Source organism: Sphingomonas hankookensis (genome assembly GCF_022664465.1).
GTDB classification, from domain to species: Bacteria; Pseudomonadota; Alphaproteobacteria; order Sphingomonadales; family Sphingomonadaceae; genus Sphingomonas; species Sphingomonas hankookensis.
In genome coordinates, this window is sequence record NZ_JAKREV010000002.1 from 1 (window position 1) to 56,255 (window position 56,255).

General features: G+C 66.7%; 53 protein-coding genes and 1 tRNA gene (1 of these 54 running past the window's edge). 27 read left to right on the plus strand and 27 right to left on the minus strand.

Going from position 1 to position 56,255, the window contains the following annotated elements:
* The 5 genes from MF610_RS05400 to MF610_RS05420 form a co-directional block, all read right to left on the minus strand.
* On the minus strand, positions 1-983 hold a 983-nt coding region (locus MF610_RS05400; protein ID WP_242193633.1), incomplete at its 3' end, for a hypothetical protein.
* Positions 984-1,024: 41 nt separating this feature from the next.
* Entirely contained in the window at positions 1,025-1,183 is a 159-nt protein-coding gene (locus MF610_RS05405; RefSeq protein ID WP_277923924.1) for a helix-turn-helix domain-containing protein, read from the minus strand.
* 122 nt (positions 1,184-1,305) lie between these two features.
* The gene (locus MF610_RS05410; protein ID WP_242193636.1) at positions 1,306-1,965 is read right to left on the minus strand and encodes a hypothetical protein; all 660 of its coding nucleotides are present in this window, start codon (positions 1,963-1,965) and stop codon (positions 1,306-1,308) included.
* A gap of 72 nt (positions 1,966-2,037) precedes the next feature.
* Complete coding sequence (locus MF610_RS05415; RefSeq protein ID WP_242193638.1) at positions 2,038-3,219, minus strand: tyrosine-type recombinase/integrase; 1,182 nt, start codon at positions 3,217-3,219, stop codon at positions 2,038-2,040.
* Positions 3,220-3,395: 176 nt separating this feature from the next.
* Positions 3,396-3,485: transfer RNA gene (locus tag MF610_RS05420), tRNA-Ser, on the minus strand.
* Between the two features lie 115 nt (positions 3,486-3,600).
* Here MF610_RS05420 and MF610_RS05425 point away from each other — a divergent pair.
* The 10 genes from MF610_RS05425 to mazG all read left to right on the plus strand — a co-directional run bounded on the left by MF610_RS05425 (position 3,601) and on the right by mazG (position 12,968).
* On the plus strand, positions 3,601-4,638 hold the full coding sequence (locus MF610_RS05425; protein WP_380870785.1) for a lytic murein transglycosylase: 1,038 nt from the start codon (positions 3,601-3,603) through the stop codon (positions 4,636-4,638).
* Entirely contained in the window at positions 4,635-5,411 is a 777-nt protein-coding gene (locus MF610_RS05430) for an SPOR domain-containing protein (RefSeq protein ID WP_242193641.1), read from the plus strand. The genes MF610_RS05425 and MF610_RS05430 overlap by 4 nt, the downstream gene beginning before the upstream one ends.
* Positions 5,412-5,428: 17 nt before the next feature.
* Positions 5,429-6,595, plus strand: a complete 1,167-nt coding sequence (locus MF610_RS05435; protein ID WP_242193643.1) for a D-alanyl-D-alanine carboxypeptidase family protein — start codon at positions 5,429-5,431, stop codon at positions 6,593-6,595.
* Complete coding sequence (gene tmk, locus MF610_RS05440) at positions 6,592-7,218, plus strand: dTMP kinase (protein WP_242193645.1); 627 nt, start codon at positions 6,592-6,594, stop codon at positions 7,216-7,218. Before MF610_RS05435 ends, tmk begins: the two co-directional genes overlap by 4 nt.
* A complete protein-coding gene (locus MF610_RS05445) occupies positions 7,215-8,201 on the plus strand; it encodes a DNA polymerase III subunit delta' (RefSeq protein ID WP_242193647.1) in 987 nt (328 codons plus the stop codon). The genes tmk and MF610_RS05445 overlap by 4 nt, the downstream gene beginning before the upstream one ends.
* A 248-nt stretch (positions 8,202-8,449) precedes the next feature.
* Complete coding sequence (metG, locus tag MF610_RS05450; RefSeq protein WP_242193649.1) at positions 8,450-9,994, plus strand: methionine--tRNA ligase; 1,545 nt, start codon at positions 8,450-8,452, stop codon at positions 9,992-9,994.
* Entirely contained in the window at positions 9,991-10,770 is a 780-nt protein-coding gene (locus MF610_RS05455) for a TatD family hydrolase (protein ID WP_242193651.1), read from the plus strand. The genes metG and MF610_RS05455 overlap by 4 nt, the downstream gene beginning before the upstream one ends.
* Complete coding sequence (locus MF610_RS05460) at positions 10,767-11,531, plus strand: MBL fold metallo-hydrolase (protein WP_242193653.1); 765 nt, start codon at positions 10,767-10,769, stop codon at positions 11,529-11,531. The genes MF610_RS05455 and MF610_RS05460 overlap by 4 nt, the downstream gene beginning before the upstream one ends.
* Positions 11,528-12,133, plus strand: a complete 606-nt coding sequence (locus tag MF610_RS19145) for a retropepsin-like aspartic protease family protein (RefSeq protein WP_242193655.1) — start codon at positions 11,528-11,530, stop codon at positions 12,131-12,133. Before MF610_RS05460 ends, MF610_RS19145 begins: the two co-directional genes overlap by 4 nt.
* Positions 12,134-12,164: 31 nt before the next feature.
* On the plus strand, positions 12,165-12,968 hold the full coding sequence (gene mazG / locus MF610_RS05470) for a nucleoside triphosphate pyrophosphohydrolase (protein ID WP_277923926.1): 804 nt from the start codon (positions 12,165-12,167) through the stop codon (positions 12,966-12,968).
* A 127-nt stretch (positions 12,969-13,095) separates the two neighbouring features.
* Here the strand turns inward: mazG and hflX are convergent, their stop codons facing one another.
* The 7 genes from hflX to dusB all read right to left on the minus strand — a co-directional run bounded on the left by hflX (position 13,096) and on the right by dusB (position 22,210).
* Positions 13,096-14,382 carry a GTPase HflX gene (gene hflX, locus MF610_RS05475; RefSeq protein WP_242193657.1) on the minus strand — a complete coding sequence of 429 codons (1,287 nt, stop codon included), beginning with the start codon at positions 14,380-14,382 and terminating at the stop codon, positions 13,096-13,098.
* Positions 14,379-14,909: an RNA chaperone Hfq gene (gene hfq, locus MF610_RS05480; RefSeq protein WP_277923927.1), complete on the minus strand. Its 531-nt coding sequence runs from the start codon at positions 14,907-14,909 to the stop codon at positions 14,379-14,381. The genes hflX and hfq overlap by 4 nt, the downstream gene beginning before the upstream one ends.
* Before the next feature lie 91 nt (positions 14,910-15,000).
* Positions 15,001-16,383: a nitrogen assimilation response regulator NtrX gene (ntrX, locus tag MF610_RS05485; RefSeq protein WP_242193660.1), complete on the minus strand. Its 1,383-nt coding sequence runs from the start codon at positions 16,381-16,383 to the stop codon at positions 15,001-15,003.
* Entirely contained in the window at positions 16,380-18,647 is a 2,268-nt protein-coding gene (locus MF610_RS05490; RefSeq protein WP_380870789.1) for a sensor histidine kinase NtrY-like, read from the minus strand. Before MF610_RS05490 ends, ntrX begins: the two co-directional genes overlap by 4 nt.
* Positions 18,648-18,714: 67 nt before the next feature.
* Complete coding sequence (ntrC, locus tag MF610_RS05495) at positions 18,715-20,169, minus strand: nitrogen regulation protein NR(I) (RefSeq protein WP_242193665.1); 1,455 nt, start codon at positions 20,167-20,169, stop codon at positions 18,715-18,717.
* The gene (locus tag MF610_RS05500; RefSeq protein ID WP_242195255.1) at positions 20,166-21,197 is read right to left on the minus strand and encodes a two-component system sensor histidine kinase NtrB; all 1,032 of its coding nucleotides are present in this window, start codon (positions 21,195-21,197) and stop codon (positions 20,166-20,168) included. Before MF610_RS05500 ends, ntrC begins: the two co-directional genes overlap by 4 nt.
* A 17-nt stretch (positions 21,198-21,214) precedes the next feature.
* On the minus strand, positions 21,215-22,210 hold the full coding sequence (gene dusB, locus MF610_RS05505) for a tRNA dihydrouridine synthase DusB (RefSeq protein ID WP_242193667.1): 996 nt from the start codon (positions 22,208-22,210) through the stop codon (positions 21,215-21,217).
* Positions 22,211-22,302: 92 nt separating this feature from the next.
* Between dusB and MF610_RS05510 the strand changes: the two genes are divergently transcribed.
* The 3 genes from MF610_RS05510 to MF610_RS05520 all read left to right on the plus strand — a co-directional run bounded on the left by MF610_RS05510 (position 22,303) and on the right by MF610_RS05520 (position 24,500).
* Positions 22,303-23,445 (plus strand): bifunctional 2-C-methyl-D-erythritol 4-phosphate cytidylyltransferase/2-C-methyl-D-erythritol 2,4-cyclodiphosphate synthase, encoded by a 1,143-nt coding sequence (locus tag MF610_RS05510; RefSeq protein ID WP_242193669.1) that lies wholly within the window; start codon positions 22,303-22,305, stop codon positions 23,443-23,445.
* Complete coding sequence (locus tag MF610_RS05515; RefSeq protein WP_242193672.1) at positions 23,442-23,873, plus strand: hypothetical protein; 432 nt, start codon at positions 23,442-23,444, stop codon at positions 23,871-23,873. The genes MF610_RS05510 and MF610_RS05515 overlap by 4 nt, the downstream gene beginning before the upstream one ends.
* Positions 23,874-23,960: 87 nt before the next feature.
* The gene (locus MF610_RS05520; protein ID WP_242193674.1) at positions 23,961-24,500 is read left to right on the plus strand and encodes a CinA family protein; all 540 of its coding nucleotides are present in this window, start codon (positions 23,961-23,963) and stop codon (positions 24,498-24,500) included.
* On the opposite strand, the gene MF610_RS05525 is transcribed toward MF610_RS05520, so the two are convergent.
* On the minus strand, positions 24,422-24,922 hold the full coding sequence (locus MF610_RS05525) for a type II toxin-antitoxin system RatA family toxin (protein ID WP_242193676.1): 501 nt from the start codon (positions 24,920-24,922) through the stop codon (positions 24,422-24,424). The two genes, MF610_RS05520 and MF610_RS05525, sit on opposite strands and share 79 nt — an antisense overlap.
* Positions 24,922-25,848 (minus strand): lipoyl synthase, encoded by a 927-nt coding sequence (gene lipA / locus MF610_RS05530; protein ID WP_242193678.1) that lies wholly within the window; start codon positions 25,846-25,848, stop codon positions 24,922-24,924. Before lipA ends, MF610_RS05525 begins: the two co-directional genes overlap by 1 nt.
* A 107-nt stretch (positions 25,849-25,955) precedes the next feature.
* Here lipA and MF610_RS05535 point away from each other — a divergent pair, with 107 nt between their 5' ends.
* Positions 25,956-26,582 (plus strand): carbonic anhydrase, encoded by a 627-nt coding sequence (locus MF610_RS05535; protein ID WP_242193680.1) that lies wholly within the window; start codon positions 25,956-25,958, stop codon positions 26,580-26,582.
* A gap of 145 nt (positions 26,583-26,727) precedes the next feature.
* Here the strand turns inward: MF610_RS05535 and aspS are convergent, their stop codons facing one another.
* A complete protein-coding gene (aspS, locus tag MF610_RS05540) occupies positions 26,728-28,521 on the minus strand; it encodes an aspartate--tRNA ligase (protein ID WP_242193683.1) in 1,794 nt (597 codons plus the stop codon).
* Positions 28,522-28,629: 108 nt separating this feature from the next.
* Between aspS and rnd the strand changes: the two genes are divergently transcribed.
* A complete protein-coding gene (gene rnd, locus MF610_RS05545; RefSeq protein ID WP_242193685.1) occupies positions 28,630-29,805 on the plus strand; it encodes a ribonuclease D in 1,176 nt (391 codons plus the stop codon).
* On the plus strand, positions 29,802-30,104 hold the full coding sequence (locus MF610_RS05550; protein ID WP_242193687.1) for an I78 family peptidase inhibitor: 303 nt from the start codon (positions 29,802-29,804) through the stop codon (positions 30,102-30,104). Before rnd ends, MF610_RS05550 begins: the two co-directional genes overlap by 4 nt.
* Positions 30,105-30,362: 258 nt before the next feature.
* Here MF610_RS05550 and MF610_RS05555 read toward each other — a convergent pair whose 3' ends face one another.
* The 4 genes from MF610_RS05555 to MF610_RS05570 are packed head-to-tail and all read right to left on the minus strand — an operon-like array spanning position 30,363 to position 35,900.
* Positions 30,363-31,883, minus strand: coding sequence for a Ppx/GppA family phosphatase (locus MF610_RS05555; protein WP_242193689.1), 1,521 nt, complete (start codon positions 31,881-31,883; stop codon positions 30,363-30,365).
* Entirely contained in the window at positions 31,853-34,027 is a 2,175-nt protein-coding gene (locus MF610_RS05560; RefSeq protein WP_242193691.1) for an RNA degradosome polyphosphate kinase, read from the minus strand. The genes MF610_RS05555 and MF610_RS05560 overlap by 31 nt, the downstream gene beginning before the upstream one ends.
* The gene (locus tag MF610_RS05565; RefSeq protein ID WP_242193692.1) at positions 34,024-34,662 is read right to left on the minus strand and encodes a P-loop NTPase family protein; all 639 of its coding nucleotides are present in this window, start codon (positions 34,660-34,662) and stop codon (positions 34,024-34,026) included. The genes MF610_RS05560 and MF610_RS05565 overlap by 4 nt, the downstream gene beginning before the upstream one ends.
* Positions 34,659-35,900, minus strand: a complete 1,242-nt coding sequence (locus MF610_RS05570; RefSeq protein ID WP_242193694.1) for a heavy-metal-associated domain-containing protein — start codon at positions 35,898-35,900, stop codon at positions 34,659-34,661. The genes MF610_RS05565 and MF610_RS05570 overlap by 4 nt, the downstream gene beginning before the upstream one ends.
* 59 nt (positions 35,901-35,959) lie before the next feature.
* Here MF610_RS05570 and purM point away from each other — a divergent pair, with 59 nt between their 5' ends.
* The 4 genes from purM to MF610_RS05590 are packed head-to-tail and all read left to right on the plus strand — an operon-like array spanning position 35,960 to position 38,484.
* Positions 35,960-37,066 carry a phosphoribosylformylglycinamidine cyclo-ligase gene (gene purM / locus MF610_RS05575; RefSeq protein ID WP_242193696.1) on the plus strand — a complete coding sequence of 369 codons (1,107 nt, stop codon included), beginning with the start codon at positions 35,960-35,962 and terminating at the stop codon, positions 37,064-37,066.
* Positions 37,056-37,628 carry a phosphoribosylglycinamide formyltransferase gene (gene purN, locus MF610_RS05580; RefSeq protein ID WP_380870960.1) on the plus strand — a complete coding sequence of 191 codons (573 nt, stop codon included), beginning with the start codon at positions 37,056-37,058 and terminating at the stop codon, positions 37,626-37,628. The genes purM and purN overlap by 11 nt, the downstream gene beginning before the upstream one ends.
* Positions 37,625-37,885 (plus strand): hypothetical protein, encoded by a 261-nt coding sequence (locus MF610_RS05585; RefSeq protein WP_242193698.1) that lies wholly within the window; start codon positions 37,625-37,627, stop codon positions 37,883-37,885. The genes purN and MF610_RS05585 overlap by 4 nt, the downstream gene beginning before the upstream one ends.
* Positions 37,882-38,484 (plus strand): hypothetical protein, encoded by a 603-nt coding sequence (locus tag MF610_RS05590; protein WP_242193700.1) that lies wholly within the window; start codon positions 37,882-37,884, stop codon positions 38,482-38,484. Before MF610_RS05585 ends, MF610_RS05590 begins: the two co-directional genes overlap by 4 nt.
* 313 nt (positions 38,485-38,797) lie before the next feature.
* Here the strand turns inward: MF610_RS05590 and ndk are convergent, their stop codons facing one another.
* The 3 genes from ndk to MF610_RS05605 all read right to left on the minus strand — a co-directional run bounded on the left by ndk (position 38,798) and on the right by MF610_RS05605 (position 41,322).
* Entirely contained in the window at positions 38,798-39,220 is a 423-nt protein-coding gene (gene ndk, locus MF610_RS05595; protein ID WP_055756278.1) for a nucleoside-diphosphate kinase, read from the minus strand.
* Positions 39,221-39,299: 79 nt separating this feature from the next.
* Positions 39,300-39,737 carry a DNA polymerase III subunit chi gene (locus tag MF610_RS05600; protein WP_242195261.1) on the minus strand — a complete coding sequence of 146 codons (438 nt, stop codon included), beginning with the start codon at positions 39,735-39,737 and terminating at the stop codon, positions 39,300-39,302.
* Positions 39,738-39,846: 109 nt separating this feature from the next.
* On the minus strand, positions 39,847-41,322 hold the full coding sequence (locus tag MF610_RS05605; protein WP_242193702.1) for a leucyl aminopeptidase: 1,476 nt from the start codon (positions 41,320-41,322) through the stop codon (positions 39,847-39,849).
* Positions 41,323-41,485: 163 nt separating this feature from the next.
* Between MF610_RS05605 and MF610_RS05610 the strand changes: the two genes are divergently transcribed.
* The 4 genes from MF610_RS05610 (at position 41,486) to rsmA (ending at position 47,010) form a co-directional block, all read left to right on the plus strand.
* The gene (locus MF610_RS05610; protein ID WP_242193704.1) at positions 41,486-43,723 is read left to right on the plus strand and encodes an LPS-assembly protein LptD; all 2,238 of its coding nucleotides are present in this window, start codon (positions 41,486-41,488) and stop codon (positions 43,721-43,723) included.
* Between the two features lie 68 nt (positions 43,724-43,791).
* Complete coding sequence (locus tag MF610_RS05615) at positions 43,792-45,171, plus strand: peptidylprolyl isomerase (protein ID WP_242193705.1); 1,380 nt, start codon at positions 43,792-43,794, stop codon at positions 45,169-45,171.
* A gap of 13 nt (positions 45,172-45,184) precedes the next feature.
* The gene (gene pdxA / locus MF610_RS05620; protein ID WP_242193707.1) at positions 45,185-46,180 is read left to right on the plus strand and encodes a 4-hydroxythreonine-4-phosphate dehydrogenase PdxA; all 996 of its coding nucleotides are present in this window, start codon (positions 45,185-45,187) and stop codon (positions 46,178-46,180) included.
* Positions 46,177-47,010, plus strand: a complete 834-nt coding sequence (rsmA, locus tag MF610_RS05625; protein ID WP_242193709.1) for a 16S rRNA (adenine(1518)-N(6)/adenine(1519)-N(6))-dimethyltransferase RsmA — start codon at positions 46,177-46,179, stop codon at positions 47,008-47,010. Before pdxA ends, rsmA begins: the two co-directional genes overlap by 4 nt.
* 263 nt (positions 47,011-47,273) lie before the next feature.
* On the opposite strand, the gene MF610_RS05630 is transcribed toward rsmA, so the two are convergent.
* The 5 genes from MF610_RS05630 to MF610_RS05650 all read right to left on the minus strand — a co-directional run bounded on the left by MF610_RS05630 (position 47,274) and on the right by MF610_RS05650 (position 52,938).
* Positions 47,274-47,795, minus strand: a complete 522-nt coding sequence (locus MF610_RS05630; RefSeq protein WP_242193711.1) for a tetratricopeptide repeat protein — start codon at positions 47,793-47,795, stop codon at positions 47,274-47,276.
* Positions 47,796-47,824: 29 nt separating this feature from the next.
* Positions 47,825-49,003, minus strand: coding sequence for an RsmB/NOP family class I SAM-dependent RNA methyltransferase (locus tag MF610_RS05635; protein ID WP_242193713.1), 1,179 nt, complete (start codon positions 49,001-49,003; stop codon positions 47,825-47,827).
* Positions 49,004-49,172: 169 nt separating this feature from the next.
* Positions 49,173-50,630, minus strand: coding sequence for an IMP dehydrogenase (gene guaB / locus MF610_RS05640; RefSeq protein ID WP_242193715.1), 1,458 nt, complete (start codon positions 50,628-50,630; stop codon positions 49,173-49,175).
* A gap of 18 nt (positions 50,631-50,648) precedes the next feature.
* Positions 50,649-52,100, minus strand: a complete 1,452-nt coding sequence (locus tag MF610_RS05645) for a M28 family peptidase (RefSeq protein WP_242193718.1) — start codon at positions 52,098-52,100, stop codon at positions 50,649-50,651.
* 37 nt (positions 52,101-52,137) lie between these two features.
* Positions 52,138-52,938, minus strand: coding sequence for an HpcH/HpaI aldolase/citrate lyase family protein (locus MF610_RS05650; RefSeq protein ID WP_242193720.1), 801 nt, complete (start codon positions 52,936-52,938; stop codon positions 52,138-52,140).
* Positions 52,939-52,989: 51 nt separating this feature from the next.
* On the opposite strand from MF610_RS05650, the gene MF610_RS05655 reads away from it, so the two are divergent.
* The 3 genes in view from MF610_RS05655 to MF610_RS05665 are tightly spaced (at most 51 nt apart) and all read left to right on the plus strand, a layout consistent with a single transcriptional unit that may run on beyond the window.
* Positions 52,990-53,967 (plus strand): SPFH domain-containing protein, encoded by a 978-nt coding sequence (locus MF610_RS05655; RefSeq protein WP_242193722.1) that lies wholly within the window; start codon positions 52,990-52,992, stop codon positions 53,965-53,967.
* Positions 53,964-54,398: an NfeD family protein gene (locus tag MF610_RS05660; protein ID WP_242193723.1), complete on the plus strand. Its 435-nt coding sequence runs from the start codon at positions 53,964-53,966 to the stop codon at positions 54,396-54,398. Before MF610_RS05655 ends, MF610_RS05660 begins: the two co-directional genes overlap by 4 nt.
* A gap of 51 nt (positions 54,399-54,449) precedes the next feature.
* Positions 54,450-56,255: the 5' portion of a DUF885 domain-containing protein gene (locus MF610_RS05665; RefSeq protein ID WP_242193725.1), read on the plus strand. Its footprint extends 27 nt past the window's final position; the window shows 1,806 of its 1,833 coding nt (coding positions 1-1,806); it begins with the start codon at positions 54,450-54,452; its stop codon lies beyond the right edge, outside the window.

Here is a 56,255-nt window from a genome sequence, read left to right on the forward strand (position 1 = left end):
GAGCCGTCCTCACACATCGCTTGGCTGGATGACGCCGGTCGAATATGCTGCTGCCGCGGCCGCCAAAGCGACCGAATGAACGCCGGAAACTCACCTTCAGGTTGGATGAGAAACCGGGGGACCCTCACCTTGATCCAGACTATCATAGTCGATGGACCACTCAGAAGGGGGCAGCTCATGCCGAGCCGCAGGTTGATGTTGATGAGCATGTGGTCGAACGCCCACTTGTCCATCCAAAGCAACCATTGGCTGTGGTACGGTTCGGGGATGCGGGTACGGGGACCCACTACGCAGCGGGCTTCGTCCCCATTGTCCCCTGCTTCCCCACGCCATCGGGCGTACCAGCTACCCTTGAATGCATAGGTAATGACCTGGGGATTGAGGGGATCGTCCACCTCCTGGATGTGCACCCGGGTAGCGACGCCATCCGGACTGTCAGCAACCCGCTTGACCGACTTATAGGCAGTGCGCCCCTTCAGCCGCTCAAACACCTTGACCAAGTCACCGGTCACGATGAGGTGCCAGTGCAGCTGGAACAGCCCAGTTGCCGGATTATACTCACCGTCCAGATAGCCGCAGGCCCAGCCGGCAACACCGGGGTTGGCACCACACCGGCCGAGGATCACCCGCAGCTGCTGCTTCGGGACCTGCGGATCCATGTGCATCAGCTCATCGATCGTGAGTGCAAGCCCCACCGGGATTAGCGTCACCAGATAGACCCGCTCGTTCGGGACCATGCCCAATAGCTCCAGCAGTTCTGCCGTGATATAAGCCCGCATGATCCGCATATAGCGCTTGGATGCAGGCGTTTCCGGAACGATGCGACGCTGGCTGATACGTTCCGCCAGATCTTCGCAAGCTTCGCACAGCTCCAGCGGTTTGGCACCACATTGCCGGAGCCCATCGACGCGTCGGTCGTCCTCCTTCAACGCCACTTCCAGCGTTTCAAGCCCTTCAAACTGCGGGCACCGGGCGCCGTTCATGAGCCACGCGTTACCCTGGTTCACCCATGCTGAGCCGGCCATCACTGCAGCAGTTCCTGGAGGCTGGCGACGATGACCAGTCGGCGACGACCGACGCGCACACTGGCAAGGCTACCTTCGTTGATGAGCTTGTAGACAGTCGTCTTACCCATGCCGGACGCATGGACTGTCTCTGCGACGGAGATTGCAAGTCGTTCCATTTTTCCTCCTTCACCCTACCGAGATTGGCGGGGCGAAGGGGAACTTGACCAAACCGCGCTTCTAAAGCTGCTCGGAAACCTAACGGAAACTCCGTCGCGCGTTCATGGAAACCTTATGGAAACTAGCTCGGATCACGCGGTTTTAGCGTCGGTAAGACCATTTTGGCAATCTCATCGATCTGATTTATACCGAGCCGTGACTTCTCTTTTCCCTGCTGTAGTCTGAATGACAATTCCTCCTTAAGACTTGATATCGTCTTGAATTTGTCTGAGTGTAGCATCCCATCCTGAGATATGCGGACCACTTCCAACCATCCTGCGTCGCGAGCCATCACTTCGGGCGGACGACCACCTCTATTTTTCTTAACTGGTTTAAACAAGGACGGCCGAAGCCGTTCGAGGTCGCTCAGCGACAACTCGACCCCCATAATCATCCGCCGTTTGAGCGGCTTAATATTGATGGTGTACATGAACTTGCTGTACGGCCATCGCCAACGGGATCTATCGTGCGCAGCGCGCTTATCATACCGCCAGTAATTGACTGGTACGATCAGATCACGAGTAATGTCCGTAGCTTCCTTATCGGTTCGCCACGCTTTATGCATGCTGACTTCAGTCGTCGTCCAAATGGCCTCGGCTCGAGCTATCAACAATCCGTCACGAAGGAATTCGGCAACTGCTCCTTTAAAGGTTACGGGGTCTTCACCCTTTTCAACGGCGAGTTCGAGCGCTTCCGATGCCTTTATCCATCGCGTCTCAACCTGTGTTTCATCTCCCGCCATATGGCTCCCCCTGAGATAGTGTGGCTTCGTAGGGGTAAGCTCTAAGATAGAATTACGGTCCACTTTTTAAGATTACGGCATCAGAAACTTAACCCATTCTGACATCAACTCGCGGCGTCGATCAACTGCCGTTCCACGGCGATAGGCACGTTCTGCTTTATTTTGAATGGTATGCGCGAGTGCCTGCTCAACGATCTCGCGAGGATAATTGGTGGCATCACCTGCCCAATCGCGAAACGTGCTGCGGAAGCCGTGCGTCGTCACATGGCCGTAGTTCATACGACGCAGCAGCATGGCCATTGCCATGTTCGACCGCGCCGCACCGCCGATGCCAAACACCGGGGTTGCTGCAGTGAGCGACGACGGCTTCACCTGGGCCAGCACCGCCATGGCCGCATTAGACAGCGGCACGACATGTTCGGCACCAGCTTTCATGCGACCGGCTGGGACGGTCCATAGCTTTGCGTCCAGGTCGATCTCACCCCAGGTAGCGCCCAGCGCCTCGCCACTGCGGGCAGCGGTCAGTATGACAAACTCCAGGCAACGAGCTGCTAGCGCCGGACGCTGCTTCAACTGCTGGAAGAACGCAGGCGCTTCACGCCAAGGCAGTGCGGCATGATGGCCGCGTTCGACCTTTGACTGGTTTGGCAACAGCAGCGCCAGATGGCCTCGGCAGGTGGCCGGGTTCATGCTGTCGCGTGGACGAAGACCCCGCGCCTTTGCCGCGTCGAGGACCTTCTCAATGCGGCCGCGTACCCGCTTGGCAGTTTCCGCCTTCACCAGCCAGATCGGCTGCAATACCGCCAACACATCTTCGGTGCCGACGTCAGTGACGGGCACATTCTGCAACGCTGCCGCGTGGTCACGAAGACTGTTGCGCCATTGCTGCCGATGAACGGGGTTGCGCCAGCCGTCCTCGACGCTGGAGATGTATTGATCAGCAAAAGTCCCGAAGGTCAGCACCGCGAGCTCCTCCACCGGCGCTTCGGTCCCCAAAATCCCACGCGGATCCTGACCGACTGCTACCGCTTCACGCATTTCGCCGGCGATGCGGCGCGCTGTGGCCAAGCTAACCGACGACGCGGGACCGATACCGATTTCGGCCCTCTTGCCATTCGACGTAGTCATGAAGACCCACGACCGGGCGCCTCCCGTAGTGATCCGCAGATACAGGCCACCGCCGTCTGCATGACGTCCGGGCGCCTTCAACGCCGCGATTCCGCGTACCGTCAGCTTGTTCAGTGCGCGCGCCATGAGCCTTCCCGGGGGTTCGAATTCCACCGGTTTCATGCCCACTTTCAACTTGGCTTTAGGCGCATCTCGACGAACCGTCACGGACACTCGGCAATGCCAACGCCAGAATTAACCATCGTTTTTCAGTGCTTTACGGGGCTTTTGCGAACGATCGCGAACGTCAGCGAAATCAAGTCTGGCGGAAGAGGTGGGATTCGAACCCACGGAACGGTTGCCCGCTCGCCGGTTTTCAAGACCGGTTCCTTAAACCACTCGGACACTCTTCCGCGACGGCGGCCGCATTGGGCAAGATCGTCGCGTTGTGCAAGCCTTTGTCGCCGGAGGGGCTTCATCCCGTTCCTGGCCTGTGCCAATACCGTTCCAGAACGGGAGACCGGTGTGATGCGTATTGCCAAGGCGGGGTTTGCCGTCGTTCTTGCCCTGATGGCCGGGGCTTCGATGGCCGGGGCTTCGGCGTCGGCACAGGATGCGGCGGGATTTCAGTCCTATCTGCGCGACGTCGCGGTGCGGGCGCGGGCGCAGGGGGTGAGCGAGCGGACGATCGATGCGGTCCTGCCGACGCTGACCTACAACCCCCGGGTCGTCGAACTCGACCGGCAGCAGCCCGGCGCGTCGAACACGACCACCGTGTCGCGCTTCGCACCCTATCGCCAGCGTCACGTCGATGCCGCGCGGATCAATCGCGGACGGACGGCCTATACCGCGCAGCGCTCGCGATTGGCGTCGATCGAGCGCGACACGGGCGTGCCCGAGGAGATCATGGTCGCGATCTGGGGCCATGAGACCAATTACGGCAGCTATACCGGCGATTTCGACCTGCCGCGCAGCCTGGCGACGCTCGCCTATGAAGGGCGGCGGCGGTCGCTGTTCGAGCCCGAGTTCATCGCGACGCTGAAGATGATCGACCGCGGCGTGCCGCGCGAACGGTTGAAGGGCAGCTGGGCGGGCGCGTTCGGCTATCCGCAATTCCTGCCGTCGATCTACTTGCGCGTCGCGCGCGACGGCGATGGCGACGGCGTCGCGAACATCTGGTCGAACGAGGCGGATACGCTGGCGTCGATCGCCAATTATTTCGTCGATGCGGGCTGGCGCAAAGGCCAGCCCTGGGGCTTTGCGGTAAGCGTTCCGATGGGCTTCGACCGGTCGATCCTGACGCCGCGGTCGCTGTCGCCCCGCTGCCCGCGCGTGTTCGAACGGCATAGCCAGTGGCGTTCGCTCGCGGAATGGCAGGCGCTGGGCGTGACGGCCAGCGACGGGCGCCGGCTCGATCCGACGATCCAGGCGACGCTGATCGAACCCGATGGCCCGGGCGAAACCGCGTATCTGCTGACCGGAAATTATCGGGTGATTCTCGACTATAACTGCTCGAACTATTACGCGCTGTCGGTGGGGTTGCTGGCGGATGCGGTGGCGCGATGATCGGCGCGGTTCTGGGGTTGTTTTTGGCGCAGGCGGGGGCGGAAACGCCACCGCCGGTGATCCATGAGCAGCGACTGGACGAGGTCGGGCCGGTCATCGTCGGCGGGACGGATGCCAAGCTGATCCTGCGCCACCGGACACTGCCCGCGGGGAGCTTTGCCGAGGTCACGAACCTCGACGGCGGGCGGACGATCGTCGTAGAGGTACAGCCCTATCCGCAAGCGAGCGGTAGCGCGATCGGTGCGCTGTCACCCGCCGCGGGCCGGGCGCTGGGGGCAACGACGGCACCGATGGTCCGCATCCGGCCGGCGGTGCCGTCGCCCGCGGAACAGGCCGCCATCCGCATCGGATCGGTCGTGACCCGGCTCGATACGCCGCAGTTCCTGCTGGCCGCGCTGCGCAAGCGCATGGCGCCGCCTGCACCGGCGGTCGTGCCGGCAGCAGCACCCGTGCCGGTAGCGATGCCGACGGCAACGGCCACGTCCAAGCCAAGTCCCACGCCCACCGTCACACCGCCCCCCGGGCCACGCCCGACCCCGCCAAAGGAAGCCGCGCCCAAACGCACCGGCCGCTGGTTCGTGCAGGTCGCCACCCTGTCCGACGCCGCCCGCGCCGCAACCCTCGCAAAATCGGTCGACGGCGTTGTGCGTTCGGCGGGCAGGCTGTACCGGGTGCAGGCAGGCCCATTCGCCACCCGAGCCGCTGCCGAAACCGCCCGTGCCGCCATCGCGCGTCGTGGCTTCGGCGACGCCCGGACCATCGCCCAGGACTGAACGGAACCACGTGCCCCATGCGTAAGATCGCCCTTTCGAGCATCGCCGCCATCGCCATCGCCACGCCCGGCATCGCCGCCGCGCCGCCGTTCGACACGCCGGCACCGGTCGCGTTCATGACCGACCTGTCGTCGGGCGCGACGCTGTTCGCCAAGGACGCCGATCGTCGCATGCCGCCGGCATCGATGGCGAAGATGATGACCGCCTATGTCGCGTTCGACCTCATCAAGAAGGGCGAATTGAAGCTGAGCGACACGGCGACCGTTTCGCCGGAAACGTGGAAGAAGTGGCACGGCCCGCAGGCGGGTTCGACCATGTTCCTGTCGGTGAACGAGAATGTCAGCATCGAGAACCTGCTGTACGGCATCGTCGTGCTGTCGGGGAACGACGCCTGCGTCGTGCTGGCCGAAAAGATCGCCGGGTCGGAAGAAGCCTTCACGAACCTGATGAACCAGCGCGCCAAGGAACTCGGCCTCGCCAACAGCCATTTCGGCACGTCGAACGGGTGGCCCGACGAAGGGCGCACCTATGTGACCGCCCGCGACCTCGCCAAGCTGGCGACCGCGACGATCCAGAACCATCCGCAGCTCTACAAGAAATTCTATTCGAAGACCGATTTCACTTGGGGCAAGACGCTGGGCGAGGGTGCCGCGATCACGCAGGCGAACCGCGACCCGCTGCTGGGCCGCGTGCGCGGCGCCGATGGCCTGAAGACCGGCCACACCGAAGAGGCCGGCTATGGCTTCACCGGATCGGCCGAACAGGATGGCCGTCGCCTCGTCATGGTGCTGGCCGGGCTGACCAGCTCGAACCAGCGCATCGCCGAATCGGTCAAGTTCATGAACTGGGGCTTCGGCGCATGGCGCGCGCGTCCGATCGTGGCGGCGGGCAAGCGGGTCGAGACGGCCGAGGTACAGCTGGGCGATTCGTCGACCGTCGGCCTCGTCGCGCCGCGCGCACTGACCGTGACGATGCCGGCCGGCACCAATAGCCCGATCACTGCGAAGGTCGTCTATACCGGCCCGATCAAGGCACCGATCGCCAAGGGCCAGCATATCGCCGACCTGGTGATCGCATCGCCCGATACCGGCGAACAGCGCATGCCGCTGGTCGCCGAGAAGGATGTGGCCGAGGCGGGCTTCTTCGGTCGCGTCTGGGCAAGCCTGACCTCGCTGTTCGCTTGAGCGCCGGACGCTTCCTGACGCTGGAGGGCGGGGAAGGGGTCGGCAAATCGACCCAGGCCCGCGCGCTGGTTGCCGCGCTGGAAACGCGCGGCATCCACGCCGTGCTGACGCGCGAACCCGGCGGCAGTGAGGGCGCGGAGGCGATCCGCGAACTGCTGATGCAGGGAGAGGTGCGGCGGTGGAGCGCGCATGCCGAGGCATTGCTGTTCGCCGCCGCCCGCGCCGATCATGTCGAAAAGTCGATCCGGCCGCTGGTCGACGCCGGCAGCTGGGTCGTGTGCGACCGCTTCATCGACAGCACCCGCGCCTATCAGGGGGCGCAGGGGATCGACGACGCCGCGATCCTCGCGCTGCACGGGTTCGGATCGCGGGGGCTGTTGCCCGATCGGACGCTGCTGCTGTCGCTGCCCGGTGGCGAAGGCGATGCGCGGGCACAGGCGCGCGACGGCGCGGCGGCCGATCGCTTCGCCGCGCGGGGGGAGGAGTTTCACCGGTCGGTCGCGGCGACGTTCGATCGCATCGCGACGGCCGAGCCGGAGCGCGTGCGGCGGGTCGATGCGTCGGGCGACGTGGCCGCGGTGACGGCGCGCCTGATCGATGCGATCGCCGACCTGCTGCCATGACGCCGATCGGTAACGACGCCGCGCGGCAGGCGTTCGTCGCCGCCGCCGAAGGGGAGTCGCTGCACCATGCGTGGCTGCTGACCGGTCCCGAAGGGGTAGGGAAGGGCGGTTTCGCGCGCGAGATGGCGCTGCGACTGCTGGCCACCGCGCTGGATGGCCGCAGCCGGATGCGCGGCGAGATCGGCGAGGACCACCGCGTCGCCCAGCTTATCGCGGCCGGCGCGCATCCCGATTATCGCGAACTGGTGCGGCTGCCCAAGGACCCGGACAAGCCCGATCAGGATATCGCGCGCAGCATCAAGATCGATCAGGTCCGCACGCTGCAACCGTTGTTCGCGACCAAGCCGGCGCTGTCGCCCCGGCGGGTGATCGTGATCGACGCGATCGACGATCTGGAGCGGCCCGGCGCCAACGCGCTGCTCAAGAACCTCGAAGAGCCGCCGGTCGGCACGATCTTCCTGCTGGTCAGCCATTCGCCCGGCCGCCTGCTGCCGACGATCCGGTCGCGCTGTCGCCAGCTGCGGTTCGATCCGCTGAGCGACGCGGAGGTGGCGGAGGTGATCCGCTGGCAGGTGCCCGATATCGATCCGGGTGAGGTCGATGCGCTGGCCGCCGCCGCCGATGGCTCGCCGGGGCGGGCGCTGGCCTATGCCGGGCTGTCGGTCGCCGCGCTCGACCGCGATCTGGCGGAGATCGCCGACACCGGCGACACCGACAACCGCATCCGCTCGCGCCTCGCGAAGGCGCTGGCGGGCAAGACCGCGCAGCCGCGCTATGCGGTGTTCCTCGACCGGGCGCCGTCATTGATCGCCGCGACGGCGCGGCGGCGTTCGGGTCCGGCGCTGCGCGACGCGCTCGACGCCTATGAGAAGGCGCGGGCGCTCGCGGCGATGTCGCCCGCCCTGTCGCTGGTCGCGGAGACGACGGTGTTCGAGATGGCCGGGCTGGTCGCGCGACTGGCGCCCGGGCGTGGGGGCGGTTAGCTGGCTGGTAACCCTGCGTACCCCCCGAACTACCTGCGTCCCTTGCACTAGACGTCATCCCAGCGAAGGCTGGGATCTCCCCGTTGGTATACGCAGCTAGAGCCGCTTGAGGCTCCAGCCTTCGTTTGGGGCGACGTTTGCGGCGAGGAGGGCTGCTGCTATCAGGGCATGCTCCGCCGGAACATCCACTTCAGCCCCCGCATCACCCGCCTTGTTCTGTCACGCTTTGGACCCTAGAGCCTCGGACCATGTCCGAACCCTTCTACATCACCACCGCGATCCATTACCCGAACGGCCGGCCGCATATCGGCCATGCCTATGAAATGATCGCCGCCGACGCCATCGCCCGTTTCCAGCGGCAGGCGGGGCGCGACGTGTTCTTTCAGACCGGGACCGACGAACACGGGCTGAAGATGGTGAAGACCGCGCGCGACCGCGGGGTCGAGGTGCGCGCACTGGCCGACGAAATGTCCGGATATTTCCGTGATATGGCGGATACTCTGAACATTTCGTGCGATCGTTTCATCCGCACCGTCGAACCCCAGCATTATGCCGCGTCGCAGGCGATCTGGGCGGCGATGCGCGATGCGGGCGACCTGTATCTCGACCGCTACGAGGGCTGGTATTCGGTCCGCGACGAGGCGTTCTACGAGGAAAAGGAACTCGAGGAGCGCGACGGGGTGCGCCTGTCGCCGCAGGGGACGCCGGTCGAATGGACCGCCGAGGAAACCTGGTTCTTCCGCCTGTCGAAATATCAGCAGCCGCTGCTCGATTTCTATGCCGCCAACCCCGACTTCATCCAGCCCGAAAGCCGCCGCAACGAAGTGCTGCGCTTCGTCGAGGGCGGCCTGACCGACCTGTCGGTATCGCGCACCAGCTTCGACTGGGGCGTGCCGGTGCCCGACAGCCCCGGCCACGTCATGTACGTCTGGGTCGATGCGCTGACCAACTATCTGACCGGCACCGGTTATCCTGACGCGCCCAACCGCTACTGGCCCGCGGCGCTGCACCTGATCGGCAAGGACATCGTGCGGTTCCACGCGGTGTATTGGCCCGCCTTCTTGATGTCGGCGAAGTTGGCACTGCCGAAAACGGTGTTCGGCCATGGCTTCCTGCTGAACCGCGGCGAGAAGATGTCGAAGTCCACCGGCAATGTGGTCGATCCGATGCAACTGGCCGAACTCTATGGCGTCGATGCGCTGCGCTACTTTCTGCTCCGCGATATCAGCTTCGGCCAGGACGGCACCTTTTCGGGCGAGGCGATCGTCACCCGTGCGAATAGCGACCTCGCCAACAGCTTCGGCAATTTGGCCCAGCGAACCCTTTCCTTTATCGCGAAAAATCTCGAAGGCGCGCTGCCGGACGCCGGCCGCGCCGACCCGGCGGACACCGACCTGCTGGCCACGGTCCACGACGCAATAATGAGCTTTTGCGACACCTTCGCCAACTTGCAGCTGGGTCAGGCGCTGGAGGCGTGGATGCGCGGCGTCTTCGCCTGCAACCAGTATATCGACGTGCAGGCCCCCTGGGCGCTGCGCAAGACCGATCCCGAGCGGATGCATGCCGTGCTGGGCACGTTGGTCCGCGCGATCCGCGACCTCGCCATCGCGATCGAACCGGTGGTGCCGGCGTCCGCCGCCGCGCTGCTCGGACAGCTGGGACAGGCGGGGAAGGGGCATGACGCGATCGGCGACCATCGCTGGTACGCCGACGCACAGGCCGCGGGCTTCCGCATCGCCCCGCCGACCCCCATCTTCCCCCGACTGACCATCGCGGAGACCGAGCCGGCATGAAACTGGCCGACAGCCATTGCCATCTGAACTACAAGGGCGTCGCCGAGCAGCAGCGCGACGTCCTGACCCGCGCACGCGCCAGCGGCGTCGTGGCGATGCTGAACATCTCGACGCGCGAGAGCGAGTGGGACGCGGTCGTTGCGACCGCCGAGCGCGAGCATGACGTCTGGGCGACGGTCGGCATCCACCCGCACGAGGCCGACGAGCATCCGCATGTCGATACCGAACGGCTGATCGCCGCCGCGGCGCATCCGCGCGTGGTGGGAATTGGCGAGAGCGGGCTTGATTATTATTACGATCATAGCGATCGCGGGGCACAGCAGGCGAGCTTTCGCGCGCATCTGGCGGCGTGTCGCGCGACTGGGCTGCCGATCGTCGTGCATACCCGCGATGCCGAGGACGATACCGCGGCGATCCTGCGTGATGAGCTGGGGAAGGGGGCCTTTCCGGGTGTCCTGCACTGCTTCACCGGATCGGCCGAGCTGGCGCGGATCGCGATCGATCTGGGCTTCTACATTTCGATCTCAGGCATCGTGACGTTCAAGAGCGCGCAGGCGTTGCAGGCGGTGGCGCGTGATTTGCCGCAGGACCGGCTGCTGATCGAAACCGATGCGCCGTTCCTCGCCCCGGTGCCGCACCGGGGGAAGCAGGGCGAGCCGGCGTTCGTTGCCGATACCTGCCGCTTCCTGGCACAGTTGCGCGGCGAGGCGCCGGACGCGTTGGCCGATGCGACGTGGGCGAATTTCCACCGCCTGTTCGCCAAGACACTCGCATGAAAATACGCATTCTCGGCTCCGGCACGTCGTCGGGCGTGCCGCGGATCGGGAACGACTGGGGAGCATGTGACCCGAACGAACCGCGCAACCGGCGGACCCGCGTCTCGGCGTTGATCGAGCATGCGGGTACGCGTGTCCTGATCGATACCGGGCCGGACATGCGCGAGCAGTTGCTGGCCGCCGACGTCGCTACGGTCGATGCCGTTCTGTGGACGCACGACCATGCCGACCATTGCCACGGGATCGACGACCTGCGGCAGTTGTTCCACAATGCACGCGCGCCGGTTGCGGGCTTTGCGCGGGCGGACACGCTGGCCAGCCTGCAATCTCGGTTCGATTATGTATTTGCCGGCCGCGCGGGGTATCGACCGACCGTCGTCGGGACGGAACTGCCGGATCGGCTTGAGGTCGGACCGATCACCGTCCGCTGTACCGATCAGCCGCATGGCTCGATCATGTCCGCCGGGCTGCGATTCGACGCCTATGGCGGGTCGATCGGCTATGCCACCGATTTCAGCGCGGTGACGCCGGGGATGCTCGAGCTGTACCGGGGCGTCGACATCCTGATCGTCGATGCGCTGCGCGTCGCGCCCCATCCGACGCACCCGTCGCTGGCGGAAGCGATCGCGTTCGCGCGGAACTGTCGTGCCGGTCGGACCGTCCTGATCCATATGGACCATTCGATGGATTATGCGACGCTGTGTCGCGATCTGCCCGACAGGATCGAGCCGGGCTATGACGGGTTGGAACTGACGCTGTGAGCGACGATCGCGGCATCTACATCCTGATGGGGCTGTTGATGCTCATCCTGCCGCTGTCGTCCTTGCTGGCAAGGCGGCCAAAGGCTTCGGTAGTGTTGCGGGCGGTTCTGAGTTGGGGCGTGATCGTCGCTATCCTCTATGTCGCCTTCGCCAACCGGGCGCGGTTGAGCGAACTGGCAGCGAGTTTCGGCGACCGGATGGGACTGTCCGAGCAGATGGTCGAAGGCGATACGGTCCGCATCCGGCAGTCGGTCGACGGACATTTCTGGGCACAGGTTCGGTTGAATGGCATCGAGCGGCGGATGTTGATCGACAGCGGCGCGACGTCCACCGCAATATCTGAAGCGACGGCCAAGGCGATCGGCGTCACACCGCGGCGCGTGCCGCCGGTGATCCTGACAACCGGTAACGGTCAGGTCGAGGCGGCGCGCGGACGCGTCGAAACCCTGCGCATCGGCGGACTGGAAACACGCGACCTGCCGGTAGTGATCGCGCCGACGTTCGAAGACGTCGAGGTGATCGGCATGAACTTCCTGTCGCGGCTGCAAGGCTGGCGGGTCGAACGGGGTACGCTGATCCTCGACGGCAAAACCACAATCTAGTTTTACATAATGTTTATTATCGGAATGAAGCATGGCTGATATCGAGGGTCGCGGTCAGGCCGGTTTGCCGGTACCTTCTGGCGGTGTGCGGACGACGGATACCGTGGGCCGTATCGTCGCGATCATGGCACGCCTGCGCGATCCGGTTTCCGGCTGCGAGTGGGACTGTGCGCAGAGCTTCGCCACGATCGCGCCCTACACTATCGAAGAAGCCTATGAGGTCGCGGACGCGATCGAGCGTGGCGACATGACCGAGTTGAAGGACGAACTGGGCGACCTGCTACTCCAAGTCATCTTCCATAGCCGGATTGCCGAGGAAGCGGGTCTGTTCGACCTCGGCGACGTCGTCGACGCGATCAGCGACAAGATGGAGCGACGACATCCGCATATCTTCGGTGGGGCTGCAGATGGCGGGCATCATCTGTGGGAACAGGTCAAGGCGGCCGAGCGACTTGTGAAGCCTGGGCAGAGCGGTGCGTTGGCGGGGGTCGCCTTGAGTATGCCAGCGCTGGCCCGCGCCGAGAAATTGCAGAAACGCGCCGCCCGGGTGGGCTTCGACTGGCCGGATGCCAGCGGTCCGCGCGCCAAGATCGACGAAGAACTGGCCGAGGTAGAGCAGGCTGTAACGGAGGCGGAGCGGTTCGAAGAGGTCGGCGACCTGCTCTTTTCCGTCGTGAACTGGGCACGCCATTTAGGCGTCGATCCGGAAGCGGCATTGCGCGCGGCCAACGGGAAGTTCGAACGCAGGTTTGCGGCAATGGAAGCGGCTGACCCTACGTTCGCCGACCGAACGCTTGACGAAATGGAGGACGCTTGGCAGCGGGCGAAGCTATAGCCGTCTCTGGGAAGACTTGACGCCTGTTTTACCTAAGACCGCCGTCCACAGCCGGTTATCATGCTCCAATGTTCTGTTTGGCTCTGGACCCCCGCCTTCGCGGGGGTACGACCGACGGCCGAAGGCGTTAGCGGGTCAGAAACCTGTCGTAATCCGCCGGCGCCATCCGCACATCGTACAGCGCGCGGTCGTCGTCGATCCAGTGATCGGTGACCTCGCCATGCGCATGCAACCATGCTGCGCTCGCACCATCTTCCGGCGCCAACGCAATGCGATAGCGGCGATGGCCCTGCGTCAATCGGTCGCCGACGATGCGGACAAGGCGATCGACCCCCTCCCCGTTCAGCGCAGACAGCGCCACGACATCGTCACGATGCGCCGCTTCGCCGAGCATTTCGATGCGATCGTCTTCGCTTAGCAGGTCCAGCTTGTTCCAAGCCTCGAGCCGCGGAGTCGTTTCGTCGACGCCGATCTCCTTCAGCACCGCCTCGACATCCGCTGCTTGTGCCGCGGTATCAGGATGTGCAACGTCGCGGACATGGATCAGGAGGTCGGCGGACACGACCTCTTCCAGCGTCGCCTTGAACGCCGCGACCAGCTGGGTCGGCAGGTCGGAGACGAAGCCCACCGTGTCGGACAGGATCGCCTTGTCGATGCCCGGCAGCGATACCTGTCGCAGCGTCGGGTCGAGCGTCGCGAACAGCAGGTTTTCCGCCATCACGTCGGCACCGGTCAGGCGGTTGAACAGCGTCGACTTGCCGGCATTGGTATAGCCGACCAGCGCCACCACCGGCCAAGGTGCCCGTTGCCGTCGGTCACGATGCAGCGTCCGCGTCCTCGACACACTTTCCAGTTCGCGCCGCAACCGCGCCATCCGATCACGGATCAACCGGCGATCGGCCTCGATCTGCGTTTCACCGGGACCGCCAAGGAAACCGAAGCCACCGCGCTGCCGTTCGAGGTGGGTCCAGCTGCGCACCAGTCGACCGGCCTGATAATCGAGATGGGCGAGTTCGACCTGCAGCCGCCCTTCGGCCGTACGCGCCCGTTCCCCGAAAATCTCGAGGATCAGGCCGGTCCGGTCGATCACCTTGCACCCGAGCGCGGTTTCGAGATTACGCTGCTGCACCGGCGTCAGCGCCGCATCGAACACCGCGAGCTGGATATCCTCGTCCCGGACGATCTGGGTCAGCTGGTCGACCTGCCCGCTGCCGATCAGCGTCGCGGGCTTGGGTGCGCGGACACGGAACGGCACGCGGTGGCGAACCTCTACGCCGATCGCCACCGCGAGGCCGGCGGTTTCCTCCAGTCGGGCATCGGCGTCGCGCGCCGACCCGCCCATATCGGGCAGGACGACGATCGCGGTTGCGCCGCGCGCGAATTCCTGTGCGTCGCGATCGAACCCGGTGCTCAAGCCTCGTCCGCTCCGGCAGCCTGTTCCTCGGCAAGGTTCAGCGGATTTGCCGGCTGAATGGTCGACACCGCATGCTTGTAGACCAGCTGCGACATGCCTTCGCGCTGGAGCAGCATGCAGAACAGGTCGAACGCCGCGATCTGGCCCTGCAGCATCACGCCGTTCACCAGGAACATGGTGACGTTTTCCTGCGCCTTGCGTACCGCGTTCAGAAAGATTTCCTGCAGCGGCGCGTTCTTCGACGTATTTTCCGCCGCCGCCTCAATCACCGACGACAGGTCGGCGGGACCGGCGGGCATAATCGTCGAGATGGCATGCTTGTAGATGAGCTGGGACTGTCCGTCGCGACGCAGCAGCACCGAGAAATTGTCGAACCACGTCACGATTCCCTGGAGCTTCACGCCCTTGACCAGGAACATCGTGACCGGCGTCTTCGACCGGCGGAGCGAATTGAGAAACAGGTCCTGTAGTGACCCGTGCTTGTCGGCCATGGTTTGCCCTTGTTCTTGGCGGGGAATTTCCCGCATGAGTGTCTTTGACCGGCACCCGGTTGCCGCGCCCCTATGGCGCGGAACCGTAATTTAAGCCCGGCGTCGTCCGGCCGCAATGGCCGACGCGCTATTCGTCGCCGCGGGTTTCGGTGATGCCAAGCAGCTTCAGTTTACGATGCAGTGCGGAGCGCTCCATGCCGATGAAGGTCGCGGTGCGCGAAATATTGCCCGAGAAGCGCCGGATCTGCACCCGCAGATACTCGCGTTCGAACGATTCGCGCGCCTCGCGCAGCGGCGATCCCATGATCGCGCTGGCGGTGGCACCGCCGCCGCCCTCGCCCGCCGAGCCCAACACTTCGGGCGGCAGCAGGTCGATGTCGATCCGGGCGATGCGATTGCCGGGTGCCAGGATGACGGTGCGTTCGACGACGTTGCGCAGTTGGCGGACATTGCCCGGCCATTCATAGCTTTGCAGCGCGATCATCGCATCGGGTGCGACCTCAGGCGTCTGCACGCGACGTTCGTTGGCGTAATGCGCGACGAAATGCTCGACCAGCGGCGGAATGTCCTCACGCCGTTCGGCGAGCGATGGGATCTGCACCGGCACGACGTTCAGCCGATAATACAGGTCCTCTCGAAAATTGCCGTCGATGATCTCTTGCTGGAGATCGCGCGCGGTGGCGGAGACGACGCGGACGTCGACCTTCACCACGCGGGTACCGCCGACGCGGGTAAAGCTCTGATCGGTCAGCACGCGCAGGATGCGCGCCTGTGTCGCGATCGGCATGTCGGCGATCTCGTCGAGGAACAGCGTGCCGCCATGCGCCTGTTCGAGCAGGCCGGGCCGGACGAGGTTGCCCCCCTCCTCGACACCGAACAGCTCTTCGTCGACGCGTTCGGGGGTCATGCGCGCCGCGCTGACGATGACGAACGGTGCCTGCGCCCGCTGGCTCCAGCCGTGCAACAGGCGCGCGGCGACTTCCTTGCCGACCCCTGCTCCGCCGGTGATCAGCACGCGGCTGCCGGTGCCGGCGACGCGCTTGAGCGTCGCACGGACGCTGTTGATCGCGGTCGAGCTGCCGGTCAGGTCGTCCTCGCGCCCCGCCGAAGCGCGCAGCGAGGCCACCTCCTGCCGCAGCCGTTCGGTTTCCGTTGCGCGCTGGACTAGGAACAGCAGGCGTTCGGCTTCGAACGGCTTCTCGATAAAATCGACCGCGCCGCGCCGGATGGCGGCGACGGCGGTATCGATGTTGCCATGGCCGGAGATCACCAGCACCGGCAGCGACGGATCGCGGGCCTTCAGTTCGTCGAGCAGTTCGAGCCCGTCGAGACGCGAGCCTTGCAGCCAGACGTCGAGCAGGACCAGCGACGGTCGCCGCTGCGCGACGGCTTCGAGGGCGGCATCGCTGTCGGCGGCACCGCGGGTTTCATAGCCTTCGTCTTCCAGGACACCGGCCACGAGTTCGCGGATATCCGTTTCGTCGTCGACGACGAGAATGTCGAGCTTCATGCGGGCGTTCCGGTACGGGTAAGCATGGGATGGCGCGTCGTAACCTCCTGAAGATCGTCATCGCCCGCCGTGCCCGTTCCTGCCAGCGCGGCAAGGACCGAGGGGTCGAACAGGACCGATACGATCGTTCCTCCCCCCGGACGGTCGGCGAACGATATGGTTCCGAAATGTTCTTCGACGATCTTACGCACGATGGCGAGGCCGAGGCCGGTACCACCCTTGCGGGTCGTCATATAGGGTTCGGCGATGCGGTCGCGTTCGACCGGCAGGCCGATACCGTTGTCGCTGGTATCGATATACATCCGCCCCTGTGCGTCGTAGCGGACGTCGATTTCGATGCGACCGCGCTCGGCGCCTTCGGGACGGGCGGCTACCGCCTCGGTCGCGTTCTTGACGATGTTGGTCAACGCCTGTCCCAGTTGGCGACGGTCGCATACCAGCGGCGCGGGGCCGGCGGAATCGAGCACGAAATCGATATCGGGATGCGCCACCTCGTGCAGGAACAGGCTTTGCCGCGCCAGTTCGGCGATTGATTCGTGACGGAACACGGGTTTCGGCATCCGTGCGAACGAGGAAAATTCATCGACCATCCGGCGCAGGTCGCCGACCTGACGCACGATCGTCTCGGTCAGGCGGGCGAAGGTGCCGTCATCCTCGACCAGTTTGGTGCCGTAGCGGCGTTGCAGCCGCTCGGCGGCCAGCTGGATCGGGGTCAGCGGGTTCTTGATTTCATGGGCGATGCGGCGGGCGACGTCAGACCATGCGGCGCGACGCTGGTCGAGCAGCTGCTGGGTGATGTCGTCGAAGGTCAGGATGTGCTGTCCGTCGTCGCGGGTGATGCGCACCGCCAGCGTCTTCGCCTCCCCGCCCGACGCCAGCTGGATGATCGCGTCCTGCGTCTCCCCCTCTAACAGCTGATCGAGTTCGGGAGCGACATCGGCCAGCGGGCGCCCGACCAACGGGGTGCTGCCGGTCTTGAGCAAGGCGGTGGCCGAGCTGTTCGCCAGCCGCACGGTGCGGTCGGCGCCGACCGATACCACGCCGGCGCTGACGCCCGACATCACGGCCTCGATCAGGGCGCGGCGGCTGTCGATCTGCGCGTTGGCGGTGACCAGCTCGCCGGTCTGTTCCTGCAGCCGCTCGGTCATGCTGTTGAACGCGCTGGCGAGCGTGCCAATCTCGTCCTTGGTCCGCGCCATGGTCGGTTCGGGCACGCGGGCGGACAGGTCGCCATCGGCGATACGCCGGGCGGCACCGACCAGCGCACCGACTGGGCGGACGAGGCGGTCGGCCACCGCCAGCGCGACGAACACGGCAAGGCCGACGATGATGAGCGAGACGACGAAGAGGGCGATGTTCAGCCGCAGTTGGACGCTGCGCGACCGGTCGATCAGGGCTCCGTAATCGGAGAGCATCACTCGCGTTCGTTCGAGGCGCTCGGTGTAGGACGCGAGATCAATGTCACGAGCGGAATAGACGTAATAGGCGGTGCCAGGCACGCTGGTAACCGACTGCACCTGCTGGTTGCGAACACTGACATAGCTCGACTTGCCGGCCCGGAGCGCCGCGATCGATTTCGGATCAATGCTCCATCGCAGCGGGCCTTCGTAGATCGATACCGAGGCGAGCGACCGCGGGCGACCATCGGTGGGGATTTCGAACACGACCGAATCGCCAAGCGAACGCTGGACGACGCTGTTGGTGTAAAGCATCCGAAATTCGAAGCTGTCGATCGCATAGCGGTTGATTAGCAGCATACGCCCCACGTCGGAGGCGACCGCTACGTTCTGGCTGTCGACCGCCTTGAGGAATTCGTCGTACGACGACTGCGCGACTGCCTGCGCATTCTCGAAAATGCTGCGCGCACGCGGTGACGACCAGAATTCAACGCCATACTGGAACAAGAACGAGGCGACCACGGTCACTAGCAACATCGGCACGCTGGCGAGGATCGAGAACAGCGCGACGAGGCGGACGTGTAGCGTGCCAGTGCCGCCGATTTCGGAACGGGCCGCGCGCCGCTTGGCGATACGGCGGCCAATCAGCACCAAAAGTGCCATTGCCGGGATCAGATTGGCGACCAGCACGACCGCCATCAGCGACGGCGACGGAAGCCGTCCGCGGGCGCTTGGCGATCCGTCGAAGAGCAGGTAGCTGCCGATGCCGACGGCGATGGCCGCGATCAATACCGCAACCTCGATCGCCGAGAACCACCGCGCCGGGATCGATGTGGCGCGTTTCGGTTCCGTCAACGCTGCAACCATGTTGCCGTTTTACAACATTCGCGCCGCAACGCACGTCAAATCGCACCAATTCGGTGCCGCTATGGGATTATCGTTCCTTGTCCGCGTGATAGGCGCGCAACGCAGGGTCGATGCCGAGGTCGTCGAGCCGTTTGCGCAGCGTATTGCGGTTCAACCCCATCGCTTTTGCCGCACGCAGCTGGTTGTTACCGTGGCGATCGAGCATCGCTTCGATCAGCGGGCGTTCGACATCGGAGATAAGGCGGTCGTAAAGCGTGCCGTTCTCCAGCGTTGCCGGCTCTTCGCGCGCGATGCGGCGCAGCCACGTGCGCACCGCGTCGTCCAGATCGGCGTCGGGCTGCGCGATCGCCCGCGACGCGGTATCGCCCAGCGCGCCACGCAACTCGCCCGCCTCGATCGCGGCGTCGCGCCCCAGCACCGCGACGCGGCGCATCAGGTTCTCCAGCTCGCGGACGTTGCCGGGCCAGTCATGCGCTTCGAGCAGTTCGAGCGCTTCGGGGGTCAGCGTCTTGCGCGGCAGGCCGTCGCGCACCGCCTGGTCAAGGAAATGCCGGGCGAGCAGCGCGACATCCTGGCGCCGTTCGCGAAGCGCCGGCAAGGCGATCGGCACGACGTTCAGGCGATAGAACAGGTCCTCGCGGAACTGGCCCGACTGGACCTGGGCCGCCAGCGTCTTGTTGGTCGCGGCCACGATGCGGACGTCGGCGCGGATGACGCGGGCGCCGCCCACGCTGGTGAACTCGCCCGATTGCAGCACGCGCAGCAGGCGGGTCTGTGCCTCCATCGGCATGTCGCCGATCTCATCGAGGAACAGCGTGCCGCCGGCCGCCTGTTCGAACTTGCCCGCCGAGCGCTGCGCCGCGCCAGTGAAGGCGCCGCGTTCGTGACCGAACAATTCCGCCTCGATCAGTTCGCGGGGGATCGCCGCCATGTTGAGTGCGATGAACGGCGCGCGGCGACGACGGCCGAGGTCGTGGATTGCGCGCGCGACCAGTTCCTTGCCGGTGCCTGATTCGCCAGTCACCAACACGGTCAGGTCGGTCGCGACGACGCGGGCGATGACGCGGTACACGTCCTGCATCGCCGGCGAGCGACCGATCAGCGGCAGCGATGAATCGATGGCGTCGACCGGCGCTTCATCTGTCTCGCGCGTCCGCCGCGCCAGTGCCCCGCGAACCGCCAGCGCCAACGTGTCGAGGTCGAACGGCTTGGGCAGATAGTCGAACGCACCCGCCTCGGTCGCGCGGACCGCGGTGGTCAGCGTATTGCGCGCCGACAGGACGATGATCGGCAGATCGGGAAATTCGGTGGCGAGGCTCGCCGCCATTTCAAGTCCGTCGCCATCGGGCAGAACGACGTCGGTGACCAGCACGTCGGGCAGACCGCCGCGCAATTCGGCGCGAAGCTGGCCGAGCGTCGCCGCCGACTGCACGATATGCCCCTCGCGCCGCAGCGCCTGTGCGACGACCGTGCGGATCGCCGCGTCGTCGTCGACCAGCAGGATGCGTGCCGGGCCGGTCATGCGCGCGGCAGGTGGATGCGGAACACGGTCATCGGCGGATATCCTTCACGGGCATAACGGACGAGACCGCTCATTTCGCCGACCAGCTTTTCGACCATCGGCAGGCCAAAGCCCCGCCCTTCCCGCTTGCCCGAGACGAAGGGTTCGAACAGGTGGCCGGCGATATCGGCGGGCGCGCCCGGGCCGTTGTCGGTAACGGTCAGTTCGATCGGCACCGCGCGACGTTCGCCATTGCCCAGACCGTGCGACATGCCATGGCGATAGGCGGTGCCGAGGATGATCCGCGGACGGTCGGTCGCGTCGAGCGCCTCCGCCGCGTTCTTCAGCAGATTGACCATCACCTGCACGAAGGCGTCGCGATCGATCCGGACCGGGGGCAGCGACGGATCGAAGCGCTCCTCGATCGTAATGCCGCGGGCGAAGCCGGCGGCCGCGAGTTGCACGGCATGGGCGAGGACCGGGTAGATGTTCTGCGCGACCAGTTCACGCGGACGGTCGTCGGTGAAATCCTGCATCCGGTCGATCAGCGCGGCGATCCGGTCGACCTCGGCGATGATCAGGTCGGTCAGCACCGGGCGGTCGTCGCAGTCGCCCGACAACAGCTGTGCCGCACCACGGATGCCCGACAACGGGTTCTTGATCTCATGGCCCAGCATCGCCGCCGCGCCGATCGCCGCCCGCGCACCGGCGGCGTGCGACATGGCATGACCGCTGCGCAGGCCGTAGAGCATGACGATCCGCCATGCCGAACCATGCGTCGCCGGGGTTTCGTGAAAATCGACGCGCAGCCGCCCGCCCCGCTTGAGCTGCAATTCGCAGTCATAGCTGACGAAGGTGCGGCCATCGCGCTGCTCGGCATAACCAGGCGGCAGCGAGACGATCTGTTCGAGCGACAGGCCGCGCATCGCCCGGTCGGACAGGTTGAGCAGCAGTTCCGCGGCGCCATTTGCGTTGGCGATGCAGCCGGCGTCGTCGAGCACCAGCGCCGCGACCGGCAGGCCGGCGAACAGATCGGCAAAGGGCGGCATCGCCGCGCCGCCCGAGATCACGCCGCCGCGCGCGTGCACCAGGGTGCGTAGAAATCAGCGAGCATCGCCAGCACGGTGCGAGAATCGGGCTGCTGGTTCACCTTGTTGCGGAACTCTGCCGAACCGTGCAGCCCCTTGGTGTACCAGCCGATATGCTTGCGCATCATGTTGACGCCGGTTTCCTCGCCATAATGGTCGAGCATCATATGATAATGTTCGAGGATCAGGCGATATTGTTCCTCGATGGAAGGGTCGGCAGGCGCCTGTCCGCCGGACAGCGCGGCCATGACCTGCGCCAGCAGCCACGGCCGGCCATAGGCGCCGCGACCGATCATCACCCCGTCGGCACCCGACTGGTCGAGCGCGGTGCGGGCATCGTCGACCGAGCAGATATCGCCATTGACGATCACCGGCACCTTGACCGCGTCCTTGACCCGACGGACGAACGCCCAATCGGCATGGTCGCGATACATCTGGTTGCGGGTACGTCCATGGACGGTGACCATCTGCGCGCCCAGATCCTCGGCGATATGCGCCAGTTCGGGGGCGTTCAGGCTGGCATGGTCCCAGCCCATCCGCATCTTGACGGTGACCGGCACCTGCACCGCCTTAACCACCGCGGCGATCAGGTCGGCGGCTAGCGGCAGGTCGCGCATCAGCGCCGACCCGGCATCGCCGTTGGTCACCTTGCGCACCGGGCAGCCCATGTTGATGTCGATGATCGCCGCGCCCTTGTCCTCGGCGAGTTTGGCGGCCTCCCCCATCTCCACCGGCGTGCAGCCGACGAGCTGCATCGACACCGGCTCCTCGGCCGGGTCCCACATCGCCTTCTGGATCGACTGGCGGGTTTCGCGGATCGCGGCCTGGCTGGCGATCATCTCGGTGACGTTCAGCCCCGATCCATGCCGCCGCACCATCTTGCGGAACGGCAGGTCGGTGACACCGGTCATCGGCGCGAGGATAACCGGCTTGTCGATCACGACGTCGCCGATGCGGATGGGAGCTAGGTTCATGGAATGTGCCTGAAAATCGGGCAGCCTCTACCGCAAAGCGGGGTGCAGGGCAAGGCTGGCGGGGGCCCGCGGCTTAGGCTAGGCGGACGGCCATGCAGACCGGACCCACAGTCGCGCTGATCGTCGCCGCCGGTAACGGCACGCGATCGGGCAGCGCCACCCCGAAGCAGTTCGCGCCCATCGCCGGACAGGCGATGATGGCGCATGCTTATGCGGCGTTGTCCGCCCATCCGGGGATCGACCGGGTGGTGGTGGTGATCGGTGAAGGTCAGGAAGACGCGTTGCAGGCGGCAGTCGGTCCGGTCGAACATGTGATCGGCGGAGCGACCCGGCGTGAAAGCGTGGCCGCCGGCCTCGCCGCGATCGGCGATGCCGTGCGGGTGCTGATCCACGATGCAGCCAGGCCGTTCGTGCCGGATGCGGTGATCGACCGGTTGCTCGAAGCGCTCGACCAAGCGCCGGGTGCCGTGCCGGTGCTGCCGGTAGCGGACACTTTGGCACGCGGTGGTGCCGCGCTGGGCGACGTCGTGCCGCGCGATGCGTTGGTGCGGGTGCAGACGCCGCAGGCATTCGACGTGGCGGCGATCCGGCAGGCGCATGATGCCTGGGGTACCAGCGCCGAGGCGACAGACGATGCGCAGATGGTGCGCGCGATCGGGATGGACGTGGCGATGGTCGAAGGGGACCCGATGCTCGACAAGATCACCTATCCTGCCGACTTTGCATCGGCCGAGGCGCGCGCCCTGCCCGCGCTCGTGTCGCGCAGCGCCACCGGCTATGACGTCCACCGGTTGGAAGCGGGCGAGGAGTTGTGGCTGGGCGGCGTGCTGATCCCGCACGATCGCGGCCTGTCGGGCCATAGCGATGCCGACGTCGCGCTGCATGCGATCACCGACGCGCTGCTCGGCACGATCGGCGCGGGCGATATCGGCACCCATTTCCCGCCCAGCGATCCGCAGTGGCGCGGCGCCGAGTCGGGGCAGTTCCTCGCCCATGCCGCGACGCTGGTCCGGGCCGAGGGCGGGATCATCGATTTCGTCGACCTGACGCTGATCTGCGAAGCGCCCAAGATCGGCCCGCACCGCACGGCGATGCGCAGCCGGATCGCCGCGTTGCTGTCAATCGCGGAACGGCAGGTCAGCATCAAGGCGACGACCAGCGAGCGACTGGGCTTCACCGGCCGGCAGGAAGGGATCGCGGCGCAGGCGATCGCGACGATCCGGGTGCCGGCATGAAGCGCTTCGCCCCGCTGCTGGCGGTGCTTGCCTGCGCCAACGCCCCCGTGCAGTCGACGCAGGCGTGCGTGACGCCGGCCGAGGCGGAGGCGCTGGTGCTGTTCGTCGCGCCCGAACTTATTCGGCAGGCCGGCGCGCGCTGTGCCAATGCCCTGCCCCCGACCGCGTTGCTGCGGCGGACGAGTGGGTCGTTCCTCGCCCGCTACGAGGCGGAAACCGATGCCGCATGGCCGCAGGCGAAGGCGGCGCTGTCGCGGCTGACTGCACCACAGGCGATCCAGCTGCTCGATTCGTCCTTCGCCGCGCCGATCGTCGCGTCGCTGATCGCACCGATGGTGGTCGGCAATATCGATGCGGCCGACTGCCCCCGGATCGAACGTGCCGCAACCTCGTTCAGCCATTGCCGCCGCGCAACGTCGCCGGCCTGATCGTGCTGTTCGCGCAGGTTGATGCGGACCGCCCCAACCCCCAGATGCGGCTGCCGCTATGTCGGCAGGCCGCCCGGAATTGATGTGATGGACCATATCCTGCCCCCCGAACTGGTCGACGCCGCGCGCCGCGTGGTTGAGGCCAATCGCGCCGCCGGCCGCCGCATCGCGCTGGCGGAAAGCTGCACCGGCGGTCTGGTCGCCGCGGCGATCACCGAAATCCCGGGCTGCTCCGACGTGTTCGAAGCGGGGTTCGTGACCTATTCCAACGACGCCAAGGTCGAACTGGTCAAGGTCAGCTCCGACGTGATCGAGACGTTCGGCGCGGTGTCGATCGCGACGGCGTGGAGTATGGCGCAGGGTGCGCTGGAGGCGACCCAGGCCGATGTCGCGGTCGCGATCACCGGTGTCGCTGGTCCGGGCGGCGGCAGCGAGAAGAAGCCGGTCGGCACCGTCGTGTTCGCACGCGCGGAAAAGGGCGGCGATCCGGCCAAGGTCGTCGCCGATCTCCGCCAGTTCGGCGACAAGGGGCGCGGTGCGATCCGCCTTCAGGCGGCGTTGTGCGCGCTGGAACTGTTGCTGCCGCCCGAGGTCGCACCCGACGAACCGGTCGACGAGTCGCCGTAAAGCTGCGCGGCGCGGTCCTCGAACGCGCCAATCATCTTACGGAGCGCCCGGTCGAAGACTTGGCCGGCAAGCATCTCGAACACGCGGTTCTTGAACTGGAAGTCGACGGTGAAGTCGACATAGGTGCCGCCCTGCCCGTCGGCGCGAAAGCGCCAGTCGTTGTTGAGATATTTCAGCGGCCCGTCGAGATAGTCGACACGGATATGGTCCGGCCGCTCCTTCTGCACCTTCGACGTAAAGCTCTCCCGCAGGCCCTTGAACCCGACGATCATGTCGGCAATCATTTCGGTGTCGGTGTTCGAGCGCACCCGGATCGCGCTGACCCATGGCAGGAACTCGCCATAGCGACCGACATCGGCGACCAGATCGAACATCTGTTCGGGCGTGTAGGGCAGATGGCGGGTTTCGGTATGCTTCGGCATCAGGCGCGGACAACGCCCAGCTTGGCATCGCGGTTCGCCCGCATCCGTTCGAAATCATCGCCGGCGTGATAGCTCGACCGGGTAAGCGGCGACGATGCGACCAGCAGGAACCCCTTGGCCCGGGCGATCGCGGCATAGCTGTCGAACGCCTTGGGGGTCACGAAATCGATGACCTTGGCGTGGCGCGGCGTCGGCTGCAGATACTGGCCCATCGTCAGGAAATCGATGTCGGCCGAGCGCATGTCGTCCATCACCTGATGGACTTCGAGCCGTTCTTCGCCCAGCCCGAGCATAACGCCCGACTTGGTGAAGATCGACGGGTCGAGCTTCTTGACGCTCTCCAGCAGGCGCAGCGACGCGTAATAGCGCGCACCCGGGCGGATCGTCGGATAGAGCCGCGGCACGGTTTCGAGATTGTGGTTGTAGACGTCGGGGCGCGCCGCGACGATCATTTCCACCGCCGCCTCATGCTTGTTGCGGAAGTCGGGGGTCAGGATTTCGATCGTCGTGGTCGGGTTCGCGGCGCGGATCGCCTCGATCACCTTCACGAACTGCTTGGCGCCACCGTCGGGCAAGTCGTCGCGATCGACCGAGGTGATGACGATGTGGTTCAGCCCCATTGCCGCCGCCGCTTCGGCGACATGCTGCGGCTCCATCGGGTCGACCGCACGCGGCATGCCGGTCTTCACGTTGCAGAAGGCGCAGGCACGGGTGCAGGTGTCGCCGAGGATCATGACGGTCGCATGCTTCTTAGACCAGCATTCGCCGATGTTCGGACAAGCCGCTTCCTCGCAGACCGTCGTCAGGCTTTTCGAGCGCATCAGCGCGCGGGTTTCCTGCACGACCTTACCGGTCGGCGCTTTCACGCGAATCCAGTCGGGCTTGCGAATACGCTCCGGGCGGGGCAGCGGCGTCATCTCGTTCATGGGCGTCAGATAGCGATGCGCGGGCAAACGAACAACCGCCTGCAACATTCGGACGCGTCATGCGTCCTAGCGCGCGAGGGAAGAGTATAATCTATCATGGAGATTCTTTGATGCACTTCAGCGACCTCAAGGAAGGTTATTACCGCTTCCGTGGCACCGAATGGCAGCAGGAGCGCGAGCGCTGGAGCGAACTGGCGACCGGTCAGAGCCCGAAGGTAATGGTGATCGCCTGCTCGGACAGCCGAGTCGATCCGGCGACGATCTTCGGCGCACGGCCGGGCGAGATTTTCGTGGTGCGCAACGTCGCCAACCTCGTGCCGCCGTTCGAGGATGATGGCGGCCGTCACGGCGTGTCGGCAGCGCTCGAATTCGCGGTCACCAAGCTGGAGGTCGAGGAAGTCCTCGTCCTCGGCCACGGCGCATGTGGCGGCGTGAATGCGTGCCTGACGCAGGCGCTGGCCAATACCAAGCCGGGTGAAGGCGGGTTCGTAGCGCACTGGATCGACCTGCTCGACGAAGCGCGCGAGAAGGTCGTGGCGCAGCACGGCACCGGGCCGGAAGGGCAGAAGGCGCTGGAACAGGAAGGCGTGAAGGTCTCGCTGCAGAACCTGATGACCTTCCCGTTTGTCAAGGAGCGGGTCGAGGCCGGCAAGCTCAAGCTCCACGGTGCGGTATTCGCGATCGAGGATGGGCGGCTGAGCGTGCTCGAAGGCGAGAAGTTCGAGAACGCTTGATATCTAGCTCCTCCCCGCTCGCGGGGAGGAGGACCATGCGCAGCATGGTGGAGGGGGATCGCCGCCCAACGCGAGGGTATTGGAACAGGGCAACCCCTCCACCCCTCGCTAACGCGAGCGGTCCCCCTCCCCGTTCAGGGGAGGATTATTCCTTCGGGCCGTCGGCGGTCACGCGGATGTTGAGTTCGCGGAGCTGCTTTGGCGTCGCATAATTCGGCGCACCCATCATCAGGTCTTCGGCCTTCTGGGTCATCGGGAAGGTGATGACCTCGCGAATGTTCGGTTCGTCCGCCAGCAGCATGACGATGCGGTCGACGCCCGGGGCCGAGCCACCGTGCGGCGGCGCGCCGAACTTGAACGCGTTGATCATGCCCGCGAAGTTCGTATCGACGTCTTCCTGCGTGTAGCCGGCGATCTCGAACGCCTTGTACATGATTTCCGGACGGTGGTTCCGGATCGCGCCCGACGACAGCTCCACGCCGTTGCAGACGATGTCGTACTGGTAGGCGAGGATGTCGAGCGGGTTCATCGTCTCCAGCGCTTCCATCTCGCCCTGCGGCATTGAGAAGGGGTTGTGGCTAAAATCAACCTTCTTCGCGTCCTCGTCATATTCGAACATCGGGAAGTCGACGATCCAGCAGAATTCGAAGCGCTTGTCGTCGATCAGGCCCAGCGTCTCGGCAACGCGAGTACGCGCAAGGCCGGCGAGCTTGGCGGCTTGCGCTTCCTTGCCCGCGGCGAAGAACACGCCGTCGTCGGGGCCGAGGCCGAGCGCTTCGGCGATCTTCGCCATGCCTTCCTCGCCATGGTTCTTGGCGATGGGGCCGCCCCATTCGCCGCCCTTGCGGGTGGCGTAGCCTAGGCCGGCAAACCCTTCAGATTGGGCCCAGGCGTTCATGTCATCGAAGAATTTTCGGCTCTTGTCGGCGGTCTTCGGCGCCGGCACGGCGCGGACCACGTCACCCGCCTCGACGATCGAGGCGAAGCGGCCGAAGCCCGAACCGACGAACAGGTCCGACACGTCGGTGATGACCAGCGGGTTGCGCAGGTCGGGCTTGTCGTTGCCGTATTTCAGCATCGATTCGCGGTAGGGAATGCGCTGGAACGGCAGCGGCGACACGGTGCGGCCCTTGCCCTGCCAGTTGGCATATTCCTCGAACACCCCGTGCAAGACGGGTTCGATCGCGGCGAACACGTCCTCCTGCGTGACGAAGCTCATTTCAAAATCGAGCTGGTAGAATTCGCCCGGCGAACGGTCGGCGCGGGCGTCTTCGTCGCGGAAGCAGGGGGCGATCTGGAAATAACGGTCGAAGCCGGCGACCATCAGCAGCTGCTTGAACATCTGCGGCGCCTGCGGCAGCGCATAGAATTTGCCGGGATGGACGCGGCTGGGGACCAGATAGTCGCGTGCGCCTTCGGGCGACGACGCGGTCAGGATGGGGGTCTGGAATTCCGTGAAGCCCTGATCGATCATCCGGCGACGCAGCGATGCGATGACGTTCGAGCGCAGCAGGATGTTCGCGTGCAGCCGTTCGCGCCGCAGGTCGAGGAAGCGATAGCGCAGGCGGATGTCTTCCGGGTACTCGGCCTCACCGGCGACCGGCATCGGCAGTTCCTGCGCCGCCGACTGGAGCGTCGCGGCACGGGCGTAGATTTCGATCGCGCCGGTGGCGAGGTTCGGGTTCTTCGTCGCCTCGCTGCGCAACTTCACATTGCCGTCGATGGTCAGCACTGATTCGGTGCGGGCCGAGTCGAGCAGTGCCAATGCCGGCGAATCGCTGTCGGCGACGATCTGAGTGATGCCGTAATGGTCGCGCAGGTCGATGAACAGCACACCGCCATGGTCGCGCTTGCGATGCACCCAGCCCGACAGGCGGACGGTATCGCCGTCGTTCGCGTCGGTCAGCTGGCCGCAGTTATGGGTGCGATAGGCGTGCATTGAAAAACCTTCCGGCGGACTATCAAGGTAGAATTGAATTTAGAGCGGTCGCGCTTCCCTCCCCCACCCCCTTTTGTCAAGGCGCGGAACCCTTGCTATGCGGGCGTGATGCACATCCATCCGTTGATCGAAGACAGCCAGACCCTCGCTGCCCTCTGCACCCGCCTCGCCAAATCCGACTTCGTCGCGGTCGACACCGAGTTCATGCGCGAGAACAGCTATTGGCCCGAGCTGTGCCTGATCCAGATCGCCAATACCGAGGAAGCCGCCGCGATCGATCCGATGGCGCCGGGGATCGACCTGACGCCGCTGCTTACTCTGCTGACCGACAATGACGACGTGCTGAAGGTCTTCCATGCGGGGGGCCAGGATATCGAGATCGTCTATAACCTGACCGGCAAGACCCCCTTCCCCCTGTTCGATACGCAGGTGGCGGCGATGGCGCTGGGTCAGGGCGAGCAGGTCGGCTATTCGAACCTCGTCGATGCCTATCTAGGGATCACGGTCGACAAGGGCGCGCGGTTCACCGACTGGTCGCGGCGGCCGCTGGACGACCGGCAGATCGACTATGCCATCGCCGACGTGACACACCTGTCGGTGATCTTCCCCAAGATGCTGGGCAAGCTGCGCAAGACCGGGCGCGGGCTGTGGCTGGACGAGGAGATGGAGCGGATCGCCGATCCGGCGAACTATTTCAACGATCCCGAGACGGTGTGGCAGCGTATCCGCGTCAACAGCCGGAAGCCCGAGGTGCTGGGACGGTTGAAGGCGCTGGGCAAGTGGCGCGAGCTGGAGGCGCAGGGCAAGAACCTGCCGCGCGGCCGGATCGTGAAGGACGAGACGATCGCCGATCTGGCGGGCAATCCGCCGCGCCGCCAGAGCGATCTGGCCAAGGTCCGCGGGCTGTCGGCGGCATGGGCGCATAACGATATCGGCGGGCGGATGATGGAGGCGTTGGCGGGGGCCGCGCCGCTGACCGGCGACGAGCTGCCCGGACGCGACGATCGCAAGCCGTCGCTGGGCAAGGAGGGCGCGCTGGTCGCTGACCTCCTCAAGCTGCTGCTGAAAATCCGGGCGAACGAGATCAAGGTCGCGTCGCGCCTGCTGGCGCGGTCGGACGATCTGGAGGCGCTGGCCGCAGGGCAGCGCGACGGGCTGTCGATCCTGCACGGATGGCGGTTCGAGCAGTTCGGGTGCGATGCACTCGCGCTGGTCGAGGGTCAGCTGGGGTTCACCGTGCTGGGCGGAAAGCTGAAGATGACCCGAGCGGAGGTAGTCGAATGAAATTCCTGTCCCTCACCCTGACCACGCTGGCGCTGGGCGCCTGCACCACGCCGCCGCCGTCCGGCGGGGGCGAGACGGCTCCCCCGGCGCTGGGCTCCGCCTGCGACACGGCGGCGATCGCTAACCTCGTCGGCAAGCCGTTCACTCCGGCGCTGGAGGCCGATGCCAAGGCGCGGGCCAAGGTCGGAACGGTCCGGGCGATCCGGCCGGGCACGGCGGTGACGATGGACTTCCGGCCCGATCGGCTGAACATCGATATCGACGAGAAGAATATCGTGACCGGGTTCCGCTGCGGCTGAGGCACGGAAGTTGGCGAAGGTTGCGGGGCGTTATGGCCTCGCGGTGAACGATTCCGTTTAATTACAAGGACTTGTCCGTTACCGACGCGTTGGAAGTTCGCGCGGGGTTGGCGTTGCGGGCCATCACGGGGAGATCCCAGCCTTCGCTGGGATGACGTGTGGGGCACGGATCACGCGTGAGGCTGCGTCTTGCGGGTCGACGGTGTCAAAGAGCTTGCGGGAGCCTTGCAGATCGTCGGCGTGTAGGAAAGCGCTGCCTCAGCGGCTGACGAGTGCCGCTTCCATCCCCAGCGCCGCGGCCAGCGCGCGGTGGCGTTTGTGGACCGCTTCGCCGTAGAGCGCGGCGTCGGCGGGAGGGACGACCAGTTCGACCTGGGCGCGCTTGCGGCGCAGGTCGGTGCGTTGCAGCGGGGTGGCGACGCCGCCGCTGAGCCGCTGACCGAGCCGCATCGCAAGACCCCAGCGATGTGCCAACTGCAACGCGGCGGGCGAAGCCAGCTTCGCCAGCGGTTCGGGCGGATTGCCGTCGCCGCCGCACAGGCAGCTGTGAAGCGCCTGCGCCACGATCGCGCGGCCGGTCGCATCGATCGCGACCCAGTTGCCATGGAGCGCGATCTCCACGCCGCGTTCGGCGCGAAATTCGGGGTTGGCGTGCCAGCCCACATCGGCGAGCAGACAGGCGGCATGGCGCAGCCGTACGGCGGCGGGCGCGTCGTCGGGGAAGAGCGGCGCGATCCATTTGTGGAGCAGGTCGCCATGTTCGACGAACCGCCCCTGCCGTGCGCCCTCGTCATGCGCTGCGACCAGCAGCGGGTCCTGCTTGCGCACCGCCGGGGGCAGCGCGGCGTAGAGCAGCCCTTCGCGCAGGCCATAGGCCGAAATCATGGTCGTCGCGCTGCCGAGCTGGCGCGCCATGGCAGCGAGCAGCGCGGTGGCGTTGTCGAGCGTCGGCACGCGCCCGCCCGACAGGTTCGGAACCGCCTTCAGATCGGCGCGCGGGGTTTCGGTGATGATCCGCTGCAACTGCGCGATGCGGTCGAGCGACATGGTATAGCCGTGCGCGATCGGCAGGGGATAGTCGGTCAGGTGCATGTCGAGCCGCGCCAGCGTCCGCCACGACCCGCCGACGAGGTAGAAGGGCAGCCCCTTCCCCCGGCCGGTCCAGCCGGCATCGGACACCAGTCGCTGTACGACGCGATCGAGTTCGCCGGAACGCCGGTCACGGATCGCGCCGATCCGCAGCACGCCGAGCGGGAACGAGACGCGATCGCCGAGCTTGCCGTTCTTGACCCGGACCAGTTCGAGACTGCCGCCGCCGAGATCGCCGACGATTCCATCGGCGTCGGGGATGGCGGAAAGGACGCCGTATCCGGCCGCCTGTGCCTCCTCCTCGCCGGTCAGCGTTTCGACCGACAGGCCGAGCGATTCGGCAAGCGCCACCAGTTCGTGGCCATTGGCGGCGTCGCGGACGGCGGCGGTGGCGACGGTGCGGACGACATCGGCCTGCATCTCCTGCGCCAGCCATGCGAAGCGGCGCAACGCGGTGCCGGCGACGCCCATCGCCTCCGCATCGATCGCACCGGTATCGGCGAGCGAGCGGCCGAGGCCGGCGAGGACCTTTTCGTTGAACAGCGTCGCCGGCATCCGGTCCGGCCCGCCATAGACGACCAGCCGGATCGAGTTCGACCCGATGTCGATGATCGCACTATGCGCGGCGGTCACCGGCCGGCTGAGCCATGGCAGGCGGATCAAACCGCGCCGTCCCGTGCCGCACGCCATGCGCGCAACGACAGTTTTTGCGGCACGGTGGCCGACCCGCCCTCAATCGCCGCGCCGCGCCCGGAGAGCGACGGGTTGGTCATGAAATAGCGGTGGAGGTTGAACGGCTTGTCGCCCTTCGCCATGCGGCGATAGCTGCCGTCGGGACCAAGGTCCCAGCTTTGTTCGGTATCGAGGAGATTTGCGACCATCACCTGGTCCAACACCTGATCGTGCACGGTCGGGTTCGTGATCGGCAAAAGATATTCCACGCGCCGGTCGAAATTGCGCGGCATCCAGTCCGCCGACGACACGTAAACCAGCGCATCGTCGTTGGGCAGCGCTTCGCCGTTGCCGAAGCAGTAGATGCGGCTGTGTTCGAGGAAGCGGCCGACGACCGATTTGACGCGGATGTTGTCCGACATGCCCGGCACGCCCGGCCGCAGGCAGCAGATGCCGCGCACGATCAGGTCGATCTGCACGCCGGCCGCCGAGGCTTCGTAGAGCTTGTCGATCAGCGCGGGATCGACCAGCGAGTTCATCTTCAGCCAGATCGAACCATCGCCACCGGCGCGGGCACTCTGGATTTCCCCCTCGATCAACGCCTCCAGCCGGTTGCGCAGGTCGCGCGGCGAAATGGCGAGCTGTTGCAGCGATTGCGGTTCGACATAGCCGGTGATGTAGTTGAACACCTGCGCCGCATCGCGCCCGATCACCGGATCGGCGGTGAAGAAGCTGAGATCGGTATAGATGCGCGCGGTGACCGGGTGGTAGTTGCCGGTGCCGAAGTGGCAATAGGTCCGGTATCCCTGCTCCTCACGCCGGACGACCATCGAGATTTTTGCGTGGGTCTTCCATTCGATGAAGCCGTACACGACCTGCACGCCGGCGCGTTCGAGGACTGAGGCGAGGTTCAGGTTCTGCTCTTCGTCGAAGCGGGCCTTCAATTCGACGACGGCGGTCACCGACTTGCCCGCTTCCGCTGCCGCGACCAGTGCGGCGACGACGGCGGACTGCTTGCCGGCGCGGTACAGCGTCTGCTTGATCGCGACGACATCGGGGTCGGCCGCGGCTTGCTTGAGGAAGGCGAGCACCACGTCGAAGGTTTCGTACGGGTGGTGAACGACGATGTCCTTCGCGCGGATCGCCGCGAAACAGTCGCCGCCATATTCGCGGATGCGTTCGGGGAAGCGGGGGGAGAAGGGCGGGAATTTCAGGTCGGGGCGGTCCTCGGCGACCAGCATCGACAGGTCACCGATGCCGAGGAACCCGCCGGTTTCGGTGATGAGCGCATCGCTGCCGCCCATTTCGTCGCGCAGCAGCTGGACCAGTTCGTCCGAAATGCCCGATTCGATTTCGAGGCGGATGATCCGGCCACGGCGGCGGCGTTTGATCGCGGTGCGGAAGTAGAGGACGAGGTCCTCCGCCTCTTCCTCAAGCTCGATATCGCTGTCGCGGATCACGCGGAACGCAGCGGACGCGCGCACCGTATAGCCGGGGAAGAACAGGTCGGAGAAATGCCGCAGGATCGTCTCGATCGCGACGTAGCGCGCGGCCTTGCCGGGCAAGCGGACGAAGCGCGGCATGGCGGGCGGGAGCAGCACGACCTCGCGCACCTCGACATCGTCCGAGCGGCGGATCAGGTCGAACAGCATCGCCGAGCCAAGGTTCGGGATGAACGGGAACGGGTGCGCCGGGTCGAGCGCCTGTGGCGTCAGCACCGGAAAAATCTGTTCGCGGAAATAGCGGGCGAGCCATTCCTCCGTCTCGCCATGCAGCGCGTCGGCGCCCAGCACGATGACATCGGCATCGGCAAGGTCGGCGGCGATATCGCGCCAGATGCGCTGCTGGCTGTCGACCAGCCCGGCGGCGTCGACGGTGATCGCCGCCAGCTGTTGCGACGGCGTCAGGCCGTCGACCGATTCGTGGCCGACGCCCTGGTTCTGCTGTCCCTTCAGCCCCGCGACGCGGACCATGAAGAATTCGTCGATGTTCGTCGCCGAGATCGACAGGAAGCGCAGGCGTTCGAGCAGCGGATGGTCGGGGTTGCACGCTTCGTCCAACACGCGGCGGTTGAATGCCAGCCACGACAGCTCGCGGTTGAAATAGCGGGCCTCCGGCGCGGCGGCGACGGTGGTGCGGGCGGAGGGGACGGGATCGTTCACAGCAGTCGGTCCAGCAGCAACGGGTTACCGGTCAACGCGGCACGGGCGGTCGGGATCGTCAAACGGCGCATCGAGCGCAACATCGCATCTTCCTCCAGAGCTTCGACGATGCGAAGCACCGCAAGGTGGCTCCGTTCGACGCGGCGGGCAAGCCAGCGCACCAGATCGGGCGCGGCGACAAGCTCCTTCCTGTCGAAGAGATATTGCAGCAGTGTTTCGATCAGCAGGTCGTCGGGCGCCTCCAGCCGCAGCACCGGCGTCGCGCCGATGCGCGAGCGCAGGTCGGGCAGGCCGATCCGCCACAGCGGCGGCGGGGCGTCGGCGACGATCAGCAGCGGGCGTTCCTCCCCCTGCGCGCGGTTCCAGGCGTGGAACAGCTCGGTCTCGCTCCAGCGTTCGGCATCGTCGGCGATCATCCCGCCGCTGCGCGCGGCGAACGAGCGGGCGAGCAGCGTGCGGCCGGATTTGCGCGGACCGACGAGCAGTGCAGCCCTGACCGGCCATGTCGCCCAGTGATCGAGATGGTGGACGGCGGCTTCGTTCGACGGCCCCACAAGGAACAGGTCCTGCCGGGCGCCGACCGGAAGTTCGAGGGGAAGGGTAAGCTGAACCGAACCGCGAAGCAGATAGGTCATTCGGGCTGCGCACTCGCCGCCGGGGGCGTCGTCGTCGCGGCACGACGGCGGATGCGTAGCGCCCCCTCGCCCTGCTGCACCTGCCAGCCACGCGCCTCCAGCGCGGCGGCGAAGATGGCGGCATCGCCATCGAACGTCACGCGCAGGACGGATACACCGCCCAGCGCGAGGCTGGACGTCGCTGCCGAGCGGACGCCGGGAACGCTGCGCAGCGCGGCTTCGGTCGATTCGACCGCGGCGGCGGTCGGGGTGTCGGCCTGGATCGACAGGGTGACGCTTTCGGCCACCGGACCGGGCGTGGGCACGGCGGTCGGATCGAGCGTGGCGGGGTCGATCGCCTCATCCTCGACCGGGATGGCCGGCGTGCCGGGCGGCGGCGCGGCGAGGACGGTGTCGGGGCGGAGTTGTCCGGTGCGCAACGCCTGCTGATACAGCGCGTCGAGGCGGCGGACGCCTTCGTCGAGCAGCGCGGGAACGGCGTCGCCCTGTTCGACGCGCAGCGAGAAGCTGCCGAGCAGGCGGTTGTCGGGGCCGTAGCCGGCGGTGAAGGTGCCGATCACCGGACCGCCGGGCCATTGGCGGTACAGGCGGACCTGCGGGATCAGCACGTCGGACGCGCCATATTGGTTGAGGACGGTGCGCCACCAGCCGCGCCCGCGCCGCGTCACCTGTCCGGCGTTGAGCAGCAGGCCGTCGGCGCCGGTACCACTGGGGCGGACATAGTCCATCACGCTGCCCCCGGTGCGGAAGCGGGCCCATGCCGCCTGCCACGGCGTCGCGCGTTCGAACACGGTGCCGGTGCCGCCGTCCCAGATCAGCGGGACGACCAGCATCGCCGGCGAGCGTTCGGAAACGCCCGCGATGCCAAGGATCGACGCCGCGCGGCCGCGATTGAACAGGACGCCGAGGCGGGCGATATAACGCTTTGGTCCGATCTGTTCGCTTTCGACGACGATGCCGCTGACCAGCGAATCGAGCGTGCCGTCGGGCAGCGAGCGCGCCGATCCGGTCAGCCGCTGCGACAGCATCTGCCACCCCTTGCGCTGGGCAATGCGCCAGCCGGCGGTGCGCGCGGCATCAGCGGAGGGGCCGGCGACGTCGACGCGGACGCCGTTCACCTCGAACGTCCCCGATCCGTCGACCGCGGCGACGCCGCCCTGTTGCGCCACGACCGCGCCGGCGGCGACCGCCGTAAGCGCGACGGCGGCAAGGATGCGGCGGGGGCGGGACAAGGTCATCCGCGCCTTTTGACGAAGCAGGCGTGGAAATCCAAGCGCGATGTAGCTAACCGGGCGTCATGAGCAACGAAGCGGACCGCGGCGGCGGCTATACCTACGCACAGGCAGGCGTCTCGATCGCGGCGGGCAATGCCCTGGTCCGCTCCATCGGACCGCTGGCGAAGTCGACGCGGCGCCCCGGCGCGGATGCCGAGCTGGGCGGGTTCGGCGGGGTGTTCGATCCTAAGGCCGCCGGGTTCAAGGACCCGCTGCTGGTCGCCGCGAACGACGGCGTCGGCACCAAGCTGAAACTGGCGATCGAACATGACGCCCATGACGGGGTCGGCATCGATCTGGTCGCGATGTGCGCCAACGACCTGATCGTGCAGGGTGCCGAGCCGCTGTTCTTCCTCGATTACTATGCATCGGGCAAGCTGGTCGCCGACACCGCCGAGCGGGTGGTCGCGTCGATCGCCGAGGGGTGTCGGCAGGCGGGCTGTGCGCTGATCGGAGGCGAGACGGCGGAAATGCCGGGCATGTATGCCGAGGGCGATTACGACCTTGCCGGCTTCTGCGTCGGTGCGGTCGAGCGCGAGCAGTTGCTGACCGGTGACAAGGTCGCGGTCGGCGACGTTATTCTCGGCCTCGGGTCTTCGGGGGTGCATTCGAACGGGTTTTCGCTGGTACGGCGACTTGCCAGCGACAAGGGCTGGAAGCTCGACCGCCCTGCCCTGTTCGATCAGGACGTGCTGTTGATCGACGCGCTGATGGCCCCGACGAAGATTTACGTGAAGTCGCTGCTGCCGCTGTTGCGCGAGGGACGTATCCGCGGGCTGGCGCATATCACTGGCGGCGGGTTGCTAGAGAATATCCCGCGCGTACTGCCCGAGGGTGCCCATGCGACGGTCGATGCCGATGCGTGGGAACAGTCGCGGCTGATGGCGTTCCTGCAGGCGCAGGGCAATATCGAGCCCGGCGAAATGGCGCGGACGTTCAACTGCGGGATCGGCATGGCGGTGCTGGTCGCCGCCGAGGATGCGGAGAGGGTCGGCGCCGCGTTGGCGGAGGCCGGCGAAACAGTGGTGCGGATCGGTACCGTTGAGGCGGGCAAGAAGGGTTGTACCGTCAAGGGCAGCGCTGGCACCTGGAGCGCTCGCGCCGATTGGAGTGCGACGCATCTTGGCTAAACACCGGGTCGGCGTCCTGATTTCGGGGCGGGGGTCGAACATGGCGGCGCTGGTCGCGGAGGCGCAGGACGCGGATTGTCCGTACGAGGTCGTGCTGGTGGCGTCGGACAAGCCCGATGCCGCCGGACTGGCCTTTGCAGCCGAACAGGGTGTCGCAACCTTCGCCTATTCGCCCAAGGGCATTTCCAAGGCCGAATATGAGGCGGCGATCGACGGCGCGCTGCGGGCGGCGGGGGTCGAGACGATTGCGCTGGCGGGCTATATGCGGCTGCTATCGGGCGATTTCGTCGCGAAATGGCGCGACCGAATCGTCAACATCCACCCCTCGCTGCTGCCCGCCTACAAGGGGCTCGACACCCACGCCCGGGCGATCGCGGCGGGAGATGCCGAGGCTGGCTGTTCGGTGCATGTCGTCACCGAAGAACTCGACGCCGGGAGCGTATTGGCGCAGGCGCGCGTTCCGATCCTGCCCGACGATACCGCCGACACATTGGCGGCGCGGGTGCTGGTGGAGGAACATCGCCTCTACCCGCAAACGCTGGCGGAGTTTGTGACGCGATGACCGAGATGCTCGACCTGATCCGTGAAGCCGTGAAGGTGTTGCCGGCAACGCAAGAGCGCGATGCGGGCGAGGCGACGGTCTTCACGGTCGAGGGCAATGATTTCGTACGGATCGTCGGCGACAGCGCAACCGTGCGCAGCGACGATGGCTGGACGGTGATCGACGCCGATGGCGACCCCGCCGGATTGGAGGATGCGGTCGCGCACGCATGGGAACTGGCCGCGCCGCGCGCGCTGCTGGAGGCCGGCGGGCGGTGAGCAACGCCGAGGAAGCGCGCGCCGAACGGCGGCGCTGGATTACGCTGGCCGAAGGCGTGGCGGTGGCCGGAGTGGTGATCGGTGGGCTGACGCTGTGGAACAACGTGTCCGAGCGGCGCAGCGCCGAGGCAGAGCGCATTGCCGAACGCGCGTCCTCGGCGGAGGCCAAGGCTGCGCTGGCGATCGTCGCGGCTCCGGAGGGGAATGGCGAACGGCTGGTGCTGAGCGCGCCCGACCGGCGGATCGAGCGGATCGAGGTGACGTTTCCGCCGGTGTTGCAGGTATCGGCCAAGTCGGCGGTCGGCGATGTGGCGATCGCGGCGGATTGGATCCGGACGCCGGTACTGGCGATCACCGATGGCGGCGCCGATGCGCTGGAAGGCCGATTGCCCGTCGCGATCACCGCGACGTGGTGGGAAGGCGACAAGCAGCGGCAGTCGAGCGCGATCTACGATCTGGTGTTCGCGACGCATGGCCGGCTGGTCGGCGGGCGGTCGCTGGAGCTCAAGGCGCTGGCGCGGCGCGAGGCGGCGAGCGGTGGGGTCGGGCGGCGGCTGGATACGCTGTGGGGGCAGGAATTGGGGCGGTTGGCGGGGTAGGCCGTTTCCTGCCTCTTCCTTTCCTCCTTCACCTTCACCCTCATCTTTACCCCCCGTTTGCTTCGAGCGCAGGTTCGAGCCTGTCGAGAACCGTAGTCGAGAAGGGGCTGCGCCAAACGGAGCGTTCTCGACGAGGGTCGGGTCGGATTGTCCCCCGGACAATCCTGATACCCAAGCGGGGCATGGTTCACCCGACCCTCTTCTCGACAAGCTCGAAGCTGCTCGAACCAAACGGTATTGAAGTTAGGGTAGATAAGAAAAAAGCCCGCCTCCTCGTCGGAAGCGGGCCTTTCCCATTCAACCGTCGCTGAAATCAGCCGACGATTTCTTCGGGCTTGAAGAAGAAGTCGATCTCGATCTTCGCATTCTCTTCCGAATCCGACCCGTGGACCGAGTTCGCTTCGATCGATTCGGCCAGTTCCTTGCGGATCGTGCCCGCGTCGGCGTTCGCCGGGTTGGTGGCGCCCATGATGTCGCGGTTCGCCTGGACGGCGTTCTCGCCTTCCAGCACCTGCACGACCACGGGACCCGAGATCATGAACGACACGAGGTCGTTGAAGAACGGACGCTCGCGGTGGACGCCGTAAAAGCCTTCGGCCTGTTCGCGGGTCATCTGGATGCGCTTCGAAGCGACGACGCGCAGGCCGGCTTCCTCCAGCATCTTGGTGACGGCGCCGGTCAGGTTGCGGCGGGTCGCGTCGGGCTTGATGATCGAAAAGGTACGGGTAGCGGCCATGGCGGTCGCGGCTCCTGCGTTACTGGTTGGAAGGCTTGTCGCGGGTCCCCCTAGTCGGGCACCGCGCGACAGGCAAGCGTTACGCTGCCTGCTCCCAGCCGCCATCGCCCTGCCGCCAATAGCGGCGTTCGACGTCGTCGCGGTCGGCCAGCCCTTTCCACGCGGCGCGGGCGGCGGCGATGTGATCTTCGCCGAAGAAATGGAACGCGCGGTCGAACGTCAGCGCGTCGTCGCGCCAGCGGCCGTCGACGATCGCGACGTTGCGCGCGGCGTTCGTGTCGGTCGGTTCGGGGGCGATCAGGACGGATTGGAGGCTATCGTCGCCGGAACCCGCCTCGGCATGGGGCAGGAAGCTGTCGGGGGCATAGGTCCAGAGCAGCATGTCGAGGTGTCGACGTTGCTCAGGGTCGTCGGACAGCAGCAACAACCGCTCGCCATCGTCGTGCAACCGCTGCGCGATGCGCGGCAGGACGCGGTCGAGCGGGCTGCGGGTCAGGTGGTAGAAGTCGACTTTCATCGGTTTGCCCAACCGTCGTTCCCGCGCAGGCGGGAACCCATATCCGCTGACGATCGCGATGAAGCCGCAACGTCAGCGTGTATGGATTCCCGCCTGCGCGGGAATGACTTCAGCCTTCGAAATTATCCGTCACGAACCGGTCGAGCAGGCGCACGCCGAAGCCGGTCGCGCCCTTGTCGTGGTGGTTGCCGGGCTTGTCGGCCCAGACCATGCCGGCAATGTCGAGATGCGCCCAGCGGACGCCTTCGTCGATATAGCGCTTCAGGAACTGCGCGGCGGTGATCGAGCCGGCGCCGCGCGGGCCGATGTTCTTCATGTCGGCGATCGGGCTGTCGAGCAGCTTGTCATACGCCGGCGACAGCGGAAAGCGCCACAGCAGGTCGCCCGAGTCGCGCGATGCGGCGAGCAGCTGGTCGGCGAGCGAATCGTCGTTGGCGAACAGGCCGCCATGTTCGCTGCCCAGCGAAATGATCATCGCGCCGGTCAGCGTGGCGAGGTCGACGATCGTCTTCGGGCTATGCGTCTTCTGGACCCAGGTCAGCACGTCGCACAGGACGAGGCGCCCTTCGGCGTCGGTGTTGAGCACCTCGATCGTCTGGCCCGACATCGACGTGACCACATCACCCGGCCGCATCGCCTTGCCATCGGGCATGTTCTCGACCAGCCCGACGACGCCGATCACGTTCGCCTTCGCCTTGCGGGTCGCAAGCGCCTTCATCGTGCCGGCGACGGCACCGGCGCCGCCCATGTCCCACTTCATGTCCTCCATGCCGGGTCCGGGCTTCAGCGAGATGCCGCCCGTGTCGAAGGTCACGCCCTTGCCGACCAGCGCGAGGTCGATATCGCCCTCCCCCTTGCCGTTCCAGCGCATCGCGAGCAGCCGCGCTTCCTTTTCGGAGCCGAGGCTGACGCCGAGCAGCGCGCCCATGCCGAGTTCGGCCATCTGGCGGTCGTCGAGGATGGTGAGTTCGACGCCCAGCGCCTCCAGTTCGCGGCACTTTTCGACGAAGCTGACCGGATAGAGGATGTTGGGCGGATCGGTGACGAGGGTACGGGTGAGATCGAGCCCCTGGGTCAGCGCGTCGGCGCCGACGAACGCCGCGTCGATGCCGTCGGGGGCGCCGACGATGGTCAGGTCGGTCAGCGTCGGCTTGGACTTTTCGGGCAGCTTGGTGCGATAGCCATCCTGCCGCCACGCCCGCTGCGCCGCGGTGGCGGCAAAGCGCGCGACCGATGCGGCCGGCACGTCGGTACCGGTGAAATCGACGGTCAGGTCGGTCAGGCCCGAGAGCAAAAAGCGACCGGTCAGCGCCCCGCCGGCCTTTTCGAGCGCCGGGCCGTCGCCGTCGCCGATGCCGAGCAGGATGACGCGGTTGGCGCTATCGCCTTCGCCGGGCGTGAAGATCTCCGCCATAGATCCCGCCTCGCCATCGAAGCGGCCGGCCTGCGCCGCGCCGGTGACCAGCGTGGCGACCGCGCTGTCCAGCCCAGCAGCGCCGATCCGGTCCAGCCCACCAGTGGCGATGGGCAGCACGAGGGCGTTTGGGGTTCCCCGGTCGGGGGCGAAACGGATCGAGATCGACATGAGCATCCTCTAGATTTGGCGCACGCGGCGCTGGCGCCTTCTAGGCCCCTCGCGACGGGCAGGTAAAGCAGGCCTTTGGGCGATTGCGGTTCCCGCCGTGCGGTGCAATAGCGCGGAACGAACGTCCGGCAGCGGGCGGCAACGGTTTGGGGAAGCGAAACTAGTGAAGCGTTCGTTCGGGTCGCTTGCCCTTGGCCTGACGCTGGCGGTCGCGGGCCCTGCCTGTGCGCAGGACCTGCAGGATCGTGCCGCACCGCCCCCGGCCCCGGAAAGCGCATTACCGACGCCTGCGACCCAGGACGAGATCGATTTTTCGTCCGACCTGCTGGAATATGACAGCCGCGGCGAGATCGTCACCGCATCGGGCGAGGTGCGGCTGCTGCGCGACGGCAACCGGCTGCGCGCAGACCGGGTGACGTGGAACCGCCAGACCGGACAGGTCGTCGCCGACGGCAACATCGCCGTCACCAATCCCGAAGGCGACGTCGCCTATGGCGACCGGATCGAGCTGACCGACAGCCTGAAGGACGGCGTGGTCGACAACATGCTGGTCGTGCTGGACGAAGGCGGGCGGATCGCGGCCAAGCGCGGCACACGGTCGGACAACGGCGTCGTCACGGTCGAGAGCGCGGCCTATACCCCCTGTTCGGTGACCAATTCGGCGGGGTGCCCGAAGGAGCCGTCGTGGAAGATCACCGCGCTGAAGGTGCGGTACGACCCGACGCGCAAGCGCATCCGCTACACCGGCGCGGGCCTGACCATCTTCGGCCTGCCGACGATCCCGCTGCCGTCCTTCTCGCATTCGATCGGCGATGGCAGCGATTCGGGGCTGCTCGCGCCGTCGATCCGGCTCGACCGGGTCAACGGGTTGGAAGTCGCGGTCCCCTATTATTTCAACCTCGCGCCCAATCGCGACCTGACGATCACGCCGCACGTCTTCACCGCGGTACTGCCGATGCTGCAGGCCGATTACCGGTCGCTGTCGAGCAAGGGCGCGTACCGGGTGCAGGGATATGGCACGGTCAGCCGGCGCAGCGACGACCTGGTGCTGGGCATCGTGCCGACGGGCAGCGAACAGTCGTTCCGCGGCTATGTCGATGCGGTCGGGCGGTTTCAGCTGAACCCGAACTGGGCCGTTTCGGGGTCACTGCGTTATACGACCGACCAGACGTTCCTCCGTCGCTACGACATTTCGCGCGACGACCGGCTGCGCAACAACGTGACGGTCGAGCGGATCGATCGCGATTCGATGCTGACGATCAGTGGCTGGGCGGTGCAGACGCTGCGCGTCGGCGACGATCAGGGGATGCAGCCGATCGCGCTGCCCGAGATCGATTACCGCCGCCGCTTCAACGGGCTGCTCGGTGGTATCGCGCAGGTCCAGCTGAACACGCTGGCGATCAGCCGCAGCGAGGGACAGGACACGCAGCGCGCCTTCGCCGCCGCGCGCTGGGACCTGACCCGCTACACGCCGCTGGGGCAAGAGGTGACCTTCACCGCCTATGCCCGTGCCGATGCCTATAATACGCGCGATACGATCGATACCGCGGTGCTGAGCTATCGCGGCGACGAAGGCTTTACCCCGCGCGGGATCGCGGCGGTGGCGGTCGACGTCCGCTGGCCGTTCGTCGGCGCGATCGGGCGCGGCACGCAGCGGATCAGCCCGCGGGTGCAGCTGGTAGCGTCGCCCAAGATCGCCAATCTGGCGGTGCCGAACGAGGATGCGCGCGCGGTCGACCTAGAGGATTCGAACCTGTTCGCGCTCAACCGCTTCGCCGGGTACGACCGGTTCGAGGATTCGTCGCGCGTCACTTACGGCCTTGACTATGCGCTCGACCTGCCCGGCGTCGCGGTACTGGCGACCGTCGGCCAAAGCTATCGCGCGAGCGAGCGGGCGAGCATCCTGCCGAGCGGGACCGGGCTGGACGACCGCTTTTCGGATATCGTCGGCCGGACCGACATTCGGTTCCGCGAATTCGTGACCTTCACCCATCGTTACCGGCTGGACAAGGACGGGGCGAAGCTGCGCCGTAACGAGCTGGACGCGACGATCGGCAGCCGGCGGACCTATCTGCAGGTCGGGTATCTGCGGCTCAACCGTGATATCGACGAGCTGGAGGATTTGCAGGACCGAGAGGAAGTACGCGTCGCCGGACGTGCCGCGTTCGGGCCGTTCTGGTCGGGCTTTGCCTCCGCCACCGTCGACCTGACCGACAAATCGGAAGATTCGCTGTCGCTGGCGGACGGGTTCGATCCGATCCGCCACCGGGTCGGCGTCCAGTATGAGGACGACTGCCTGCGGCTGGGCCTGACGTGGAAGCGCGATTACCAGCGTATCGGCGACGCGCGCAACGGCAGCAGTTATCTGGTAACGCTGGCGTTGAAGAATTTGGGGCGATAAGGCTCTGTTCAGGCGCGGCGGGCCATGAATTTGCCCGAATGATGCGGCACCGCCCCGATCACGCGCGCATGGGATATGACGACCAAGTGACCAAGAACATCGTGACTATCGGCCGTATCGGCCGTTCGATTGCCGGTTTCGCCGCCGTTGCCGCCGCCGCCACGCTGGCCGCGCAGACGGTCCGCGATACACAGGAGGTGCCGGGTGCCAACCTGAACCTGCCGGGCAACCCGACGATCTTCGGCAAGCTGGACCCCAATATCCGCAAGCCGACCGCCATCGTGAACGACACGGTGCTGACCGGCACCGACGTCGACCAGCGCATGGCGTTGATCGTCGCGCTGAACGATTTCAAGCTGAGCGATGCCGATCGCGAAGTCTTGCGCGCACAGGTCGTGCGCCAGCTGATCGACGAGACGCTGCAGATCCAGCAGGCGAAGGCCAAGGACATCACCGTGACCACGGCGGAGCTGGAGCAGAGCTTCAACCGCCTCGCCAAACAGCGGTTCAACCAGACGCCGGACCAGCTGCGCGCCTATCTGCGCACGGTCGGGTCGTCGGACCGCTCGCTGCGTCGCCAGATCGAGGGCGAGCTGGCGTGGAGCCGGTTGCTGCGCAAGCAGGTCGAACCGTTCGTCAACGTCGGCGAAGAGGAAGTCGCCGCGGTGATCGCACGCATGGAAGCGTCGAAGGGCACCGAGGAATACAGCCTCCGCGAAATCTACATGGCGGCAAACCCCGACCGTGCACCCGAGGTGCAGGCCGGCATGCAGAAGATGATCGAACAGATTCGGCAGGGCGCGCCGTTCGAATATTTCGCCCGCAACTTCTCCGAAGCATCGACCCGCGCCGTCGGCGGCGACCTGGGCTTCGTGCGGCTGAACATGCTGCCCGACCAGCTGCAACGCGCCGCGACGCAGATGCAGGTCGGCCAGATCGCCGGACCGATCGAGGTGCCGGGCGGCTATTCGATCCTGTACCTTGCCGACAAGCGGCAGGTGCTGATGGCCGATCCACGCGATGCGAAGCTGGCGTTGCGTCAGCTGTTCCTGCCCTTCCCCGCCGGCACGTCCGAAGCGCAGGCGAGCGCGAAGGTCGCCGCCTTTACCGAAGCGACGCAGGGTATCCGCGGCTGCGGCGACGCGACCAAGATCGCGCAGGCGCAGAAGGCCGAAGTGGTCGACAACGACGCGGTCGTGCTGCGCAGCCTGCCGCCGGCGTTGCAGGACATCATCCTGAAGCTGAACGTCGGGCAGGCTACCCCGCCGTTCGGATCGCCCAAGGACGGCGTGCGCGTGCTGGTGCTGTGTGGTCGCGAAGACCCCCGCACCGCCGGCATCCCATCGGCGCAGCAGATCCAGCAGGGGCTGGAGCAGGAACGCGTCAACCTGCGCGCCCAGCGCATGATGCGCGATCTGCGGCGCGATGCGGTGATCGAGTATCGTTGAGGGGACGGGCGCGATGCGACCGCTCGCTCCCCTTGCCCTGTCGATGGGCGATCCCGCCGGGATCGGGCCCGAAATCATCGCCAAGGCGTGGGAGCGACGCGAAGCCGCCTCGTTGCCCTGCTTCTTCGCAGTCGGCGATGTGCGCGCGGTATCGGCGGTGTGGAACGGGCCGGTCGAGCGGATCGACGATCCGCGCGATGCCGCCCGCGTTTTCGGCCGGGCACTCCCGGTCGTGTCGGTGGTCGATGGCGATGCGATCATACCCGGCAAACCCGATATCGGCGGCGCGCGCTGTGCGCTGCAATCGCTCGAACTCGCCGCCGGGCTGGCGCGATCGGATGCAGCATCGGGGCTGGTGACGGCACCGGTGTCGAAGGCCGAGCTGTACCGCATCGGTTTCGACTATCCGGGCCAGACCGAGTTCGTCGCCGAACGCTGCGGCGTGGCGCGCGAGAATGCGGTGATGATGCTGGCCGGACCGACGCTGCGCGTGGTGCCGATCACGATCCACGAGCCGCTGGCGCGTGTGCCGATGGCGCTGACGACCGACCTGATCGTCGCACGGGCGCGGGCGACGGCGCGTGGGCTGACGCGCGATTTCGGGATCGACGCCCCGCGCCTCGCGCTGGCCGGGATCAACCCGCACGCCGGCGAAGGCGGCGCGATCGGACGCGAGGAGATCGAGGTGATGCTGCCCGCGATCGAGCAGTTGCGCGCCGAGGGAATCGATATCGTCGGGCCACTGGCGGCCGACACGATGTTCCATCCGCGGGCGCGGGCGCGCTACGATGCGGCCTTGTGCGCGTATCACGATCAGGCGTTGATTCCGATCAAGACGCTGCATTTCGACGACGGGGTCAACATCACGCTGGGGCTGCCGATCGTGCGGACCTCGCCCGATCATGGCACCGCGTTCGATATCGCCGGGCAGGACATGGCCGAACCGGGCGCGATGATCGCCGCAATCCGCATGGCCGGGGCCGCCGCCGCGCGTCGCGCCACCGCATGAGCATCGCGCCGGTCACCGACCTGCCGCCGCTGCGCGAGGTCATCAAACGGCACGACCTGTCGGCGAACAAGGCGCTGGGACAGAATTTCCTGTTCGACCAGCAACTGCTCGACCGGATCGCGCGGGTGCCGGGCGATCTGCACGATCAGGAGGTGCTGGAGGTCGGGCCCGGTCCGGGCGGGCTGACGCGGGCGCTGTTGCTGGCGGGGGCGAAGGTCACCGCGATCGAGCGCGACCGACGCTGCATCCCGGCGCTGGAGGAACTGGGCGCGGCGTTTCCGGGGCGGCTGCGCGTGATCGAGGGCGATGCGCTGGAGATCGATGCGCCGTCGCTGTTCGAAGGGCGGCCGCATATCGCGTCCAATCTGCCCTATAATGTCGGCACTGCGCTGTTCGTCGGGTGGCTGTCGGCCGAGTGGCGGCCGTGGTGGCAGAGCCTGACGCTGATGTTCCAGCGCGAGGTCGCCGACCGGATCGTGGCGCAGGCGAATGACGACGCCTATGGCCGGCTGGCGGTGCTCGCCCAATGGCGCAGCGCCGCGCGGATCGCGATGCCGGTGCACCGCAGCGCCTTCACCCCGCCGCCCAAGGTCATGTCGGCGGTGGTCCATGTCGTGCCGACCGATGCGCCGGACGGCGTGGCGCTGAAGGTGCTGGAACGGCTAACGGCGGCGGCGTTCGGGCAGCGGCGCAAGATGCTGCGGCAGAGCCTGAAGGCGGTGCCGGGGGCGATCGAGGCGGCGGAAACGGTAGGGATCGACATGACGCGGCGGGCGGAGACGGTGTCGGTGGCCGAGTTCGTGGCGTTGGCTCGGGTGTTGTCGGTTTAGGAAGTTTAGGGGTTCGCGCAGAGGCGCCGAGACGCGGAGGGGTTGCGTTTGCGGCGACGCCATCCGCGCCAGCGGCCTTATCGGACTTGTCAGCCGAGGACGAACGTCTGCCGTTCGCGGGCCTTTCGCCCGGAACACAACCCCTCCGCGTCTCCGCGTCTCCGCGCCTCCGCGCGGACCCATTCTTCTTTTTGCTACGTGTCAGACTGGCGGAGCGTATCGCAACCGGGTTACCCCAGCCTGCGCTGGAGTGACGACCGAGATCACTGCGGCGTGGCCGGCGCGGGCGTGCCGGGAACCGCCGGCGGCGTTTGTTGTGCGGTGGCGGTGATCGGCGGACCTTTCGCGATGACCGCGGCCAGCTCGTTCGCGGCCGGGCACATCGCGCCGCAGACGGTTTTCAGCTTGGCCAGCGTGTCGCGTGCGCGAGTCACGGCGCCCTTCTGGACCAGTGCCTCGCCCTCGCCCTTCAACGCCACCACATCGTTCGGTTCGAGGCTCAGCGCCTCGCGGTACAGGCGGATCGACTTGCCCGGCAGGCCCTGCGTGCGGGCGATATCGGCGAGGGTGATATAGGCCGCACGGTTGCGCGGGTCGACGACCAGCGCGCTTTCGATCAAGCCGGTCGCAGCGGCTGTGTCGCCCGCCGCTTGCGCGGCGCGACCCTGTTGCAGCAGCGCCATCGAGCGCGGATCGACCTGATTATCGGGACGCTGGCCGCTGAGCGAGGTCGACGCGCAAATCAGCGCGAGCGCGCCCGCGACCGAAACCGAGGTGAACCGCATCAACTTCTCCGACCAGGCGACAGGCGTACTCATCCCCGGCCGAGGCGTGCGACGAAGAAACCGTCGGTTGAATCGGATGCCGGGGTCAGGCGCATGCCCGGACCGTGGACGCGCCCGCGCGGCAATGCAAGCGGCAGCGCGCGCCAACCGGCGTTGCGCGCCAGAAACGCATCGACCTGTCCCCGCCCCTCGTCGTCGAGCAGCGAGCAGACGACATAGGTGATCGTACCGGTCGGCGCGGTCAGACCGGCCGCGACGTCGAGCAGCCGCGCCTGCGTCGCGACCACCCGGTCGAGCCGATCGGGCGTCAGCCGCCAGCGGGCCTCTGGATTGCGGCGCCATGTGCCGGTGCCAGAACAGGGCGCGTCGACCATGACCCAGTCGGCCTGCCCCGCGACATCGTCGAGCATCGCGCTTTCCTTGCCCGGATCGAGCAGGCGCGGTTCGGCGATCGTCACACCGGCGCGCGCGGCGCGGGGGGCGAGGCGCGAGAGGCGGGGACGGTCGGTATCGGTGGCGAGGATGCGCCCCTCCCCGGCCATCTGCGCGGCGATCGCCAGCGTCTTGCCGCCGCCGCCCGCGCACAGGTCGATCGCGAAGCCGCCGGGCTCGGCACAGGTGGCGAGCGACACGATCTGGCTGCCGAAATCCTGCACCTCCGCACGGCCGTCGCGCAGGATTTCGCTGTCGGGCAGGGTATCGGCGGGGAGGCGGATGGCGTCGGGCAAATCGGGCGCGGGATCGCCGCCCAGTTCGGCCAGAACCTCGGTCCGTTCGGCCCGCAGGCGATTGACGCGCAGGTCGAGCGGGGCACGGTCGAGCAGCGCCGCGAGTTCGCTATCGTCCAGCCCGGCGGCGTGGAACGCATCGACCAGCCATGCCGGTGCCAGCCCCGGTTCGGCGCGCGGCTCGTCGGCGGTGATCGGTGCAGGGCCGTAGGACGATCCATCGAAGGTCGCCGCCAGTTCGGGATCGGCATCGGCCAGCGCCACGATCGCCGACCGTGCCGTCGCGGGTACCGGCCCGAAGCGGCGGACCGCGTCATAAGCCAGCGTGCGGACCGCGCGCCGGTCCTTCGACCCGGCATAGCGACGGGCGGCGAAGAAGCGCTTGGCGATCTGATCCGCCGCCGCACCGCCGGTGCGCGCGGCGTCGAGGATCGCATCGACCAGATCGATCGTAGCCTGGGTACGCGCAGCCGGGTTCATGCCAACATCTTCCGAAACATCATGCGCGACGCTACCAACATAACGTAGATCAAGCTAGCGGTGCAAATATACCGGTGTGCCATGGTCCGTGAATGCACGCCGCGGGATATCGGCACGGGCATGCCACCACGGCGCGACAAAAGCCGGGCCGTGGCAACGCTCCGCCCGGTCAGCGCGTCGGGTAGTTCGGCGCTTCGCGGGTTATCGTCACGTCGTGGACATGGCTTTCGCGCAGGCCCGCATTGGTGATGCGGACGAAGCGGGCGCGCTCCTGCAGCTCGGTGATGGTGTGCGACCCGGTATAGCCCATCGCCGCCTTCACGCCGCCAACCAGCTGGTGGATGACGTCCTTGGCTGGGCCCTTGAACGCGACCTGTCCTTCGATCCCTTCGGGAACGAGCTTCAGCTGGTCCTTGATATCCTGCTGGAAATAGCGGTCGGCCGAACCTTTGGCCATCGCCCCGACCGAGCCCATGCCGCGGTAGCTTTTGTACGCGCGGCCCTGATACAGGAAGGTCTCGCCCGGCGCTTCTTCGGTTCCCGCCAGCAGCGATCCGATCATCACCGCCGATGCGCCGGCGGCCAGCGCCTTGGCGACGTCGCCCGAGGTGCGGATGCCGCCATCGGCGATCACCGGTACGCCGGTCCCCGCCGCCGCCTTTGCCGCATCCATTACCGCGGTCAGCTGTGGCACGCCGACGCCGGCGACGACGCGGGTGGTGCAGATCGATCCCGGCCCGATGCCGACCTTGATGCCGTCGGCACCGGCATCGATCAGCGCACGGGTGGCGTCGCCAGTCGCGACGTTGCCGGCGATGACCTGAACGTGCGGTGCGATCGCCTTCACCCGCTTCACCGCTTCGGCGACCTGCCGGTTATGGCCGTGCGCGGTATCGATGACGATCAGGTCGCATTCGGCCTCGATCAGCGCCTCGGTGCGTTCATAGCCCGTGTCACCGACCGTGGTGGCGGCGGCGACGCACAGGCGACCGGCGCCGTCCTTGGTCGCGTTCGGGTAGGTCACCGCCTTTTCGATGTCCTTGACGGTGATCAGGCCTACGCAATTATACGCGTCGTCGACGACCAGCAGCTTCTCGATCCGACGGTGATGGAGCTGGCGACGCGCTTCTTCCTGCGAAACCCCGATACGGACGGTCGCGAGGTTCTCGTGCGTCATCAGCTCGGCGACGGGCTGGTTCGGGTTTTCGGCGAAGCGGACGTCGCGGTTGGTCAGGATGCCGACCAGCTTGCCCGAGTTTTCGACCACCGGGATACCGCTGATCCGGTGGCGCTGCATCAGCGCGCGCGCGGCGCTGAGCGGGGCGTCGGCAGCGATGGTGATCGGGTTGACGACCATGCCGCTTTCGAAGCGCTTGACCGCGCGGACCGCCGCGACCTGTTCCTCGACGGTCAGGTTGCGGTGAAGCACGCCGATCCCGCCCAGCTGCGCCATGACGATCGCCATGTCCGCCTCGGTTACGGTGTCCATGGCGGACGACAGGAACGGGATGTTGAGCGCCAGATTGCGGGCGACGCGGGTGCGCGGGTCGGCCTGGCTGGGCAGCACGTCCGATTCCTGCGGAACCAGCAGCACGTCGTCGAAGGTCAGGCCGAGGGTGATATCCATGGGAAGCGTCGTCTCGTATCAGTTGGCGGGGTAGCGGATCGGGTCGGCAAGTGCGCGGGCGAGCGCCACATGCAGGTCGGCATCCTCGGCAGCGCCCGACAGGTCGATATGCGCGAGGTCGTCGTTCGGTTTGTGGTACGGGCCGTCAAGATAGGCGAACAGCCGTTTCATGTCGCTGACCGAACCGGTCGCCATGACGGCAGGAATGCCGCGCTTCCCGAACGCCCAGCCGTCCTGCCGCTGGATCATGATGTTGGCTTCGGTATCGGTATCGACATTGCGGCCGATCGAACGGGCGGTGGCATCGACGATCGCGTCGATCTTCGGGAAATTGCCGCGCCCGACCATCGCCACCGGCATTCCCGTTGGGACGATCGCGGCGGTATCGATGTTGAGGTTCGCAACGATCTTGAGCGGGGTTTCGGCGACCGCCGCGGCATAGGCATCGGCGCCGATCAAGCCCTTTTCCTCCGCCGTGGTGGCGACGAAATACAGGCTGCGCGCCGGGCGAGGCCCCTTGGCCAGCACGCGGGCGATCTCGATCAGGATCGCGGTGCCGCTGGCGTTGTCCGCCGCGCCGTTGCAGATGCGATCGGGCGCGCCTTCGGGGCGGCAGAAGCCGATATGGTCCCAATGCGCCGACAGCAGCACCGCTTCGTTGGGGCGCTGCGTACCCGGGATCATGCCGACGATGTTGGCGGTGGTGTAGCGGCGGGTGGTGCCGGTCGCGGCGACATCGATCGTCGTCTTGGCCCGAAACGGGCGGAAGTCCGGCGCGATCGCCGCCTTGCGCAGGTCCGCCGCGGAACGGCCCAACAGCGTTTCGGCAAGGCTGGCCGGCACCACGCCGCTGAAATCGGGCCGGCGCGGGGTGCCGGCGATGGTCGCGGTCGAATAGCTGTGCGCGACGTCGGTCCATGGCGCCTGCGCGGGTGCGATCAGGAGGACACCGACAGCACCCGCCGCCAGCAGCGCGGCATTGCGATCGGCGGTCGGGACTGCGGGGGCGTCGGGTGCGGTGCCACCAATGACGACCGCGACGGCACCCCTCAGCTTCGCACCCTGCATCTGATCGGGCGCACCGCGACCGACGAAGACGAGCGGCGCGCGCCGGATGGCGGTGGTCGGCGACAGGCCGAGACCGGCAATCTGCTGGGCGGTCAGCGTCGTACTGCGCGATCCCTGCCGCACCACGGCGGTCAGCGTGGCGGCGAGGTGGTCGGCCATCGCCACCTCCTGCCGCCAGCGACCGTCGGGCGCGCCGGGTTTCAGCCCGGCATCGGCGAACGCCTGCAACACATAGGCTTCGGCACGGTCGCCACCGGGCGTGCCGGGTTCGCGCCCTTCATAGGCATCGCTGGCGAGGATCGCGACGTGGTCGCGCAGCATCTTCGGGGTGATCGACTGGGCGAGGGCCGGCGTCGTGCTGAGCAGCAGGGCGGCGAGTCCGAGGATCGGGCGGAGCGACATGCGCCCCACTATCGATCCCGAACGTTACGGGCAAGCGTCAACGCGCGCGCTGGATCAGCCGGCGCGCCATTTCGACATGCATGTCCTCGATCATGCGATCCTGGAACCGTTCCGCCCCGCCCCCGGCGGCGGCGATCATCGCCGCGGCCTCTTCCAGTTCGGCGGGCGTGGGGGAGAAGGCGGTATTGGCGACGACGATCTGGTTGGGATGGATCAGCGACTTGCCGTCGAACCCCATCGCCCGTCCTTCGGCGCATTCGCGCGCAAGGCCATCGGCGTCGTTCAGCGCATTGAACACGCCGTCCAATGCCAAGCCGCCCGCAGCGCGCGCCGCCAGCACGACCATGTGCAGCGCGGTGGTCAACGCCCCCCGCCCCGCCCCCGGTGGCAAACGCAGCGCGGCGGCGAGGTCGTTGGTACCGACCAGCAGCCCGACCACGCCCGGCACCGCGGCGATCGCCGCGGCGGCCAGTACGCCCGCGGGCGTCTCGATCATCGGCAGCAGGGCGCGACCGGACAACGCCGCGAGATCGCCGGATGCCTCTACCTTCGGCACGACCACCAGCGTGTCGCCGACGCGGTCGAGTATCGCCAGATCGTCGGCGAAATGCGGGCTGTCGGGTGCATTGATCCGTACCGCCGCGCCGCGGCCGTGCAGCAGTTCGAGCGATACCGGCAAGGCTTCGCGCGCCGCGGCCTTGTCGCCGTCGCGGACCGAGTCCTCGAGGTCGAGGACGATCAGGTCGGCGTCGAGCCCGGCGGCCTTGGCGACCATGCTGGGACGGACCGCCGGCACGAACAAAAGACTGCGCGGGGCAAGGGTTGTCGCTGGTTCCATGGTCCGATCATGCTAGGGTCCGGTCGACAAAACACAAGCAGGGGACGGTCGATGGTGTTGGGCGTGGTCGCGGCGATCGTGTTGCTGGTCTTGTTCTATCTGTTCGCCAGCGTGAAGATCGTCACGCAGGGGCATCAATATACGATCGAACATTTCGGCCGCTTCACCGCGGTGGCACGGCCGGGGTTCAATTTCTATCCCGCCTTCTTCTACCGTGTCGGCCGCAAGGTGAACATGATGGAGCAGGTGATCGACATTCCGGGGCAGGAAATCATCACCCGCGACAATGCGATGGTATCGACCGACGGCGTGGTGTTCTTCCAGGTGCTCGACCCGGCCAAGGCGGCGTACGAGGTGTCCGACCTGTATATCGCGCTCCAGCAGATCACGACCACCAACCTGCGCACGGTGATGGGGTCGATGGACCTCGACGAGACGCTGTCGAAGCGTGACGAGATCAATGCGCGGCTGCTGGGCGTGGTCGATCACGCGACCAACCCGTGGGGGGTGAAGATCACCCGCGTGGAGATCAAGGACATCCGCCCGCCCGCCGACATCGTCAACGCGATGGGCCGCCAGATGAAGGCCGAGCGCGAGAAGCGCGCCAACATCCTCGAAGCCGAAGGCACGCGCGCGTCGGAAATCCTGCGCGCCGAGGGGCAGAAGCAGGCGCGCATCCTCGAGGCTGAAGGGCGCCGCGAATCGGCGTTCCGCGACTCCGAAGCCCGCGAGCGCGCGGCCGAGGCCGAGGCGAAGGCGACGCAGGTGGTCAGCGACGCGATCGAGGCCGGCGGCACGCAGGCGATCAACTATTTCATCGCACAGAAATATGTCGAGGCGGTCGGCAAGTTCGCGACCAGCCCCAATGCCAAGACGATCCTGTTCCCGGTCGAGGCGACGCAGCTGATCGGTACCCTAGGCGGCATCGGGCAGCTGGCCAAGGAAGCGCTTGCCGAAAGCAAGCCGGTTGCGGCCCCGTCGGCAGCGCGCGAGCGTCCCGCCGGTCCCTTCGAGCCGCCGGCGCGATGATCGACGGCGGCTATGCCTGGTTGTTGCTGGCGGTGGTGCTGGGCGCGGCCGAGCTGGCGGTGCCGGGGGTATTCCTCGTCTTCGTCGCGATCGCGGCGGCAATCACCGGCGTGCTGGCGCTGCTGTTCCCCGCCCTCACGCTGCCGGCCGAGCTGGCGGTGTTCGGGGCGTGGAGCGTGGTGACGGTGGTGATCGGGCGGCGCTGGTATGCGGACTATCCGGTCGACAGCGACGACCCGATGCTCAACGACCGTGCGGCGCGGCTGATCGGCGAACGGGTGGTGGTGGTCGAACCGATCGTCGATGGCATCGGCCGCGTCCGGCTGGGCGATGGCGAGTGGATCGCGCGCGGGCCGCCGCTGGATGTCGGCAGCCGGGGGCGGATCGTCGGGGTCAGCGGATCGACGCTGACCATCGCCGCCGACGATTGACGCGCGCGGTCGGTCGCGGGACACAGGCGCGACAGTTTCGAAGGAACCGCCATGGACCTCTCCCGCCGCGACTGGATCGCCGGTGCCGCCGCGACGACGCTGACCGCGACCCTGCCCGTCAAGCTGACCGCCCATGCCCAGACCGCAGCGACGGGCGCGGACAAGGCGGCGGAAACGACGCTGGCGACGATCGCCGAGGCGATGCTGGTCGATTCGCCCGAGTCCGCCAGCGGCCTTGGTATCGATACCGGGGCGCGGGCCGCGCTCAAGTCGCGGCTGGGCGACCGATCGGCGGCCGGACAGCAGGCGATCGCCGACCATCTGCGCGCGCATGTCGCGACGTTGCAGGCGATCGACACCAAGCCGCTCTCCACCGCGACGCGGACCGATATCGACGTCGCGCGGACCGCATTCGAAACCGCGATCGAGGGGTTCGCCCTGCCGTACGGCGACGTCGCGGTCGGCGGGTGGCGCAACACGCCCTATGTCGTGATCCAGAATGTGGGCGCGTATCTCGACGTGCCGCGGTTCCTCGACAGCGATCACAGCATCACGACGAAGGCGGACGCCGACGCCTATCTGGCGCGGCTCGACAGCTATGCGACGCAGCTGGACGGCGAGACGCAGCGGGTGCGTGCGGCATCGGCGGGCGGGGTGGTGGCGCCCGACTTCCTGCTCGACAAGACCATCAAGCAGCTGACCCAGTCGACCACCGGCGATCCGGCGTCGTGGGACATCGTCACGTCGCTCACCCGGCGGACCAAGGATATTCCGGGCGACTGGACCGCGCGGGCGACCGTGATCGCGCGCGACAAGGTGAAGCCGGCGCTCGAACGGCAGCTGGCGGCCATCCGCGCCGACCGGGCGAAAGCGACGTCGGATGCCGGTATGTGGGCGCGGCCCGACGGCGATGCGTGGTATGCGTGGGGGCTGCGCGCCTCGACCACCACGATGATGACCCCCGACGAGGTCCACGCCCGCGGCAAGGAAGAACTCGCCGCGTTGCAGGGGCAGATGGACGTGATCCTGAAGTCGCTTGGCTATACAAAGGGCAGCGTCGGCGCGCGGATGACGGCGCTCGGCAAGGACCCGCGCTTCACCTTCCCCGACAACGACGCCGGTCGGGCACAGATCATGGCGCTAGTCCAGAACCGCCTGAGTGACATTCGTGCCCGGATGCCCCGCGCGTTCAACACGATGGCGCCAGGCAATGTCGAGGTGCGCCGCATTCCGCCGGTCGAGGAAGCCGGCGCGCCGGGGGCCTATGGCGGTGCCGGGTCGATCGACGGCAAGGTGCCGGGCAAGATGTGGATCAACCTGCGCACCACCGATCTGTGGACGCGCTATTCGCTGCCGACTTTGGTCTATCACGAGGCGATCCCGGGCCATGTGTGGCAAGGCGAATACAGCTTCCGCCTGCCGCTGATCCGGTCGCTATTGCAGTTCAACGCCTTTTCCGAAGGCTGGGCGCTGTATTCGGAGCAGCTGGGCGACGAGCTTGGCGCCTATGACGGCGATCCGGTCGGACGGCTGGGCTATCTCCAGTCGATCGCGTTCCGCGCGTGCCGGATGGTGGTCGACACCGGGCTGCATGCGAAGCGCTGGACCCGCAGCCAGGCGATCGACTGGTTCGCCAGCACCAACGGATCGAGCGTCGAGGAAGTATCGGGCGAGGTCGATCGCTATTGCTCGTGGCCGGGTCAGGCATGCGGTTACAAGGTCGGCCATTCGGAGATCAACCGCCTGCGCGACCGGGCGAAGACGGCGCTGGGTCCGCACTACGACTTCAAGGCGTTCAACGATGCCGTCGTGCAGGGCGGCGGGGTGCCGATGACGGTGCTGGCGCGGAATATCGAT

Excerpts from the sequence above, each read along its gene's own strand:
- MF610_RS05405 (WP_277923924.1), bottom strand. The coding sequence starts at position 1,183 with ATGGAACGACTTGCAATCTCCGTCGCAGAGACAGTCCATGCGTCCGGC.
- MF610_RS05410 (WP_242193636.1), bottom strand. The coding sequence starts at position 1,965 with ATGGCGGGAGATGAAACACAGGTTGAGACGCGATGGATAAAGGCATCG.
- MF610_RS05415 (WP_242193638.1), bottom strand. The coding sequence starts at position 3,219 with ATGGCGCGCGCACTGAACAAGCTGACGGTACGCGGAATCGCGGCGTTG.
- MF610_RS05425 (WP_380870785.1), top strand. The coding sequence starts at position 3,601 with ATGCGTATTGCCAAGGCGGGGTTTGCCGTCGTTCTTGCCCTGATGGCC.
- MF610_RS05430 (WP_242193641.1), top strand. The coding sequence starts at position 4,635 with ATGATCGGCGCGGTTCTGGGGTTGTTTTTGGCGCAGGCGGGGGCGGAA.
- MF610_RS05435 (WP_242193643.1), top strand. The coding sequence starts at position 5,429 with ATGCGTAAGATCGCCCTTTCGAGCATCGCCGCCATCGCCATCGCCACG.
- MF610_RS05445 (WP_242193647.1), top strand. The coding sequence starts at position 7,215 with ATGACGCCGATCGGTAACGACGCCGCGCGGCAGGCGTTCGTCGCCGCC.
- metG (WP_242193649.1), top strand. The coding sequence starts at position 8,450 with ATGTCCGAACCCTTCTACATCACCACCGCGATCCATTACCCGAACGGC.
- MF610_RS05455 (WP_242193651.1), top strand. The coding sequence starts at position 9,991 with ATGAAACTGGCCGACAGCCATTGCCATCTGAACTACAAGGGCGTCGCC.
- MF610_RS05460 (WP_242193653.1), top strand. The coding sequence starts at position 10,767 with ATGAAAATACGCATTCTCGGCTCCGGCACGTCGTCGGGCGTGCCGCGG.
- mazG (WP_277923926.1), top strand. The coding sequence starts at position 12,165 with ATGGCTGATATCGAGGGTCGCGGTCAGGCCGGTTTGCCGGTACCTTCT.
- hfq (WP_277923927.1), bottom strand. The coding sequence starts at position 14,909 with ATGCGGGAAATTCCCCGCCAAGAACAAGGGCAAACCATGGCCGACAAG.
- ntrX (WP_242193660.1), bottom strand. The coding sequence starts at position 16,383 with ATGAAGCTCGACATTCTCGTCGTCGACGACGAAACGGATATCCGCGAA.
- MF610_RS05490 (WP_380870789.1), bottom strand. The coding sequence starts at position 18,647 with ATGGTTGCAGCGTTGACGGAACCGAAACGCGCCACATCGATCCCGGCG.
- ntrC (WP_242193665.1), bottom strand. The coding sequence starts at position 20,169 with ATGACCGGCCCGGCACGCATCCTGCTGGTCGACGACGACGCGGCGATC.
- MF610_RS05500 (WP_242195255.1), bottom strand. The coding sequence starts at position 21,197 with ATGCCGCCCTTTGCCGATCTGTTCGCCGGCCTGCCGGTCGCGGCGCTG.
- dusB (WP_242193667.1), bottom strand. The coding sequence starts at position 22,210 with ATGAACCTAGCTCCCATCCGCATCGGCGACGTCGTGATCGACAAGCCG.
- MF610_RS05510 (WP_242193669.1), top strand. The coding sequence starts at position 22,303 with ATGCAGACCGGACCCACAGTCGCGCTGATCGTCGCCGCCGGTAACGGC.
- MF610_RS05515 (WP_242193672.1), top strand. The coding sequence starts at position 23,442 with ATGAAGCGCTTCGCCCCGCTGCTGGCGGTGCTTGCCTGCGCCAACGCC.
- MF610_RS05520 (WP_242193674.1), top strand. The coding sequence starts at position 23,961 with ATGGACCATATCCTGCCCCCCGAACTGGTCGACGCCGCGCGCCGCGTG.
- MF610_RS05525 (WP_242193676.1), bottom strand. The coding sequence starts at position 24,922 with ATGCCGAAGCATACCGAAACCCGCCATCTGCCCTACACGCCCGAACAG.
- lipA (WP_242193678.1), bottom strand. The coding sequence starts at position 25,848 with ATGAACGAGATGACGCCGCTGCCCCGCCCGGAGCGTATTCGCAAGCCC.
- aspS (WP_242193683.1), bottom strand. The coding sequence starts at position 28,521 with ATGCACGCCTATCGCACCCATAACTGCGGCCAGCTGACCGACGCGAAC.
- rnd (WP_242193685.1), top strand. The coding sequence starts at position 28,630 with ATGCACATCCATCCGTTGATCGAAGACAGCCAGACCCTCGCTGCCCTC.
- MF610_RS05550 (WP_242193687.1), top strand. The coding sequence starts at position 29,802 with ATGAAATTCCTGTCCCTCACCCTGACCACGCTGGCGCTGGGCGCCTGC.
- MF610_RS05555 (WP_242193689.1), bottom strand. The coding sequence starts at position 31,883 with ATGGCGTGCGGCACGGGACGGCGCGGTTTGATCCGCCTGCCATGGCTC.
- MF610_RS05565 (WP_242193692.1), bottom strand. The coding sequence starts at position 34,662 with ATGACCTATCTGCTTCGCGGTTCGGTTCAGCTTACCCTTCCCCTCGAA.
- MF610_RS05570 (WP_242193694.1), bottom strand. The coding sequence starts at position 35,900 with ATGACCTTGTCCCGCCCCCGCCGCATCCTTGCCGCCGTCGCGCTTACG.
- purM (WP_242193696.1), top strand. The coding sequence starts at position 35,960 with ATGAGCAACGAAGCGGACCGCGGCGGCGGCTATACCTACGCACAGGCA.
- MF610_RS05585 (WP_242193698.1), top strand. The coding sequence starts at position 37,625 with ATGACCGAGATGCTCGACCTGATCCGTGAAGCCGTGAAGGTGTTGCCG.
- ndk (WP_055756278.1), bottom strand. The coding sequence starts at position 39,220 with ATGGCCGCTACCCGTACCTTTTCGATCATCAAGCCCGACGCGACCCGC.
- MF610_RS05600 (WP_242195261.1), bottom strand. The coding sequence starts at position 39,737 with ATGAAAGTCGACTTCTACCACCTGACCCGCAGCCCGCTCGACCGCGTC.
- MF610_RS05605 (WP_242193702.1), bottom strand. The coding sequence starts at position 41,322 with ATGTCGATCTCGATCCGTTTCGCCCCCGACCGGGGAACCCCAAACGCC.
- MF610_RS05615 (WP_242193705.1), top strand. The coding sequence starts at position 43,792 with ATGGGATATGACGACCAAGTGACCAAGAACATCGTGACTATCGGCCGT.
- pdxA (WP_242193707.1), top strand. The coding sequence starts at position 45,185 with ATGCGACCGCTCGCTCCCCTTGCCCTGTCGATGGGCGATCCCGCCGGG.
- rsmA (WP_242193709.1), top strand. The coding sequence starts at position 46,177 with ATGAGCATCGCGCCGGTCACCGACCTGCCGCCGCTGCGCGAGGTCATC.
- MF610_RS05630 (WP_242193711.1), bottom strand. The coding sequence starts at position 47,795 with ATGCGGTTCACCTCGGTTTCGGTCGCGGGCGCGCTCGCGCTGATTTGC.
- MF610_RS05635 (WP_242193713.1), bottom strand. The coding sequence starts at position 49,003 with ATGAACCCGGCTGCGCGTACCCAGGCTACGATCGATCTGGTCGATGCG.
- guaB (WP_242193715.1), bottom strand. The coding sequence starts at position 50,630 with ATGGATATCACCCTCGGCCTGACCTTCGACGACGTGCTGCTGGTTCCG.
- MF610_RS05645 (WP_242193718.1), bottom strand. The coding sequence starts at position 52,100 with ATGTCGCTCCGCCCGATCCTCGGACTCGCCGCCCTGCTGCTCAGCACG.
- MF610_RS05650 (WP_242193720.1), bottom strand. The coding sequence starts at position 52,938 with ATGGAACCAGCGACAACCCTTGCCCCGCGCAGTCTTTTGTTCGTGCCG.
- MF610_RS05655 (WP_242193722.1), top strand. The coding sequence starts at position 52,990 with ATGGTGTTGGGCGTGGTCGCGGCGATCGTGTTGCTGGTCTTGTTCTAT.
- MF610_RS05660 (WP_242193723.1), top strand. The coding sequence starts at position 53,964 with ATGATCGACGGCGGCTATGCCTGGTTGTTGCTGGCGGTGGTGCTGGGC.